The organism is Amnibacterium sp. (genome assembly GCF_051956055.1).
In the GTDB taxonomy this organism is placed as follows: Bacteria; Actinomycetota; Actinomycetes; order Actinomycetales; family Microbacteriaceae; genus Amnibacterium.
The window spans coordinates 1-56,617 of sequence record NZ_JBQCGC010000012.1 but is presented as its reverse complement, the minus strand read 5'-3'; the positions used below and the strand labels follow the sequence as shown (position 1 = coordinate 56,617).

Sequence of the window (56,617 nt, the reverse complement as noted above, 5' to 3'; positions counted from 1 at the left end):
GAAACCTCCACCAGGGGCTGGTCGGCACCACCGCCGACGACGCCGACTCTACGATCGGGCGGCGGTCGCCGCCCGAGCGTGCACAATCGTGCATCGGCCGCGGCCGCCCCGGTCGGGCCGAAGGACTCAGGCGACGAGGGCCCTGGCGAGCGGCTCGTCGAGCACGAGATCGGTGATCAGGCGGGCCGCGAGGGCGCCGCGGAGGCTCGGCAGCTTCGACTGCCCCGCCACCACGCACACCCGCCGCGCGGTCCGCCGCAGCTGGTCGAGGTCCGGACCGGACGCCCTGGCGTTCAGCGCGATGTCCCGCCAGGTGCCATCCCCTCGGTAGAACACGGTCGCCACGTCCCCGACGACGCGGTCCGTGCTGAGCGAGCGGTAGTCCTCCGGCTCGAGGTAGCCGCCGATGTAGACGTGGCTCGGCACCTCGGCGAACGGCGAGCCGAGCCCGAACAGCGCGACGTGCATGTGCTCCTGCACCTCGAGCACGCGGCGCATGCTGCGCTCGCGCCAGAGCGCCCGCTTGGTCTCGGGATCGTCGAAGAAGGCCGGCACCGGGAACTGCTGCGTGTGCGCGCCGTACGCGCGACCGAACCGGCGGAGGATCTCGCTCGCGTAGATGATGCCCGTCGTCCTCGTGTTCCCGGCACCGTTCAGCTGCACGACCTCGGCCCCGTTCAGGGGCTTGGGCACCAGGTGCCGGCTCACGGCGCTCATCGTCGAGCCCCACGCGATGCCGAGGGTCATGTTCGAGTCGAAGAAGCGCCCGAGCAGGCGGGCCGCGGACATCGCCACGCGCTCGAGCCGGTCGACGTCGCTCGTGTGGTCCGGCATGGGGACGAGATGCGCGGTGACGTCGTACCGCTCGCGGATGAGCGCCGCGAGGTTCGCCGCCGACTCGGCCGGGGAATGGATCTGGATGTCCACGAGCCCGGTCTCCCTCGCGTGGCTCAGGAGCCGCGAGACCGACGATCGCGACGTGTGCAGCTCGCGGGCGATCGCCTCCATCGTGAGGTCCTGCATGTAGTACAGGTGCGCGGCGGTCAGCGCCTGCTGCGTCCGGCCCCCTCCCCTGCCGACGAGTGCAGCGGGTGGTGCGACGGTCTCCGCGGTCATCGGTCTCCTGCCCTCCCGTGGACTGCACATCCGTGCCGGGGCACTGCGCGGATGTGCCCGGCAGCCGCAATATAGCGGCTGCACGGTTGTGCACGTCGGGCGAAGGTCCTTGCCGTGGGCGATGAACCTGGGAGTACGGTCACGGCTGCCCCCGGCGCGGACATCACCGGCCGGGTCCACTCGATGAAGAGGCAGGTATGCAGTGACTCCCTCAGTGGGAACGGAATTCCTCTCGGAGCTCGTCGGAACCGCGATGCTGCTCCTTCTCGGTGGTGGCGTCGTCGCCACCGCGATCCTGACGAAGAGCAAAGGTCTGGGCGGCGGCTGGCTGCTCATCAACTTCGGCTGGGGCCTCGCGGTCTTCGCGGGCGTCACCGTGTCGTACGCGTCCGGGGCGCACCTCAACCCGGCCGTCACCGTCGGTCTGCTCGTCGCGGGCAAGTTCACGCAGGGCATCGGCGTCGCGCTGCTCTACATCGTCGCGCAGGTGCTCGGCGCGATGATCGGCGCGTTCCTCGTCTGGCTCGCGTTCAAGAAGCACTTCGACGAGGAGGAGAACGCGGGCACGATCCTCGGCGTCTTCTCGACCGGCCCGGAGATCCGCTCGTACGGCTGGAACCTGATCACCGAGATCATCGGCACGTTCGTGCTGGTGTTCGTCGTCATCGCATTCGGTCACGGCGGGGATGCGGCGACGAAGACGCCGGCGGGGCTCGCGGCGCTGGGTGCGCTGCCGGTCGCCCTCCTGGTCGTCGGCATCGGCGCCTCCCTCGGTGGCCCGACCGGGTACGCGATCAACCCGGCCCGTGACTTCGGCCCGCGCATCATGCACGCGATCCTCCCGATCCGGCACAAGGGCTCGAGCGACTGGGGCTACTCCTGGGTGCCCATCGTCGGCCCGCTGATCGGCGGGGCGCTCGCGGGCGCGCTCTCGTACGTGCTGCTGCCCACCCTCTGACCCACCCACGACCGAATCACCCACGAACAAAGGAGTAACCGTGGCGGACTACGTCCTCGCCATCGACCAAGGCACCACCTCCACCCGAGCGATGGTCTTCGACCACGAGGGCAAGGTGGTCTCGACCGGTCAGCTCGAGCACCGGCAGATCTTCCCCCGTGCGGGGTGGGTCGAGCACGACCCGGAGGAGATCTGGAAGAACACCCGGGAGGTGATCGGTCAGGCGCTGTCCCGTGCCGACATCACCCGGCACGACATCGCGGCGGTCGGCATCACCAACCAGCGCGAGACGACCGTCGTGTGGGAGAAGGCCACCGGCAAGCCCATCTACAACGCCATCGTCTGGCAGGACACGCGCACGCAGTCCATCGTCGACCGCTTCGCGGCCGACGGCGGCGTCGAGCGCTTCAAGGAGAAGGTCGGGCTGCCGCTCTCCACCTACTTCGCCGGCACGAAGATCGTCTGGATCCTCGAGAACGTCGAGGGCGCCAGGGAGAAGGCCGAGAACGGCGAGCTCATGTTCGGCACGACCGACACGTGGGTGCTCTGGAACCTCACCGGCGGCACCGACGGCGGCGTGCACGCGACGGACGTGACCAATGCGTCCCGCACGCTGTTCATGGACCTGAAGACGCTGGCGTGGGACGACGAGATCCTCCGGGTCTTCGACGTGCCGAAGTCGATGCTCCCCGAGATCCGCAGCTCCTCGGAGGTCTACGGCACCGTCGAGTCGTCGAGCCTCCTGCGCGAGGTGCCGATCGCCGGCATCCTGGGCGACCAGCAGGCCGCGACGTTCGGTCAGGTCGCGTTCGAGGTCGGCGAGGCCAAGAACACGTACGGCACCGGCAACTTCCTGATCTTCCCGACCGGGACCGAGATCGTGCACAGCAAGAACGGGCTGCTCACGACGATGGCCTACCGGCTCGGCGACGGGGAGCCGCACTACGCCCTGGAGGGCTCGGTCGCGGTGACCGGCTCGCTCATCCAGTGGCTGCGCGACAACCTGGGCCTCATCGGCTCCGCCCCGGAGGTCGAGGAGCTCGCGAAGACGGTCGAGGACAACGGCGGCGCGTACTTCGTGCCCGCCTTCTCGGGACTGTTCGCGCCGTACTGGCGGTCGGAGGCGCGCGGTGCGCTCGTCGGCCTCACGCGGTTCGTGAACAAGGGCCACATCGCCAGGGCCGCGCTCGAGGCCACGGCCTTCCAGTCGCGGGAGGTCCTCGACGCGGTGAACGCCGACACCGGCGACGAGCTGAAGGAGCTGAAGGTCGACGGCGGCATGGTGGCCAACGACCTGCTCATGCAGTTCCAGGCCGACATCCTCGGCGTGCCGGTCGTGCGCCCGGTCGTCGCGGAGACCACGGCGCTCGGCGCCGCCTACGCCGCAGGCCTCGCCGTCGGGTTCTGGAAGGACTTCGACGACCTGCGGAAGAACTGGCAGGAGGACAAGCGCTGGGATCCGCAGATGGACCAGTCCGAGCGCGAGCGCCAGTACCGCCTCTGGAAGAAGGCCGTCACGAAGACCTTCGACTGGGTCGACGAGGACGTGCAGTAGCACTTCGGCAGGCTCTCCGCACTTCGGCAGGCTCCTGGGCGACCAGGAGCCTGCCGAAGTGCGTTCAGCCTGCCGAGGCGCTCCGAGTCGCGGCCACCCACTCGTCGAGCCGCGCGGCGGCCGCGCCGGAGTCGATCGCCCGCGCCGCGCGCTCGATCCCCTCCCGCAGCCGCTTCGCCATCGGCCGCTCGGCCTCAGACGGGTCCTCGTAGAGGTCCCAGGCGACGAGGCCGGCCGCGGCGTTCAGGAGGACGATGTCCCGGACGGGGCCGCCGGCGCCCGCCAGGGTCCGCCGCACCGCCTCCGCGTTCTCCGCCGGCGTCCCGCCGCGGAGGTCGCTCAGCCGGGCCACGGGGAGCCCCACGTCCGCCGGGTGGACGTCGTGCTCCGTGACCGCGCCCCCCGTGACCTCCCGGATGCGGCTGTGGCCCGTCGTCGAGAGCTCGTCGAGACCGTCGTCGCCGCGCACGACGAGCGCCGTCGCCCCCCGCGTCTGCAGCACGCCGGTCACGAGCGGGACGACCGACGGCGCCGCGACCCCGATCACGTTCGCGTCCGGACGCGCCGGGTTCACGAGCGGCCCGAGGAAGTTGAACACCGTCGCGACGCCGAGCGCGCTCCGCGCCTCCGCGGCGTGCCGGAACCCCGGGTGGAAGGCCGCGGCCCACACGAAGGTGATGCCGACCTCCTCGAAGACCCGCGCGAGCCCCTCGCCGTCCAGCGCGAGGTCGATACCCAGCTCCCCCAGGACGTCGCTCGCCCCCGAGGCGGAGCTGGCCGCACGGTTGCCGTGCTTCACGACGGGTACCCCACACGCCGCCACCACCACCGCCGCGGTCGTCGACACGTTCACCGTCCGGAACCCGTCGCCGCCCGTCCCCACGAGGTCGAGCGCCCGCGCGGGCAGCGGGACGGGCAGCGCGTGCGCGAGCACGGCGTCACGGAAGCCGACGATCTCGTCCACGGTCTCGCCCTTGGCGCGGAGCGCGACGAGGAAGCCCGCCAGCGTGGCAGCGCTCACGTCGCCGGCCATGACCCCCTCCATGGCCCACGTCGCCTCCGCGACCCGCAGGTCCCTGCCCGCGAGCAGCGCGTTCGTCAACCCCGGCCACGTGGTCTCGTCCGACATGCTCCGACCCTACTGAGGCGTCCTCATGCGGATCGCGCCCCCTCCGGCAGAAAAGACTTCGACAACGCGTCGAAGAATCGGCCTGGGAGCAGGCTCGACCGGCCATAATGAAACCGTGAGCAGTGCGTCGGTGCTTCAGAGCGCGAACACCCCGGCGGTGAACCGCCCGAATCCCGTAGCGGTCGGCACGATCGTGTGGCTCGGCAGCGAGGTGATGTTCTTCGCGGGGCTCTTCGCGATCTACTTCACGCTGAAGACGTCGCAGCCGGACCTCTGGACCGAGTCGGTCAAGCACCTGAACGTCACGTACGCGGCGGTGAACACGCTGATCCTCGTGTCCAGCTCGTTCACCTGCCAGTTCGGCGTGTTCGCGGCGGAGCGACTGCAGGCTCGCTCGACCGGCTGGCGGCCGTCCGAGTGGGGCATGGTCGAGTGGTTCTTCCTCACCTACGTGCTCGGCGCGATCTTCGTCGCCGGCCAGGTGTGGGAGTACGCGACCCTCGTCGGCGAGGGCATCGCGATCAACTCCAGCGCGTACGGCTCCGCGTTCTTCCTCACGACCGGCTTCCACGGCCTCCACGTCACGGGCGGGCTCATCGCCTTCCTGCTGACGATCGGACGTGCGTTCGCGGTGAAGCAGTTCGGGCACAAGGAGGCGACGACCGCGATCGTCGTCTCGTACTACTGGCACTTCGTCGACGTGGTGTGGATCGGCCTGTTCCTGGTGATCTACGTCCTGCAGGCGGCGTGAGAATGGCGGCGATGAACTCCGACGACACGCAGCGCCGAGCCCGCAAGCGGGGGCGCAGGTCGCCCCTCGCGAGCGTCGCGCTGGTCCTCACCGGTCTGCTGATCACCGGAGGCGCGTACGCCCTCCTCACCGCGGCCAGCCCGGCCAACGCGGCGGTCGATCTGTCGAGCGCGCAGTCGATCTCGGAGGGCAAGAAGCTCTTCGCCGCGAACTGCGCCACGTGCCACGGGCTGAACCTGTCCGGCACGTCGTCGGGCCCGTCGCTGATCGGCGTGGGTGCCGCGGCGGTCGACTTCCAGGTCGGCACCGGCCGCATGCCGCTCGCGCAGGACGCGCCGCAGGCCGAGGTCAAGCCCCGGGTGTTCGACGAGCAGCAGACGCTGGAGATGGCGGCGTACGTCGCCTCCATCTCCCCCGGTCCCGGCATCCCCAAGTCGAGCGACCTCACCCTCACGGGTGACGCGACCAAGGGCGCCGAGCTCTTCCGGATCAACTGCGCGATGTGCCACAACGTGGCCGGCGCGGGCGGCGCGCTCACCGAGGGCAAGTACGCCCCGAACCTCATGAAGACGACGCCCGCCCACATCTACGAGGCGATGCTCACCGGCCCGCAGAACATGCCGGTGTTCAACGACCAGAACATCACCCCGCAGGAGAAGCAGGACATCATCACCGCCCTCAAGACGCAGAACCAGGCGTCCGGGGTCGGCGGCTTCGAGCTCGGGAGCCTCGGCCCGGTGGCCGAGGGGCTCTTCATCTGGATCTTCGGCCTCGGCGCGGTCATCGCGTTCACGGTGTGGCTGACGGCGAAGGCGAACTAGGACACGGCATGGCGAACGACGAGATGGGTACGGAGGTCGTCCCGGTCGGCGACCACGGGGCACAGGCCAGCGCGGGCACCGCGGTGGAACGCAGCGATGCGCTCCGCAACCCGGGGCTGCCGCCGCACCGACTCCGGGTGACGGACAAGGATCCGAAGGCGGCGAAGCGCGCCGAGCGGATCGTCGTCCTGCTTTTCTACGTGTCGCTGGTCGGCTCGATCTTCTCGATGACGGCCTACTTCGCGTTCCCGATCAAGCCGAACGACCTCGGCTCGGTGCGGCTCAACAACGTGCTGATCGGCCTGGGGCTCGCGTTCGCGCTGCTCGCGATCGGGATCGCCGCGGTCCACTGGGCCAAGGTGCTGATGGTCGACCAGGAGGGCATCGACATCCGCCACCCGGTCCACGGCACCCCGCAGGTGCAGGCGAGGGCGGTCGAGATCTTCCGGACCGCGGACCGCGAGTCGGGGTTCAACCGGCGCGTGCTCATCCGCAACGGCATGATCGCGGCGATGGCCGCGCTGCCGTTCCCGGCGATCTTCCTGTTCCGCGACCTCGCCCCGGCGGCGGGCACGCCCGCGGAGGCGTACAGCCACACGATGTGGAAGCAGGGCACCCGGCTCACGAAGGACCCGACCGGCGACCCGATCCTCGCGTCCGACGTGACCATCGGCTCGGTCTTCCACGTGATCCCGGAGGGCCTGAACAACGCCCCGGACATGCTCGAGGAGAAGGGCAAGGCCGCGGTCCTGCTCATGCGCCTCGAGCCGGGCGTCCTGCACGTCTCGCCCGGCCGCAAGGACTGGAACTACGACGGCATCGTCGCGTACTCGAAGATCTGCACCCATGTCGGGTGCCCGGTGGCCCTGTACGAGCAGCAGACGCACCACCTGCTGTGCCCGTGCCACCAGTCGCAGTTCGACATCACGCACGAGGCGGCCGTGATCTTCGGGCCGGCCGTCCGCCCGCTGCCGCAGCTGCCGATCACGGTCGACAGCGAGGGCTACCTGGTCGCGCGCAGCGACTTCCACGAACCCGTCGGACCGAGCTTCTGGGAGCGCCGCGGTGACTACAACGCCTGACACTCTGAACTACGACCCCACGGCCCCCGCCGACCGCCGCCAGGCGGGTGGCGTGACCGGCTGGGCGTCCCGCTACGTCGACGAGCGGACGGGCATCAGCTACGTCGTCCGCGAATTCGGCCGGAAGATCTTCCCCGACCACTGGTCGTTCATGCTGGGCGAGGTCGCGCTCTACAGCTTCGTGATCATCCTGCTCACGGGGACGTTCCTGACGTTCTTCTTCCAGGCGTCGATGGCGGAGGTCACCTACGACGGCTCATACGGGCCGCTCAAGGGTCTCGACATGTCTGCGGCGATGCAGTCGGCGCTGCACATCTCGTTCGAGGTGCGGGGCGGTCTGCTGATCCGTCAGGTGCACCACTGGGCGGCGCTGCTGTTCGTGGCGTCGATCATGCTGCACATGCTGCGCATCTTCTTCACGGGTGCGTTCCGGAAGCCGCGTGAGATCAACTGGACGATCGGCTTCGTGCTGTGGATCCTCGCGATGGCGGAGGGCTTCACCGGCTACTCGCTCCCCGACGACCTCCTGTCGGGCAACGGCCTCCGCATCATCGCCGGCATGGTCGAGGGCATCCCGTTCATCGGCAGCTGGATCGAATGGCTCGTGTTCGGCGGCCAGTTCCCCGGCACGGCGATCGTCGGGCGCCTCTACACGCTGCACATCCTCCTGCTGCCCGCCGCGGTCGTCGCCTTCATCGCGATCCACCTGGTGTTCGTCGTGACGCACAAGCACACGCAGTACGCGGGTCCGGGACGCACGAACGAGAACGTGATCGGCTACCCGATCCTGCCCGTGTACGCGGCGAAGGCCGGCGGCTTCTTCTTCATCGTGTTCGGCCTGCTGATGCTCATGGGGGCGTTCTTCACGATCAACCCGATCTGGGTGTACGGCCCGTACGACCCGTCACCGATCTCCGCGGGAACGCAGCCGGACTGGTACATCGGCTTCGCGGACGGCGCGCTGCGCCTGATGCCCGGCTGGCTGGGCGGGCCGGGCGGCATCCCGATGGAGTTCACGATCCTGAACACCACGTACTCGCTGAACATCCTGATCCCCATCGTGGTCCTGGGGCTGTTCATCGTGACCGTGATGATCTACCCGTTCCTCGAGGCCTGGGTGACGGGCGACAAGCGCGAGCACCACATCGCGGACCGCCCGCGCAACGTGCCGACCCGCACCGCGATCGGCGCGGCAGGAGCGACGTTCTACTTCGTCCTCTTCGCCGGTGCGAGCTCGGACATCGTGGCGACGCACTTCATGCTCTCCATCGAGAGCGTGATCACGATCCTCCAGTTCATGCTGTTCCTCGGCCCGGTCGCCGCGTTCTTCATCACGAAGCGCATCTGCCTCGCGCTGCAGAAGAAGGACCGGCAGATCGTGCTGCACGGCTACGAGTCGGGCCGCATCGTGCGGCTGCCCGGCGGCGAGTACATCGAGGTCCGCGAGCCGGTCGACGAGTACGAGCGGTGGAAGCTCGTGAGCTTCTACGACTACGAGCCGCTCATGATCCGCCCGAACGCGGACGGCCGCATCCCGATCAGCCAGCGGGCACGGGCCGCGATGAGCCGGTGGTTCTTCGAGGACCGCATCGAGCCGGTCACCTCGACCGATCTCGAGGTCGCGCACCATCACTGATCCGCGATCCAAGGAGGCCGGCGCTCGTCTGAGCGCCGGCCTCCTGGTCGTTCGGCGCGCCCCGCAGCTCGAGGTGCTGATCGGGCACATGGGCGGACCCTTCTGGGCGCGCAAGGACGCGGCGGCCTGGTCCTTCCCCAAGGGCGCGGTCGAGGGCGACGAGCAGCCGCTGGACGCCGCGCTGCGGGAGTTCCAGGAGGAGACCGGCATCGCCCCTCCCCCACCGCCTTATCGCGACCTCGGGACGGAGCGGCAGCGGTCCGGCAAGACGGTGCGGCTGTACACGGTCGAGGCGGAGGTGGACGTCGACGCGTTCCGCCCCGGCACGTTCACGATGACGGTCCGGGGCCGAACGGTCGAGGTGCCGGAGCTCGACCGCCTCCGCTGGGCCTCCCCGGCCGAGGCGCGGGACCTCCTCGTCGTGGGCCAGCGCCCCTTCCTCGACCGCCTCGAGCGCGTTCTCAGACCACCCCGGGCGTCTGGGTGATCTCGAGCGGGACGACGGAGGGCCCGGAGGCGATCGCCGCCGGGCCCTCCGTGTGCGGGCTGCTCGCGCTCAGTGGGCGAAGTAGCCCCTGTAGTACTCGTAGACCCAGCCGACGATCGCGACGAGGAACAGCGCGCCGCCGATGAACCCGATCCAGGCGCCGATGGCGACGCCGAGGAAGCCGAGCGTGGCGGCGGTGGCGAGGATGATCGGCCACCAGCTCCACGGGCTGAAGTGCCCGAGCTCCGGGTCGCCGTCGTCGATGGACGCGTCCAGCCGGTCCTCCGGCAGCGCCCCGCCCTGCGCCCGGAACGACCGGTTCAGGTAGAAGCCGATGAGCAGGGCCATCACGGACACCAGCGAGAGACCGATCGTGCCGACCGGCTCGACGCGGCCGTTGTACTCGATGGTGCACCAGAACGCGTAGATCACCGCGAGCAGGCCGAAGAACATCGACAGCAGCGCGAAGATCGCCAGATTCGCCCGCATGTCAGCGCACCTCTCCTCGTGCCGAATCGAACGTGGGCGCGTCGGGCGCGTCCTTCGCCGGGCCCACGCCGACGGGGATGCCCGCCTCCGGGTGGTTCAGGTCGAACGCCGGCGACTCCGACCGGATGCGCGGGATCGACGTGAAGTTGTGCCGAGGCGGCGGGCAGCTGGTCGCCCACTCGAGGCTCCGCGAGTAGCCCCAGGGGTCGTTCACCGTGACCTTCACGCCACGGCGGGCGGTGATCCACACGTTGTAGAAGAACGGCAGCATCGAGATCGCGAGGATGAACGCCCCGACCGTCGAGATCTGGTTCATCACCGTGTAGCCGTCACCCGGCTGGTACGTGGCGTACCGACGGGGCATGCCGAGCACACCGAGCCAGTGCTGGACGAGGAACGTCGTGTGGAAACCCACGAACAGCAGCCAGAAGTGGATCTTGCCGAGCCGCTCGTTCAGCATCTTGCCCGTCCACTTCGGCCACCAGAAGTAGAAGCCGGCGAACATCGCGAACACGACCGTGCCGAAGACGACGTAGTGGAAGTGCGCGACGACGAAGTAGCTGTCGGACAGGTGGAAGTCGAGCGGCGGCGACGCCAGGATCACGCCCGTCAGGCCGCCGAAGATGAAGGTGATCAGGAAGCCGAGCGCCCACACCATCGGGGTCTCGAAGGTCACCGAGCCCTGCCACATCGTGAAGGTCCAGTTGAAGATCTTCACGCCGGTCGGCACCGCGATGAGCATGGTCATCAGCGCGAAGAACGGCAGCAGCACCGAACCGGTGACGTACATGTGGTGCGCCCACACCGCGACCGACAGGGCCGCGATGGAGATCGTCGCGTACACGAGCGTCTTGTAGCCGAAGATCGGCTTCCGGCTGAACACCGGCATGACCTCGGTGATGATGCCGAAGAACGGCAACGCGATGATGTAGACCTCCGGGTGCCCGAAGAACCAGAAGAGGTGCTGCCAGAGGATCGCCCCGCCGCTCGACGAGTCGTACACGTGGGCGCCGAGGACGCGGTCCGCGCCGAGCGTGAGCAGCGCCGCCGCGAGCACCGGGAACGCCATGATCACGAGCAGGCTGGTGATCAGCGTGTTCCAGGTGAAGATCGGCATCCGGAACATCGTCATGCCGGGCGCGCGCATGGTGATGATCGTGGTCGTGAAGTTCACGGCGCCAAGGATCGTGCCGAAGCCGGAGAGGCCGAGGCCGAACACCCACAGCGTGCCGCCGAGACCCGGCGAGTAGGCCGAGCTGGACAGCGGCGAGTACGCGGTCCAGCCGAAGCTCGCCGCACCGTACGGGGTGAAGAAGCCGGAGACCGCCACGAGGCTGCCGAAGAAGTACAGCCAGTAGGCGAACGCGTTGAGCCGCGGGAAGGCGACGTCGGGCGCGCCGATCTGGAGCGGCATCAGCACGTTCGCGAACGCCGCGAAGAGCGGCGTCGCGAACATCAGCAGCATGATCGTGCCGTGCATCGTGAAGACCTGGTTGTAGATCTCCGGGGTCGCCACGACATGCAGGCCGGGCGCCGCGAGCTGCGCCCTGATGATCAGCGCGAGCACGCCGCCGATCAGGAAGTAGATGAACGACGTGACCAGGTAGAGGTACCCGATCTTCTTGTGGTCGGTCGTCGTCAGGTACTCGACGATGACGTTGCCCTTGCGGGCGACCTGGTTGCCGCCGGCCACCGCGGCTGCCTGCCCGGCGGGCAGGGACTGCGTCGGCCGTCCGATGGTGGAAGTCATCGCTGATCCCCTCAGTTCCCGCTCGTGCCCGTGGTGGTGTCGCCGTTGCCGCCCTGCGTGCCCGAGTTCTGCGAGCCGCCGGTCGAGCCGTCCTGCTTGTCGTAGACCGCGCCCAGGAGCCCCACGTTGCCTTCGGCCCGCAGCGCCGCGATGTGCGCGTCGTAGTCGGCCTGCGAGACGACCTTCACCTGGAAGAGCATCCGCGAGTGGTACTCGCCGCAGAGCTCGGCGCACTTGCCTTCGTACGTGCCGATGCGCGTCGGCGTGAAGTCCCAGTAGTTCGTCTGGCCGGCGATCATGTCCTTCTTGTAGAGGAAGTCGATGACCCAGAACGAGTGGTTGACATCACGCGTGCGGAGGCGGATCTCGGTCGGCTTGTTGACCACCAGGTACAGCGTCGGCAGCGCCGACTCGACCTTGCCCGCGTTCGACGGATCCGAGCTCAGCTTCGCCTGGACGCCCTGGTCGTAGACCTGCTCCTTGCGGTAGTCGAAGTCCCAGGCCCACTGCTTGCCGTAGGCGTCGATGACGACGGCGGGGTTGTGGTACCTGGTCTCGATGATCGTCTGGTCCTTCGCCGTGAAGGCGAAGAGCCCGAGCACGAGGATCAGCGGCACGACCGTGTAGAAGATCTCGATCGGCATGTTGTAGCGGAGCTGCACCGGCAGACCCGTCTGCCCGCGACGACGCCGGTAGACGATGGCGAACCAGATGATGATCGCCCACGTGATCACGCCGACGGCCAGCAGCGTGATCCAGGAGCCGACCCAGAGATCGGATACCCGCTGCGTCTGGTTGGTCGCGTCCGGCTGGCCGGCGATGAAGCCGGGGAGGTAGCCGTGCATCTCCAGGGTGCTGCAGCCCGAGAGAGCCGCAACGATCCCTGCCGCGAGGAGCGGCACGAGGATCACGCGTCGTCGAGTGGAGCGCACTGATTCCCTTCCCCGATTCTTCAGGCACATGCTGCCGTCGGCCAGCCTATCGTCCGTCGAAGGTCCGGACCCGGACGACGGGGCGTCTTTTCTACGAGTTGTAGCGAGATCGCGACCTCCGGGCTCGCCTGGGAGTCGGCGGAGCGCGCGTGTCGCCGGGTGCGCGAGCGGCGTCGCGGGTGCGGAGTGGTCTCGGGGCTCGCTGCGAAGCAGCACAGCCGCGCCGCAGCAGCGGCGGCGCGGCAATGAACTCAGTGGAAGGAGTCGCCGCAGGCGCAGGAGCCCTGCGCGTTCGGGTTGTCGATCGTGAAGCCCTGCTTCTGGATCGTGTCCTCGAAGTCGACGGTCGCGCCGTCGAGGTAGGGCACGCTCATGCGGTCGACCACGACCTCGACGCCGTCGAAGTCCACGGTCGCGTCACCGTCGAGCAGCCGCTCGTCGAAGTAGAGCTGGTAGATGAGGCCGCTGCAGCCGCCGGGCTGCACGGCGAGGCGCAGGCGCAGGTCGTCGCGACCCTCCTGCTCGAGCAGGCTCTTCACCTTGCTCGCCGCGGTACCGGTCAGCAGCACGCCGTGGCCGGTGTCCGAGGTGGTGGTGCCGGTGAGTGCGGTGTCGGTCATGCCTCGATGGTAGACGCGCGCGACGGTCCGGGCGCGTGCCGTACGGGGTTCAGTCGAGGGTGCGCCGGGAGAGCCGCGCGAGCAGCAGCGCCTCGGCGGTGATCGCCCTGCGGAGCACGCCGAGATCCTGCGACTCGTTCGGCGAGTGCGCCCTGGTGTCGGGATCCTCGACGCCGGTGATCAGGATCTGGGCGTCCGGGAACCGCTCGGTGAGCGTGCTGATGAACGGGATCGACCCCCCGATGCCGGTGAGCTGCGGTGCGGCGCCCCAGCCGTCACTGAGCGCGGCTCTCGCCTCCTCCGCCGCCCAGCCGCTCTGGTCGACGAGGAACGGGTCGCCGAGGTCGACGTCGGTGATCGTGAGCCGCGCACCGAACGGCACGTGCTCCCGCAGGTGCCGCTCGAGCGCGGCGAAGGCGTCGCGGGCGGTCTGCCCCGGCGCGACGCGGCAGCTGACCCGGGCGCGGACCGACGGCAGGAGCGTGTTGGAGGCGTTGACGACATCGGTGACGTCGATGCCGATCACCGTGATCGCCGGGCGGTACCAGAGCCGCTCCGCCACGGAACCGCTCCCGATGGTGTGCACCCCCGGCAGCAGCGCGGCGTCGGCGGCGAGCTGCTCGTCGCTCGGTCCCGCAGGGGCACCGGCCGGCGGCGTCGCGGCGATCAGCCCGCTCACCGCGACCGCGCCGTCCTGGTCCCACAGCGAGTCGAGCAGGCGGATGGTCGCGAGCACCGCGTCGGGGACCGCTCCCCCGAACATCCCCGAGTGGCTGGCGTGCTCGAGCGTCGTGATCTCGAGGTTGGCGGTGACGTTGCCGCGCAGCGAGGACGTGAGGGCCGGCACGGTGGTGCTCACGTTGTCCGAGTCGGCGACGACGATCACCTCCGCCTCGAGCAGGTCCTGGTGGGCGGCGAGGAACGCGTCGAAGGAGCGGGATCCCGCCTCCTCCTCCCCCTCCACGAACACCGCGATGCCGACGCCGAGGTCGTCGCCGAGCGCGCTGATCGCCGCGGTCACCGCGGCCACGTGGGTGATCACACCCGCCTTGTCGTCCGAGGCCCCGCGGCCGTGGAGCCGCTCGCCGACGAGCGTCGCCTCGAACGGCGGCGTCTCCCAGAGCTCCTCGCGGCCGGCGGGCTGCACGTCGTGGTGCGCGTAGAGCAGCACCGTCGGCAGGCCGGGCGCCGCCGGGCGCCGCGCGACGACGGCCGGGGATCCGGTCGCCGTCCCCTCGTCCGTCGGGTACTCGGCGCTCCGCACGTCCACGAGCTCGAAGGCGCCGGTGTCCCGCAGGAGCTGCGCGACCGCGTGGGCGCTCTCGGTGAGCGGCTCGGCCGGGACCCCCGGGAACGCCACCGAGGGGATGCGCACGAGCCTCCCGAGCGCACCGACCGCGGCCGGGAAGCCCGCGGCGACGGCGTCGAGGATGGGCTGCTCCGCAGGATCGACCGGCATGCCGGTACCCTATGAGGCGTTGCGTGAGGAGGCCCACGATGGCGAAGAAGACCGTGGAGACACCTCCCGAGCCGGAGGTGCTCACGAGCGGCAAGGGTCGCGCGACCCCGTCGCGCCGTGAGCGCGAGGCCGCGAACCGGCGGCCCATCGTCGTCACGGACCGCAAGGCCGCCCGCCGGCAGTCCCGGACCCGTGAGGCCGAGTCGAGGGAACGCGCCCGGATCGGGCTCGCGAACGGCGAGGAGCGGTACCTGCCGGCGCGGGACCGCGGTCCGCAGCGCCGGTTCGCCCGCGACTGGGTGGACTCGCAGTGGACGACCGGCGAGTTCCTCATCCCCGTGTTCGTCGTCTTCTTCGTCGCGACGCTCGTGATCCCGTCCGCGACGTGGCTGTTCTTCCCGCTCTACGGCTACCTGGCCCTCACGATCATCGACGGGCTCGTGCGCGCGGCGCTGATCCGCCGACGCCTGGCGCAGAAGCTCGGCGACAAGGGCAAGGTCGAGCGCGGTCTGAACCTCTACGTCGTGATGCGCGCCGCGCAGTTCCGCACGCTGCGCGTCCCGAAGCCGCAGGTGAAGCGCGGCACCCGGGTGGAGGCCTGATCGTCAGCTTCGGCTGATCGCCGCGGCCCATCCCGGTCCGCGGTACAGGAACGCGGTGTACCCCTGCACCAGGTCGGCACCGGCCTCGAGACGATCGCGGACGTCGGCGGCCGTCGCCACCCCACCGACGCTGATGAGGCACGCCCCGGTGGGGAGCTCGTCCCGGAGGATGCGCAGCACCGCCAGGGAGCGGGCGGCGAGGGGTGGTCCGGACAGGCCGCCGGCGCCCATCGCCGCGACCGCCGGGGCCGGGGTCCGGAGGCCCGACCGCTCGACCGTCGTGTTGGTGGCGATGACCCCGGCGAGGCCGAGCCGGGCCGCAAGGGCGCCGATGTGCCGCACCGCGTCGTCCTCGAGGTCGGGGGCGATCTTCACGAGCAGCGGCGTCTCCCCCGCCTCCGCGAGCACGGCGGTGAGCAGCGGCTCGAGCAGGTCGAGCTCCTGCAGTCCGCGCAACCCGGGCGTGTTCGGGGAGGAGACGTTGACGACGAGGTAGTCCGCGAGCGGGGCGAGGAGTCGGGCGCTGAACCGGTAGTCGTCGACCGCGTCCTCGACGGCGGTCACGCGGCTCTTCCCGATGTTGACGCCGACGATCGGCAGGCCGCCGCGACGCCGCAGCCGTTCGAGACGCCGGGCGACGACCTCGGCCCCGTCGTTGTTGAACCCCATCCTGTTGATGAGCGCGCCGTCCGCGGGCAGGCGGAACAGCCGGGGCTTCGGGTTGCCCGGCTGCGGCCTGGCGGTCACGGTGCCGATCTCGACGTGACCGAACCCCAGCGCCCCGAGCCCGCGCAGGCCGACGGCGTTCTTGTCGAAGCCCGCGGCGAGCCCGAACGCCGTCGGGAACCGGATGCCCATCGCCGTGACCGCGGTGCCGCTGGGCACCGTGCTGCGGCGCACCGCCTCCGCGACGGGCGGCACGGCGCCGACCGCCCGGATCACGAGCATGGCGGCGTGGTGCGCCGTCTCGGGGTCCATGCGCATCAGGACCAGCCGGAAGAGCGCGCGGTACGCCCGCTCGACCACCCCCATCGCGCCCTCAGGCCCCGGTCGCGGGGGTCGCGCCATCCTTCGACGCGGCCTCGACGCGCAGGAGGGTGATCGCGGCCTCGAAGTCGTCCAGCGAGGTGAAGCCCTGGTAGACGCTCGCGAACCGCAGGAACGCCACCTCGTCGAGCTCGCGGAGCGGCGGGAGGACGGCGAGACCGATGTCGTTCGCCTCCACCTGGCTCGCCCCGGTGGCCCGGATGGTCTCCTCGACGCGCTGGGCGAGGAGTGCGAGGTCCGAGTCGGTGACCGGCCGTCCCTGGCAGGCCTTCCGGACGCCGGCGACGACCTTCTCCCTGCTGAACGGCTCGAGGACGCCGTTGCGCTTGATCACGGCCAGGCTCGCCGTCTCCGTCGTGGAGAACCGCCTGCCGCAGTTCGGGCACTGCCGCCGCCGTCGGATGGCGAGGCCGTCGTCGCTCACGCGGGAGTCGACGACCCTCGTATCCGGGTTGCGGCAGAAGGGGCAGTGCATCTCGGCGTCGATCCTACCGGGGCGCCCGGCCGAATGACAGCGGTGTGATTCAGGCCTGATCAGGTCCGAAGCGGGCATCGACGGCGTCGCCGTGCGCGGGCAGCCCCTCCGCATCGGCCAGCGCCCGCACGGTGGGCCGCGCGGCTCGCAGGGCGTCGAGCGAGTACTCCACCACCTGCTGCTGGCGGAGGAACGGCCGGACGGAGAGGCCCGCGGCGAAGCGCGCCGTGCCACCCGTCGGCAGCACGTGGTTGGAGCCGGCGGCGTAGTCGCCGAGGCTCACCGGGGAGCCCGGGCCGACGAACACGGCGCCCGCCTCCGTGAGCCGGGCCACCAGAGGCCACGGATCGGCGGTCTGCACCTCGAGGTGCTCGGGCGCGTAGGCGTTGCTCACGGCGACCGCCGCGGCGAGATCGTCGACGAGCACCACGCCGGACTGGTCGGCGGTCAGCGCCGTCCGCACCCGCTCCGAATGGAACGTCGTCGCCGCCCGCCGTTCGACGGCCGCGTCCACGGCGCTGGCCAGCTCGCCGGAGTCCGTGACGAGCACCGCCGCGGCGAGCACGTCGTGCTCCGCCTGGCTGATGAGGTCCGCCGCGACGAGCTCGGGATCGGCCGCGGCATCCGCGACGACGAGGATCTCGGTCGGGCCGGCCTCCGTATCGATGCCGACGAGGCCGGCCACCGCGCGCTTCGCCGCCGCGACGAAGACGTTGCCCGGTCCCGTCACGACGTCGACCGGGGCCAGGCCGATCGACGGCACCCCGTGCGCGAAGGCACCGATCGCGCCGGCGCCGCCCATGACGTACAGCTCGTGGACCCCGAGGAGCCCGGCGGCGCCGAGGACGATCGGGTGCGCCCGGCCGCCGAACTCCCGCTGCGCCGGGGTCGCGACCGCGATCCCGTGCACCCCCGCCTCCTGCGCGGGGACCACGTTCATGACGACGCTCGACGGGTAGACCGCCTTGCCACCGGGGACGTACAGGCCGACGCGGCGCACCGGCACCCACCGCTGCAGGATGCTCGCGCCGTCCCCGAGCCGGGTCGTGACGGGTTCGGACAGCTGGGCCCGGCTCGCGACCCGGACCCGCTCGATGGTGATCTCGAGGGCGGCGCGGATGTCCGGCGGCAGCGCCTGCTCCGCGGCGACGATCTCCTCGGCGGGCACGCGGACCGCAGGAGGACGGCCGCCGTCGAAGCGGTCGGCCTGCTCGAGGAGCGCCTGCTCGCCGCGGTCGCGGACCTCCGCGATGAGCGCCTGCACGTCCGCCTGCACCGACGTCGGGTCGGCGGACGGCCTGGGCAGCGCCGCGCGGATCGTCGCCTCGTCGAGCGACGCACCTCTGAGGTCGATGGTCCGCAGCACGGTCGACGAGCCTACCGAGGCGCGGGTGGTCACCTCCGCAGGGGTGGCGCTACACGCAGTTCGGTCCGAGCAGGCTCTTCAGCTCGCCGTACAGGTCCGCGGTCACCTGCACCGGGAACGGGATCTCGAAGACGCGTGCGCTGTCGCCCTTCGTGAGCCGCAGCCGCACCTCCGTGTCGCCGGAGTTGCGGATCAGCACGTCGGACAGCGCCTTCACGGTCGCCGTGGTCGCGCGCACGTCCGGCAGCGTGATCGTGAGCGGACCGCCGCCGCCGCTCGACCCGAGATCGGGAGCGAAGACGCTGTTCGCGTGGATGTTCATCCCGTCGTCGCGGGCCGACACCCTCCCCCGCACGACCACCACGCTGTCTGCGACGAGCGCGGGGGCGAACTCCTGGTAGGCCTTGCCGAGGAACATCACGCTCACGGTGCCGCCGAAGTCCTCGATCTGCACGATCCCGTACTGGTTGCCCGAGTTGCGCGCGACCCGGTGCTGCACCTCGGTGACGAGGCCGGCGAGGGTCACCTGCTCGCCGTCCGGGGGCGTCTCGAGCGCGAGCAGGTCGCCGATGGAGGTGGAGGCGTGCTTGGCGAGGTGCGCCTCGAGACCCGCGAGCGGATGGTCCGAGACGTAGAGGCCGAGCATCTCCCGCTCGAACGCGAGCTTCTCCTTCTTGCCCCATTCGGGCCGGTCAGGGACGTGGTCCGGCTCCTCCTCGAACTCCAGCATCCCGCCGAACAGGTCGACCTGGCCGTTCGCCTCGTTGCGCTTGATCGAGACCGCGGCGTCGACCGCGTCCTCGTGGATCTCGAGCAGCGAGCGGCGCGTCGCACCGAGCGAGTCGAACGCGCCCGCCTTGATCAGCGACTCGACCGTCCGCTTGTTCGCGACGACCAGCGGCACCTTGCGGAGGAAGTCGTGGAAGGAGGTGAAGCGCCCCTTCTCCTTCCGCGCCTGGATGATCTGCTCGACGACGTTCGCGCCGACGTTGCGGATCGCGCCCATGCCGAACCGGATGTCCTCGCCGACGGCGGCGAAGAACCCGATCGACTCGTTCACGTCGGGCGGCAGCACCCGGATCTTCATCCTGCGGCACTCGTTCAGGTACACCGCGAGCTTGTCCCGGGCGTCCCCGACCGAGGTGAGCAGGGCGGCCATGTACTCGGCCGGGTAGTGGGCCTTCAGGTACGCGGTCCAGTAGGACAGCACGCCGTACGCGGCCGAGTGCGCCTTGTTGAACGCGTAGTCCGAGAACGGCAGCAGGATGTCCCAGAGGGTGTTCACCGCCTCGTCGGAGTACCCGCGCTCGTTCATGCCCGCCTTGAAGCCGGCGAACTGCTTGTCCAGCTCCGCCTTCTTCTTCTTGCCCATCGCGCGCCGGAGGATGTCGGCCTGACCGAGCGAGAAGCCCGCGAGCTTCTGCGCGATCGCCATCACCTGCTCCTGGTAGACGATGAGACCGAACGTCGTGCCGAGCACGTCCTTCAGCGGCTCCGCGAGCTCCGGATGGATCGGGACGATCTCCTGCAGGCCGTTCTTGCGCAGCGCGTAGTTCGTGTGCGAGTTCGCGCCCATCGGGCCGGGCCGGTAGAGCGCGCCGACGGCCGAGATGTCCTCGAAGTTGTCGGGCTTCATGAGACGGAGGAGGGCGCGCATCGGGCCGCCGTCGAACTGGAAGACCCCGAGTGTGTCGCCGGCGGCGAGGAGCTTGTAGGTCTCCTCGTCGGTGAGCGGCAGGTCCTCGAGCACCGGCCGGTGCCCGCGGTTGGCGTTGATGTTGTCGAGCGCGTCCTCGATGATCGTGAGGTTCCTGAGGCCCAGGAAGTCCATCTTGATCAGGCCGAGCGCTTCGCACGCCGGGTAGTCGAACTGGGTGACGATCTGCCCGTCCTGCTCGCGCCGCTGGATCGGGATCACGTCGGTGAGCGGGACGCTCGACATGATGACGCCGCACGCGTGGACACCCCACTGGCGCTTCAGCCCCTCCAGCCCCAGCGCCGTGTCGAAGACGGTCCGCGCCTCCGGGTCCATCTCGATGACGGCCCGGATGTCGCCGGCCTCCTTGTAGCGCTTGTCGTTCGGGTCGAGGATCCCCGACAGCGAGATGTCCTTGCCCATGATCGCGGGCGGCATCGCCTTGGTGAGCTTCTCCCCCATGCTGAACGGGAAGCCGAGCACGCGGCCGGAGTCCTTCAGCGCCTGCTTCGCCTTGATGGTGCCGTAGGTGACGATCTGGCTGACCCGGTCGTCGCCGTACTTGTCGGTCACGTACTTCAGCACCTCGTCGCGCCGGCGCTCGTCGAAGTCGACGTCGAAGTCGGGCATCGAGACGCGGTCGGGGTTCAGGAACCGCTCGAAGATCAGCCCGTGCTGCAGCGGGTCGAGGTCGGTGATGCGCATCGCGTACGCCGCCATCGAGCCGGCGCCGGAGCCGCGGCCCGGCCCCACCCGGATGCCGTGGTTCTTGGACCAGTTGATGAAGTCGGCGACGACGAGGAAGTAGCCGGGGAATCCCATCTGCAGGATGACCGACTTCTCGTACTCGGCCTGCTTGCGCACCGCCTCCGGCACCCCGTCGGGGTAGCGGATCTCGAGCCCCCGGTCGACCTCCTTCACGAACCAGGAGTCCTCGGTCTCCCCCTCGGGCACCGGGAAGCGCGGCATGTAGTTGGCGGAGGTGTCGAACGCGATGTCGCAGCGCTCGGCGATCACGAGCGTGTTGTCGCACGCCTCGGGCAGGTCCTTGAAGATGTGCCGCATCTCGGCCGCGGTCTTCAGGTAGTACTCGTCGCCGTCGAACTTGAACCGGTTCGGGTCGTCGAGGGTCGAGCCGGACTGCACGCAGAGCAGCGCCGCGTGACTCGTCGCGTCCTCCGCGTGCGTGTAGTGGAGGTCGTTCGTCGCCACGATCGGCAGGCCCAGCTCCTTCGCCAGCCTCAGGAGGTCCTGCTGCACCCGGCGCTCGACGCTGATGCCGTGGTCCATCAGCTCGACGAAGAAGTTGTCCTTGCCGAAGATGTCCCGGAACTCGGCCGCGGCGGCGACCGCCTCGTCCCATTGACCGAGCCGCAGGCGCGTCTGGACCTCGCCGCCGGGGCAGCCGGTCGTGGCGATCAGGCCCTCGTGGTGCTCGTGCAGCAGCTCGCGGTCCATCCGCGGCTTGAAGTAGTAGCCCTCGATCGACGCGCGCGAGGAGAGCTTGAACAGGTTGTGCAGGCCCTGCGTCGTCTCGGCCAGCAGCGTCATGTGCGTGTAGGCACCGGACCCCGACACGTCGTCGCCGCCACCGTCGCCCCACCGGACCCGGGTCTTGTCCCCGCGGTGCGTGCCGGGCGTCAGGTACGCCTCCGTGCCGATGATGGCCTTGACCCCGTGCGACTGGGACTGCTTCCAGAAGTCGAACGCGCCGAAGGTGTTGCCGTGGTCGGTGATCGCGATGGCCGGCATGCCCTGCTTCGCCGCCTCGCCGAGCATGTCGCCGAGCCGGGCCGCACCGTCGAGCATCGAGTACTCGGAGTGCACGTGCAGGTGTACGAAGCTGTCGTTGGCGCCCATCGTGGGAGGACGCTAACGGCTGCCTCGGACAGTGGCCGTGTTCCCTGATCCGCGAGCGTTTCGCGGAGCACTGGCGCTAGTCGCGCAGGAGGTCGAGCGCGTGCTGCAGGTCCTCGGGCAGCGGGCTCTCGAACTCGACCGGCTCCCCCGTCGCCGGGTGCGCGAAGCCGAGCCGCGCCGCGTGCAGCCACTGCCGGTGCAGCCCGAGCCGCTCCGCGAGCTGGGGGTCGGCGCCGTACATCGTGTCGCCCGCGAGCGGGTGCCGCAGGTGCGCGAAGTGCACGCGGATCTGGTGGGTCCGGCCGGTCTCCAGATGCACCTCGAGCAGCGTCGCGGCGCGGAACGCCTCGAGCGTGTCGTAGTGGGTGACGGAGGGACGGCCGTCGGCGACCACCGCGAACCGGTAGTCGGCCTTCGGGTGGCGCCCGAGCGGCGCGTCGAGGGTGCCGGACGTCGGGTCGGGATGCCCCTGCGCGAGCGCCAGGTAGACCTTGTCGACGGTGCGCTCCTTGAACGCGCGCTTGAGCACGGTGTAGGCGCGCTCGCTCTTCGCGACCACCATCAGCCCGCTGGTGCCGGCGTCGAGCCGGTGCACGACCCCGGCCCGCTCCGCCGCTCCGGAGGTGCTCACCCGCACGCCGGCGGCGGCCAGGCCCCCGACGACGGTCGGGCCGGTCCAGCCGGGCGACGGGTGGGCGGCCACGCCCGCGGGCTTGTCGACGACGATCACGTCGTCGTCCTCGAACACGACGTCGAGACCGGGGACGGCGATGGGCTGGACGGCCACCGCCGACGGCTCCTCCCAGCGCACCGAGAGCAGCGCGCCGGCCGGGAGCCGGTCCGACCGGGCGGCCGGGCGGAAGTCGAGCTCGACGCCCCCCTCGTCCGCGATCGCGGCGGCGCGGGTGCGGGACAGCCCGAGCAGCTTCGCGAGCCCGGCGTCGACCCGCTCCCCGGCGAGGCCGTCGGGCACCGGCACGAGACGCTCCGGCACGTCAGGCCTTCTGGCGCAGCGGCCGCTTGGTGCCGTCGATCCCCCGCCCGAGCAGGGTCAGCAGGACGAAGAGGCACATCGAGACGACGATCGCGCTGTCCGCGAGGTTGAAGATCGCGGGCAGCATCCACGGCACGAGGATGAAGTCGACGACGTGCCCCACGCCGAAGCCGGGCGGCCGGGTGAGCCGGTCCGTCAGGTTGCCGAGCGTGCCGCCGAGCAGCAGCCCGAACAGCACGGCCCAGGCGACCGATCGGATGCGCCGCGCGAACCAGACCAGGAACACGACCACCGCGAGCGCGATGATCGAGAACACCCACGTCGCCCCGGTCGCGAGGGAGAACGCGGCACCCGGGTTCGCGACGTGCTCGAAGATCAGCAGGTTCCCGAGCACGGGACGCGGCACGCCGACCGGCAGGGTCGCGACGACCCAGGCCTTGACGACCTGGTCCGTGACTGCGACCACCACGGCGACCGCGACGAGCAGGACGATGATCCAGGGACGGGCAGGAGCGGACGTGGAACGGGGCGCCACCGTCTCCGGCGACGCCCCGTCAGGTCCGTTCAGGTCAGTTGGCACCGAAGCCCTGGAAGCCGGAGGGGGTCGGCACGCCGACGGCGCCGTACGAGCCCGTGACCACGTTCGAGGCGTCCAGCTCGCGCAGGAGGCCCTCGATGTGACCCTTCAGCTTCTGCCGGTACTCGCGCTCGAAGGCGCGGAGCTCGTCGATGCGGTGCTCGAGCAGGGCGCGCTCCTGGTCGAGCGAACCCATCTGCGCACGCTGCTTGGCCTCGGCGTCCGCGACGACCCGCGCCGCGGTCGCGTGGCCCTCGGCGATCAGCGCGTCGCGCTTCTCGACGCCCTCGCGGACGTGCTCCTCGTGGAGGCGCCGCGCGAGCTGGAGCAGGTTGTTCGTGTTCGAGGGGTCGACCGCGGACACGTCGTTCTGCGCGGTCGGGTAGCTGAGCTGCGGCATCGGCGCCTGCGCGGCCTGCTCCCCCGTCACCGGCACGTTGGAGCGCTGGAGCTCGGAGATGCGGGACTCGCCGGCGATCAGGCGCTGGCGCAGATCCTCGTTCTCCTGACCGAGGCGCCGGAGCTCGACCACGACCTCGTCGAGGAAGTCGTCGACCTCGTCCTGGTCGTAGCCCTCCCGGAACTTCGTCGGCTGGAATCGCTTGTTGACGACGTCTTCAGGCGTGAGGGCCATGGTCCCACCATTCATGGTTCTCTGCGGGGCTGCTGGATTGCGGTGCCGCACACGTTAGCGCGGATCGGGCCCGGACGACCCCGTTTCCGGGGGTGGGTCGCCGCTCCGCGTGTCGCCCGCATCCGTGCTATGCGCTTCCGATCAGGCGCCCTGCACCGCGATCGCGAGGTACATCAGCACGATCACGGCGAACATCACGATCGTGAACCCGAAGTCCAGCGCGAACTGCCCGATCCGCAGCGGCGGCAGCACCCGGCGCACCGCCTTGATCGGCGGGTCGGTCGCGGTGTAGGCCGCCTCGGCGAGGACCAGCACCACCCCGCGCGGCCGCCAGCTGTCGCTGAACGCCTGCACCAGATCGAGGATGAAGCGCGCCCAGAGCGCGAAGAAGTAGAGCAGCAGCAGCACGTACGCCACCGTCCCGACGAGCGGGAGCACGCTCATCGTCCCGCCTCCTGCACGGCACCAGTATCCCGGCGCCCGGCACGGGCCGGTGCGCGGGACCCAGGATCAGCCCGTGAAGGTCGCGTCCAGGTCGGACTCCGCACCCGGCTCCTCGCCCGACACGGTGATGTGCTCGGGAGAGAGCAGGAAGACCTTGCTCGTCACGCGCTCGATCCGTCCCCGCAGCCCCGTCGAGAGCCCGGAGGCGAAGTCGACCAGCCGACGCGCCTCCGCCTCGGTCATCTGCGTGAGGTTGATGATGACCGGCGTGCCCTCGCGGAAGTGCTCCGCGATCTGCTGCGCGTCGCGGTACTGCCGCGGGTGGACCGTCAGGATCTCGTTCATCTCGGGCACCTGCGTCTTCGGCACCCGGCGAGGCAGCGGCGTGACCTGCGCCCGCGTGACGACCGGCTGGACGTACGGCGTGACCGGTTCGACCGGCTCGGCGTAGTCGTACTGGTCGTCCGCGAGACCGAGCCACACCATCGACTTCCGGATCGGGTTCGACATGGAATCCTCCTCGGGCTGCGCACACACCCCCCGCGGTGCCGCCCTCGTGCCGAGATTACCTTCATGTCATTCCGGGGCGGCGGGTCATCCGGGCGATTCCCGGTGTGTCGGCCGTCCCCAGTCCGGGGGCGCGCGGCCCTCAGGCGGACGGTCTCGGGCCCGTGATCGCGGTGCCGATGCGGAGGTGCGTCGCACCCGCTGCGATCGCGTCGCGGAAGTCCCCCGACATGCCTGCCGACACCCAGGTCGCGGTCGGCTCGACGGCGCGCACCTGGTCGGCGACGAGCGCCAGGGCGGCGAACGCCGGCCCGGGCGGGGCGCCGAGCGGCGCGACCGCCATCACGCCCCTCAGCCGCAGCCCACCGGCGGCGAGGACCCGCTCCGCGAGCGCAGGGACCTGCCCCGCCCGCGCGCCTCCGCGCCCCTCGCCGGAGCCGCCGAGATCGACCTGCAGGAGCACGTCGACCTCGCGCCCCGCGAGCGCGTCGACCAGCTCCGGCCGGTCGACGGAGTGGATGACGTCGGCGTAGCGGGCCACCTGCCGCGCCTTGTTCGTCTGCAGCTGTCCGACGAAGTGCCAGGTGGCGTCCGGGACGGCTGCGGCCTTGTCCCGTGCCTCCGGGTGCCGGTTCTCGCCGAAGTCGCGGACGCCGAGCGCGTGGAGCTCCTGCACGAGGGTGACCGGCTGGAACTTCGTGACGACGATCGTCGTGATCTCCGCCGGGTCGCGCCCGGCGGCACGAGCCGCGTCCGCCACCTGCTCCTGGACCGCGCTGAGGCTTTCGGCGAGCTCGGTCACGACACGACCGTAGCCGGAGGCTTCGTTTTGACGGGGTTTCTGCACCCCGAGCTCGGCCCGCGGAGGACTCGGGGTGCAGAAACCCCTTCAAAACGCACCCGGCCGGGACAGTCGGCGCCCGCTCGACGCGGGCTGCGTACCGCAGCGCCCGTTCAGGGCGCTGCGAAGCAGCCCAGCCGCGCCGCAGCGGCGGCGGCGCGGCAATGAATTCAGCGGAGGAACTCCGGGATGTCGAGGTCGTCGTCATCGTCGTCGTCGCCGTAGTCGAGGTCGCTCGTCTGGGTGAGCGTCGTCGAGTCCGCGACGAGCTGCCACTCGTGCGAGCCGGTCGTGTTGTGGTCGGCGGCAGGCACGGCGGGCTTCTGCGCGGCCGCGGCGGGCGCCGCAGCCGCCGCGACCGACCCGGTCGCGGGCTTCACGGCGTCGACGAAGTTGCTGCGGCGCGCATCGCGCTTCTCCCGGAAGTTCTCGCCGTCGAACCCGGCGGCGATGACGGTGACGCGCACCTCGTCGCCGAGGGTGTCGTCGATGACGGCGCCGAAGATGATGTTCGCCTCCGCGTGCACCGCCTCCTGCACCAGCCGCGCCGCATCGTTGATCTCGAGGATGCCCAGGTTGGAGCCGCCCTGGATCGACAGGAGCACGCCGTGCGCGCCGTCGATGGACGCCTCGAGCAGCGGCGAGGCGACGGCGAGCTCGGCCGCCTTGATGGCCCGGTCGGCGCCTCGCGCGGATCCGATGCCCATGAGCGCGCTGCCTGCGCCCTGCATGACGCTCTTCACGTCCGCGAAGTCGAGGTTGATGAGGCCGGGGGTCGTGATCAGGTCGGTGATGCCCTGGACGCCGGCGAGCAGCACCTGGTCGGCGGTCGCGAACGCCTCCACGATCGAGATGCCGCGATCGCTGATCTCGAGCAGCCGGTCGTTCGGGACGACGATGAGGGTGTCGACCTCGTTGGCGAGGGACTGCACACCGCGCTCGGCCTGCTGGAGCCGGCGCTTGCCCTCGAACGCGAACGGCTTCGTGACGACACCGATGGTGAGGGCGCCGATGGACTTGGCGATGCGCGCGACGACGGGCGCGCCGCCGGTGCCGGTGCCGCCGCCCTCCCCCGCCGTCACGAAGACCATGTCGGCGCCCGCGAGCGCCTCCTCGATCTCCTCGGCGTGGTCCTCCGCGGCGCGGCGCCCGACCTCGGGGTCGGCGCCGGCGCCGAGACCGCGGGTGAGCTCCCGGCCCACGTCGAGCTTGACGTCCGCGTCGGACAGCAGGAGCGCCTGGGCGTCGGTGTTGATCGCGACGAACTCGACGCCGCGCAGGCCGAGCTCGATCATCCGGTTCACGGCGTTGACGCCGCCGCCGCCGACGCCGACGACCTTGATGACCGCGAGGTAGTTCTGGTTGGACGTCACAGGGGCCTTCCGGGTGGGGAGTTCGTCGCGGGGTTCAACCTTCACTTGAAGGTGAAGGTCTGGCTCATCAGGGGTTCCGCTGCGGACGACGGTAGGCGCACGCGCCCCCGGGTGGGACCTCGACGCGCCGCGCGTCGCGCGTTCGCACCCGGCGCGTCAGCGGGTGAGGACCACGCCCGGGGAGGAGACGTCGATCTGCGTGGCGCCGCGTGCCGCCCGCCGCAGGGCTGCATGGAGCGCCTCCGCCTTGGCCGCGCCCTGCTCCGCTCCGCCCCACTGCACCGAGGGTCCGCCCTCGAGCGTCAGCACCACGTCGTCGGCGCCCGACGCGCGGACGGCGGTCACCCGGGGGGCGCTCGTCCCGAGGGCCCGGAGCGCCGCTGCGGCCGTCGCGTACGCGCCGGCGACGTCGGTCGTGCCGGCCGGGATCGTGAGCACCGGCAGCGAACCCGACTGCCCCGAGGCGACCGACACCACCACGTGCGCGGCGTCGAGCCGCTCCCAGCCGGCCGCCGTCCGCTGCTGGAGGACCGGGATGCGCGGCACGACCGCCACCTCGAGCGTGCCGGGAGGTCTGCGGACCAGCGAGAACCGCTCGACCGCAGGCACGTGGGCCAGCGCTCTCGCGACGTCCTGCTCGGACACGAGCGCGACCGGCCGGCCGAGCTCGGCGCCGAGCGCCGACCGCACGGCTCCGGCGGCCGCCCCCGAGACGCCGGTCACCTGGATCGTGCGCACCGGGAAGACGGGACCGAACGCGAGCAGCAGCGGCAACCCGACGAGCAGCACGAGCCCGAGCCCGGCACCCCCGGCGATGAGCCGGCGCCGCCTCGGCACGCCCGGGCGGCGCCGCTCGGCGGCCTCCGCCCGCTTCCTCGCCCTGACCGCCGCGCGGATCGCCTGCCGGTCCGAGTGGGCAGGAGGCGGCAGCGGCCGGTCGAGCCGCAGCGTGCGGATCGACTCGCGGGGCTCCGGCGCCTCGGCGTGCTGCTGCGGCATGGCGGGCGGCCGGATCGGCGTGCCGATCCCGCCGGGAGGGCGGCTCACGGGGTGGCCGCCCGGTCCCCCAGCGCCTCGAGCAGCTGCGGGACGATGCGGTACACGGACCCGCAGCCGAGGGTGACGACGAAGTCGCCCGGCCGCGCGAGCCGGCCCACCAGGCCGGCGGCGGTCGCCCAGTCCGGCGCGTAGTCGACGTGCTCGGGATCCCGGAACCGGTCGACGACGAGCGCCCCGGTGACACCCGGCACCGGATCCTCCCTCGCGCCGTCGACGTCCAGCACGACCGTGTGGTCGGCCGTGCGCTCGAGCACCTCCGCGAAGCGGCCCGCCATCGCCTGCGTCCGCGAGTAGAGGTGCGGCTGGTGGACGGCGATGATCCGCCCCTCCCCGACCAGGGTGCGGGCGGCGGTGAGCGCGGCGTCCACCTCGGCGGGCAGATGGGCGTAGTCGTCGTAGACGCTCACCCCATGCACCCGGCCCTGCAGATCGAACCGCCGCCCGGTGCCGCCGAACCGCGAGACGGCCAGCGCGGCCTCCTCCAGGCCGTGCCCGAGGCCGAGCAGCACGGCGATCGCCCCCGCCGCGTTGAGCACGTTGTGCCGTCCAGGGACCCGGAGCCGGACCTGGGCGCTGACGCCGTCCGCCGTGACGGTGCCCGCCGCCGGACCGTCGGTCGTGATCCCGGTGACCCGGACATCCGCGTCCGGCGACTCGCCGTACGTGCGCACGGCGCGGCCATGGATGCGCCCGCGCACCCGCCGCGCGCCCGGGTCGTCGGCGTTGATGACGAGCAGCTCGGAGGCGCGCGAGCCGAAGGCGACGAACGCGTCGTCGAACGCCTGCTCGGTGCCGTAGTGGTCGAGGTGATCGGCGTCGACGTTGAGCACCAGCGCGATCGCCGTGTCGTAGAGCAGGAAGGAGCCGTCGGACTCGTCGGCCTCGACGACGAACACGTCACCCGACCCGAGCCGCGAGGAGGTGCCGAAGTCCTTGATGGTGCCGCCGTCGACGAAGCTCGGGTCGTCGCCCAGCGCGTCCAGTGCCACCGCGATCATGCCCGTCGTCGTCGTCTTCCCGTGGGCGCCGGCGACGGCGACCAGCCGGTCGTCGCCGATCAGCGCCTTCAGGGCGTGGGAGCGGTGCAGCACGGGGATGCCGCGGCTGCGAGCGGCGAGCAGCTCCGGGTTGTCGGGCCAGAGTGCGCTCGTGACGACGATCGCGTCCACGTCACCCACGTTGTCGGGCGCGTGCCCGATGCTGACGGTCGCCCCGGCGTCGGCGAGCGTGTCGGTGTACGCGTTCCGGGCGCGGTCGGAGCCGCTGACGGTCGCGCCGCGGGCGAGGAAGAGCCGCGCGATGCCGTTCATCCCCGATCCGCCGATACCCACGAAGTGCACCCGGTCGAGCCGCGGCGGGATCGGCACGCCGAGATCCGGCTTGATCGTCATGCGCCCGAGGGTACGCGGGGGCCTCCGGCCAGCCCGGCGCGGGCGAGGCGCGTCATGCGCTCCGCCCCGTCCCGGACCCCGTCGCCGGTCGCCGCGGCGGCCATCGCGGCCACCCTGGCCGGATCCTTCAGGAGCGGCAGCACCACGGCCGCGAACCGCTCGGGGGTGAACCCGGCGTCCGGCTCGAGCAGCGCGCCTCCCGCGGCGACGACGCCCGCGGCGTTGAACCGCTGCTCGCCGTTCCCGACCGCGTACGGCACGTACACCGCGGGCAGCCCGAGCGCGGACAGCTCACTCACCGTCGAGGCGCCCGCCCTGGACACCGCGAGCTCCGCGGCGGCGAGGGCCAGGTCCATCCGGTCGCAGTAGGCGAGCATCCGGTAGCCGTCGACCTGTGGATCCGGCTCGGTGCTCCTGCCGCCGGTGAGGTGCAGCACCTGCCAGCCGGAGGCGGCGACCGCCGCGGCGTTCGCCGCCGCCGCGCGGTTCAGCCGCAGGGCGCCGAGCGAGCCGCCGGTGACGAGCAGCACCGGTCTGGCGGGGTCCAGCCCGAAGAACGCGCGCGCCTCGCTCCGGAGCGCCTCGCGGTCGAGGTCCGCGATCTCCCGCCGCAGCGGCATGCCGACCCGCGTCGCGTGGGGCAGCGGGGTGTCCGGGAAGGTCACGCCGACCACGTGGGTCAGCCGGGCGCCGAGCCGGTTCGCCATGCCCGGTCTGGCGTTCTGCTCGTGGATCGCGAACGGGATCCCCCGCCGGCGCGCGGCCAGGTACGCGGGCGCAGCCGCGTAGCCCCCGAACCCGATGACGCCGTCGATCCCGCGGTCGGCGAGGTACCGGCCGGTCAGTGCGATCGAACCGAGGACGGCGCGCGGGAACCGCAGGGCCGCGCGGTTCGGGCGGCGCGGGAACGGGAGGCGCGGGATCACGAGGAGCTCGTAGCCGCGCTGCGGCACGAGGCGGGACTCGAGCCCCTCAGCGGTGCCGAGCACGAGCGCCTCGTCCCCTTCCTCGACGAGGCGGTCGGCGACGGCGAGCAGCGGGTTCACGTGGCCGGCGGTCCCGCCGCCCGCGAGCAGCCAGCGCGTCATCGCAGCCCCGCCGTCCGGCCGCGGGCCGCCGGGTGGTCGGGGCGCACGAGCGACCGGGGCGCGGCGACCGTCACCGGGCGATCGGCGAGGGCCATCACGCAGCCCACCGCGGCACAGGCGGCGAGCAGCGACGAGCCGCCAGCGGACACGAACGGCAGCGGCACCCCGAACACCGGCGCGACCCCGACGACGACCGCGATGTTCGCGAACGCCTGGCCGACGAGCCACGCGAGGGTCATGCCGGCCGCGGTCCGGGTGTACCGGTCCTGGGTCCTGGTCGCGACGCGCAGCAGCACGACCGCGAGCGCCACGAAGCAGCCGATCAGCACGGTCAGGCCGACGAGGCCCGTCTCCTCCCCGATGATCGCGGCGATGAAGTCGTTGTCGGCCTCCGGGAGCCAGAACCACTTCGACACCGAGTTGCCGATGCCGACCCCCGTGAGGCCGCCGTTCGCGAGCGCCCACTGCGCCTGCGTCGTCTGCCAGCACGTGCCGAGCAAGTCCGTGCAGCCGCTGCTCCAGGCCGCGAGCCGGTCGGTGCGCGAGCCGCGGGTCTGCGAGAACAGCCACAGCACCGTGCCGGCGCTGCCGCCGAGCACGACCAGGACGGGGAGGCGCACGTTCGCCATCAGGAACCCGCCGAACGCGATCAGGGCGAGGATCAGGCAGGTCCCGAGGTCGTGCCCGAGGTAGACGGCGCCGATCGCGAGCGCCGTGAACGCCGTCGGCGGCAGCATGCCGCGCACCCCGAGATGCTCGCCGGGGCGCCGGGAGAAGAACGACGCGAGCACGAGCACGAGGCCCAGCTTCACCAGCTCGGAGGGCTGCATGCTGACCCCGGCAACGCGGATCCAGTTCTGGTTGCCGCCGACGCTCGTGCCGAGCGGGGTCAGCGCGGTCAGCAGCTGCAGCACGACCGCGCCGAAGAACACGACCGGAGCGAGCCGGGGCAGCCAGGCGGTGCGCAACCGGGTCGCGAGCGCGAGCATGCCGCCCGCGCCGATGAACGCGGCGACGCCCTGCGTCGTGAACTGGCCGTACGGGTTGCCCGCGACCCCCGCCTCCACGCTCGACGACGACAGCACCATGAGCAGGCCGAACGCCATGAGGAACAGCGTGATCGCGGCGAGCGCGAGCGATTCCCCACCGCCGAGCGCGGCGAGCGAGGGCAGGCCGACGCGCGGCACGATCGGCCGGCGGGCGACCGGGAGGTGGACGACGGGGTTGCCCGTCCTGGCGGGCGGCGCGGTGTCCATCGGCCTCACTCCGTCCGTGCTGCGCCTCCCCCGGGCAGCGCCCGGACGGCGGCCGCGAACCGAGCACCTCGGTCCGCGTAATCGGTGAACTGGTCCATCGACGCCGCGGCCGGGGCGAGCAGCACGACGTCGCCCGGTGAGGCGAGGGTCCGCGCCGCCTCGACCGCGAGCGGCATCACCTGCTCAGTGTCCACGTCGGGCACGACCGTGACCGGGACGCCCTGCGCGTGTCGAGCGAGCGCCTCCGTGAACGCAGCCTGGTCGCGCCCGATGAGCACGACACCGCGGAGGCGGTCGGACGCGGCGACCGCGGCGACGAGCGGGGCGACGTCGACCCCCTTCGTCAGGCCGCCTGCGACCCAGACCACGTGCTCGAACGCGCCGAGCGACGCGGCGGCGGCGTGGGGGTTGGTGGCCTTCGAGTCATCGACGAACCGGACGCCGTCGATCTCGCCGACCGGCTGGATGCGGTGCGCATCGAGGCGGAACGTGTCGAGCGCGTCGCGGATCGCCCGCGGTTCGACGCCGACGGCGCGGGCGAGCGCCGCTGCGGCGAGCACGTCGGCGACCACGTGCGGCGCCGCCAGGCCGGCCTCGTCGAGCGCATGGAGCGTCGTGAGCTCGAGGGCCGATGTCAGCCGCGCGTCGAGGAACGCACGGTCGACGAGGACCTCCTCGACGACGCCCACCTCGGAGACCCTCGGCACGCCGCGGGTGAACCCGATCGCGCGGCACCCCTCCACCACGTCCGCGTCCCTGACCAGCTGCTCCGTGACCGGGTCCTCGACGTTGTAGACGCACGCGAGCCGGGTGCGCTCGTACACGCGGCCCTTCGCCGCACGGTAGGCGGCGGCGGAGCCGTGCCAGTCGAGGTGGTCGTCGGCGATGTTCAGGCACGCGCTCGCCGCGGGAGACACCTCGGACATCCAGTGCAGCTGGTAGCTCGACAGCTCGACGACGAGCACGTCCCAGCCGTCCGGCTCCCGGATCGCGTCGAGCACCGGGCTGCCGATGTTCCCGCAGGCGCGGGCCCGGAGGCCGCCGGCGACGAGCATCGCGGTGGTGAGCTGCGTGGTGGTCGTCTTGCCGTTCGTCCCGGTGATCGTGATCCACTCCGCGGGCGTGCCGACCTTGTCCCTCAGGCGCCAGGCGAGCTCGACGTCCCCGAGGACGGGCACGCCCGCCTCCTCCACCCACCCGAGCGCCGGGACATCCGGGTGGAAGCCGGGGCTCACGACGACCAGATCGGGCTCGAAGGCGCGGAGCGCGTCGCGCTGGGCACCCGCGTCGCCGAGCGCGAGCCGGGCGCCGATGACCTCGAGCAGCGTCGCCCGCTCCTCCGTCGCGCGCTCCGCCACCACGAGCACGTCGCAGCCGAGCTCGACCAGCGTGTCCGCGGCGGCGAAGCCGACCACGGCGGCGCCGAGCACGCCCACCCGGAGGCCGCGCCATCCCGCCGCGTGCCAGGAGTGCAGCTGCGCGAGATCAGCCGTCATGCGTTGGCCCTGGTCAGCCACTCGAGGTAGAAGAGCCCGACCCCCGTCGCCACCAGCAGTCCGGCGATGACCCAGAAACGCACGACGACCGTGACCTCGGCCCAGCCCTTCAGCTCGAAGTGGTGGTGGATCGGACTCATCAGGAAGATGCGCTTGCCGCGCGTGAGCTTGAAGTACGCCCGCTGCACGATGACCGAGCCGGGCTCGATGACGAAGAGACCGCCGATGAACAGCAGCAGCAGCTCGGTACGCGACAGCACCGCGAGGGCGGCGAGCGCACCGCCGAGGGCGAGGGAGCCGGTGTCGCCCATGAAGATCTGCGCCGGCGACGTGTTCCACCACAGGAAGCCGATCAGCGAACCCGTGATGCAGGCCGCGACGACGGCGAGGTCGAGCGGGTCGCGGACGTTGTAGCAGAGGTGCACGTTGACGGGCGCCATGAGCGTCCGGCTGAAGCACGACTGGTTGAACTGCCAGAAGCCGATGATCACGAACGAGCCGATCGCGAAGATCGACGACCCGGTCGCGAGCCCGTCGAGCCCGTCCGTGACGTTCACGCCGTTCGAGGTCGCCGCCACGATCAGCCAGATCCACACGATGAAGACGATGACGCCGACGGTCGCACCGAACAGGGTGGTGAAGCTCAGCACCGACCCGTCGAACCACTCGTCGCGGACGATCGAGATGTTCGTCGTGGCGGGCGTCGCGGTGTACCGGTTGCCGCCCGCGCCGATCGCGGTCTTCGGGAACTGGAGCACCAGGACCGCGAAGACCGTCGCCACGATCACCTGCCCGGCGATCTTGGCCCAGCCGCCGAGCCCCAGGCTGCGCTGGTTGCGCGTCTTCAGGAGGTCGTCGGTGAAGCCGACGAGGCCGAGCCCGACCATGAGGAACAGGACGAGCAGGCCGGAGACCGTGATGCCGGAGAGCTCGTTCAGGTGGCCGACGAAGTACCCCACCACCGAGGCGAGGATGAACACGACCCCGCCCATGGTCGCGGTGCCCCGCTTGGCGTGGTGGCTCACCGGGCCGTCGTCGCGGATGAACTGCCCCCACTGCAGGCGGTGGAACAGCCGGATGAAGAGCGGGGTGAGGAACAGTGTGAAGAGCAGCGAGACGGCGGCTCCGGTGATCAGGGACTGCACGAGGCGGCACCTCCCCACCGCGCACCGAGCCGGTCGCCCAGGTGGCGCAGGCCCGCGGCGTTCGACGACTTCACGAGCACGGTGTCGCCGGGGCGCAGGAGGACCTCGAGCAGCGCCTCCGCCTCCTCCTGCGTCTCGGCGTACACGCTCTCGCCGTCCCAGGAGCCCTGCGCCGTCGCCTCGAGGTGGATGCGCCGCGCCTCCGGCCCGACGACGACGAGCTGGCCGACGTTCAGCCGCACGACGAGCAGCCCGATGCGGTCGTGCTCCTCGTCGGCGGACTCACCGAGCTCGCTCATGGCGCCGAGCACCGCGACCGACCGCCCCGGCGCCACCTGCACCAGGGTCTTCAGCGCAGCGGCCATCGAGTCCGGGGAGGCGTTGTAGGCGTCGTTGATCACCGTGACGGGGTCGGTCGCGAGGATCTCCATCCGCCAGCGCTCCGCCTTCGCCACGGCTTCGAGGCCCGCCACGATCGTGTCGGCGTCGACGCCGAGCGCCGTGGCGGCCGCGGCCGCGGCCATCGCGTTCGACACGTGGTGCTCGCCGAGCACGCGGAACGAGACGGTGCGGCGCTCGCCGCCGGGCAGCACGAGGGCGAACCGCGTGCCGGACGCGGTCGCGTCCACGTCGTCCGCCGAGGTGCCGCCCTCGCGCGGATCGGCGGACAGGCCGAACCACGCGACGCGGGCCCGGGTCCGCTCGGCCATCGCGGCGACGCGGGGGTCGTCGCGGTTCAGGACCGCGACGTCCGACTCGGTGAGGTCGGTCACCATCTCGGACTTCGCCCTCGCGGTGCCCTCGATGCTCCCGAAGCCGCCGGCGTGGGCGAGCCCCACCTTGAGCACCACGCCGACGTCGGGCTTCGCGAGCGCGACGAGCCTGGCGATGTCGCCCGCGGCCGAGGCGCCCATCTCGGCGACGAGGAACTCGGTGTCGTGCTGCACGCGCAGCATGGTCATCGGGCCGCCGACCGCGTTGTTGAACGACGCGTGCGACGCGACCGTCGGGCCGACCCGCCCGAGGATCTCGCGCAGCAGGTTCTTGGTCGTGGTCTTCCCGTTGGAGCCGGTGATGCCGATCACGCGCAGCCGGCCGTCGGTGCGGACGCGCGCGACGACCTCCTTCGCCAGCGCCGCGAGCGCGAGCGTCCCGTCCGCGACGACGACCTGCGGCACGTCGAGATCGAGGGCGCGCTCGACGACGAGGAGCGCGGCGCCGCGCTCGAGCGCCGCCGCGGCGAAGTCGTGCCCGTCCATCGATTCGCCGACGCGCGCGACGAACACGCCGCCCGGCTCGATCTGCCGGGAGTCGGTCTCGACCGCACCCGACACCACCGTGTCGGCCGCGGCGGCCGGGACCACCTCGCCGCCGACGGCGGCGGCCACCTCGCGGAGCGTGAGCGGGATCACCGGTCGGGACTGCTCATGGTCGAGTTCGCCGTATCCATCCCGGTTACCTCCCGCTGGTCTTGCAACCGGGGGTCCAGCGTAGAGGATCGCCGCCGACCGACCCGTGTCACCACGTGGCCGGCAGGTCCGGCGACGTCGAACCGGACGGCACGACGCCGCCCGTCTGCAGGGCTCTCGCCATCACCTTCTGCCAGATCGGCGCGGTCGCGAGGGACGAGTTCAGCTTCTTCGGCTGCGACAGCGCCACGTAGACGACGTACTTCGGGTCGTCCGCGGGCGCGACGCCGGCCAGCGACACGAGGTACTGCTTGGAGTAGACGCCGGAGGCGTCCACCTCCTGCGCGGTCCCGGTCTTGACGCCGATCCGGTACCCCGGGATCTTCACCTCGGCGGCCAGCCACCCCTTCGTGGCGACGTTCTCGAGCATGCTCACCGTGCTCCTCGCGGCCGACGCGGAGACCACGTGGGTCGGGCTGCCGGTCGTGACGGGCTCGACCGTGCCGTCGGCCTTCGTGCAGGACTCGACGAGCCGGACGGGCAGGCGCACGCCGCCGTTCGCGATGGTCTGGTACGCGCTCGCCATCTGTACCGCGGTCGCGGTGAGGCCCTGGCCGAACATCGTGGCGTAGTGGCTCTGCGGCCCCCAGTTCGGCGCGTGCGCACCGAAGGAGCCGCCCGCCTCCGCACCGAAGCCGACGGCGGTCGGGCTGCCGAAACCGAACGCCTTCAGGTACGCGAGGCGCTTCGCGTCCGAGATCCTGCCGCCGAGCTGGGACATGCCGGTGTTGCTCGACTGCACGAGCACGCCGGTCAGCGTCAGGTGCTCGTTGCCGTGCACCTCCGCGTCGTTGATGTTCGCGCCGTCCTTCGTGATCAGGCGGTAGGGCGCGACCACCCGGGAGGCGGGCGTGGCGACGCCCGAGTCCAGGAGCATCGCGGCGGTCACGCTCTTCATCGTGGAGCCCGGCTCGTACGGCGCCGTGAACGCGCGCGAGCCGAGCGCGGCGGGGTCGGTGTTCGCGGTCTTCGTCACGTCGTTGGGGTTGAAGGTCGGCCAGTCCGCGACGGCGAGCAGCCTGCCCGTCCGCACCTCCTCCACCACGACGGTGCCCCAGGCCGCGCCGGTCTGCGCGGCCCGTTGCGCGAGCACCTGCTGGGCGTAGTACTGGAGGTCCCGCTGGACGGTCAGCTTGACGGTGCCGCCCGGCTTCGCGGCCTTGACGACCGTCTCCGTGCCGGGGATCGGCGTGCCGTCCAGTGCGCTCTCGGCGACGGACTCCCCCTGCGTGCCCGCGAGGCAGGCGTCGGAGCCGCGTTCGACGCCGGCGAGCGGGTTCTGCTCCGCACCGACGAACCCCACCAGGTTGCCCGCGACCGACCCGGCCGGGTAGATCCGCTTCGACACCGCCTCGGAGTACAGCCAGCCGAGGCCGAGCGCCCGCATGCGCTGCAGTGCGGCGTAGGTCACCTCGTTCGCGAGCAGCGCGTAGCTCGCCTTCGGGTGCGCGGTGAGCGCCTGCTGGATCGGGGCGGCGGGGACGCCGAGCGCCGCGGCGATCCTCGCTGCGGCCCGGTCCACGTGGCCGGCCTTCGCGGCGATCCAGGGCACCGCGGTGATGCGGTACCGCGTGACAGTGGTGGCGAGGACCGTGCCGTCGGCGTCGACGATGTCACCCCGGGGCCCCGGCAGGACGGTGCTGATGCTGCGGCGGTCCTTCGACGCCTTCCGCAGCGCGTCCGCCTGCACGACCTGCACGTCCGTGAGCCGGACGAGGAACACGCCGGCGAGGAGCAGCACGGTCAGCAGGACGAAGGCGGGCCGCCATCGCGCGCGTCGCCGGTGCCCCTCCATGCTCCTCCGTTCCACCGGTCCGCTGCCGGAAGGGCCGAACCTAGGCGACGTCGTCCGACGGACGGCGGAGGCGCGGCGGGTTCCCGGGAGACGCGGCGCTCCGGCCGCCCTCCCGCCGCGTGCCGTCCGCTCAGCGAGCGGGCGCCGCGCTGCCGAGGACCGCGCCGGTCCGGGCGTCGAGGTAGGCGGCCGAGTCCTCCGGCACCATGCCGAGCGCAGCGGCCCTGGCGGCGAGGTGCTGCGGAGCGGCGAGCGACTGCAGCGCCTCCGTCTGCACCTGCTGCTGGTGCGACAGCACGTCGGAGCGCTGCTGCAGCTCGGCGAGCCGGTAGGCGCCGTGCGCCGTGCCGATCGACAGCAGCAGCTGCGCCACGACGACGCACACCGCGCCGCCGAGGACGACGGCGCCGGCGAGGACCCGCGGGCGGGTCGCCGGCGAGACGCGCGTCGCGGCCGCGGTGCCGAGCGCGCGCTCGGTCGACGGCTCGCTCTCGACGGGCCGGACCGGCAGTGGTCGTGCCGGCGGGGCGATGGGCCCGGGCCGACGGACAGGGTCGTACGCGTACGCGGTGCTCAAGACAGTCCCCCAACTGTGCGACATCCGTGTCAGACGGCGCGGTGATCCCCCCGGATCCGCTCCGCCGCCCGGAGCCGCACGGATGCGGCCCTCGGGTTCCTCTCGACCTCCGCTTCCGCCGCCTTGGGTGCACCCCGCGTCAGCATCCGGAAGGTCGGGGCCGTCTCGTCGGTCTCGACCGGGAGCCCTCGCGGTGCGGTCGAGACGGTCCGGGCGGCGAGCGCCCGTTTGACGATCCGGTCCTCGAGGGAATGGTAGGACAGCACCACGATCCGGCCGCCTGTGGAGATCCTGTCGACGGCGTTCGGGACCGCCCGTTCGAGCACCTCCAGCTCGCGGTTCACCTCGATGCGCAACGCCTGGAAGACGCGTTTGCCCACGTGGCCCCGCGATTTCAGCGCGGCCGGCGTCGCCCGCTCGAGCACGTCCACGAGCTCGCCCGAGCCCCGGATTGGGGTGGTCCTCCGCGCCTCGCCGATCGCCCGCGCGTACCGATCGGCGAGCCGCTCCTCGCCGTACACGCGGAAGATCCTCGCGAGGTCCTGCACGGCGTACCCGTTGACGACGTCCGCGGCGGTCCGCGGCTCGCCAGGGTCCATCCGCATGTCGAGCGGCACGTCCCGCGCGTAGCTGAAGCCGCGGTCGTCCTCGTCCAGCTGCATGGAGGAGACGCCGAGATCGAACAGCACGCCGTCGACGGCTTCGACACCGAGCTCGTCGAGCACCTCGGGGATCGCGTCGTAGACCGCGTGCGCGGGCCGGAACCGCGCGCCGAACCCCGCGAGCCGCTCCCCCGCGAGACGCAGGGCGGCCGGGTCCCGGTCGACGCCGATCAGGGTGGTGCCCGGGAACCGCGTCAGCAGCGCCTCCGCGTGGCCGCCGAGCCCGAGGGTCGCATCGACCACCGTCGAGGGCTCGGCCCGCTCGAGGGCGGGCGCGAGCAGGTCGAGCGTCGTGTCCAGCAGGACCGGCACGTGGAGCGGAGTGGAGGGGCGGCCCCCGGTCTCCTCCGGTCCGTTCATCCCGATACCCATCCGTGGTCCGCACCTGGCACCGGGGAAGTGTGCCAGGGGCGGGAGGACGAGGCACCTGGCACCGGGGAAGTGTGTCAGGGATCCCGTCACGGCTGGGACTCGGGAAGCACGGCTCAGAGGATCCCGGGGACCACCTCGCCTTCGACGGACGCGAACGCGTCCTCGGTCTCCGCCAGGTGGCGCTCCCACGCCGCCGCGTCCCAGATCTCGACCCGGTCGCCCACGCCGAGGACCGCGAGCTCGCGCTCGAGGCCCGCGTACGCGCGGAGGCCGGGCGGGATGGTCACGCGACGCTGCTTGTCCGGCGTCTCGTCGTGCGCGCCGGACAGGAACACCCGGAGGTAGTTCCGGGCCTCGCGGCTCGTGACGGGGGCCTGCCGGATGCGCTCGTGCGTCCGGGCGAACTCCTCGCTCGAGAACACATAGAGGCATCGCTCCTGACCGCGCGTGATGACGACGCCGTCGGCGAGGTCGTCCGCGAACTTGGCCGGCAGGATGATCCGCCCCTTCTCGTCGAGCCGCGGTGAGTAGGTACCGAGGAACACGGCACCGACCCCTCGCTGAGCACTGGACCAGCGGCGCTGGTGGGCCCCACTTTACTCCACTTCCCTCCACCGGGGCCACCGGAGCAGGGGTGCGCCTCCACCCCGCTCCCCCGGGAACGACGAAACGCCCCGCGGCTGATGCCGCGGGGCGTTCGTTCGGGTCGGGAAGGGTCAGGAGTGCCGGCGGCGCTCCCAGCGCTGCGAGAGCCGGTCCATGAACCGCGGGCGGGGGCCGCTCGCGGCGAACCCGGCGGGCAGTCGGCGGCTGCGCACGCCGACGGCGACGAGGACACCACCGAACATCATCGCGAAGCCGAGCGCGCCCACGAACCAGTTGTGCAGGAGGACGCCGAGCACGAGGACGCCGAGGCCCGCGATGGCGAGCAGGATGCCGCCGACGACCGCCGCGTAGCTGATGCGCCCGCTCGCGCGCCCGACCGACGCGACGAAGTCCGCGTCGCCGTGGTAGAGGCTGCGCTCCATCTCGTCGAGAAGTCGCTGCTCCTGCTCCGAAAGTGGCATCCGGATCCCTCTTCTCCCAGGGGTGGAACGGCCGCGCAGCCGTGCGCGTCGCAAGTGTACAAGGCGGGTGCGCGGCTAGGCTAGGCGGTGTGAGCAGTGGAGGCCGACTGGTCGACCTCGTGCAGACCCGGATCGACGAGTTCCTCGACGCCCGCTCCCCGATTCTCGCCGCCATCGCTGACGACACGGCGCCGATGAGCTCGATTTCGAGGGAGTTTCTGAGATTCGGGAAGCGGTTCCGGGCCCGGTTCTGCTACTGGGGCTGGCAGTCCGTGCAGGGCGTCGACGATCCCGCTGATTTCTTCGGTGACGTCGGACGCCGGGATCTGCCCGCCGTGATCGGCGTCGCGGCCGCACTCGAGCTCTTCCACGCCGCGGCGCTCGTGCACGACGACCTGATCGACGCGTCCGACACCCGGCGCGGCGCGCCCTCCGCCCATCGGCGGTTCGAGCAGGTGCACCGCGGCGGCGGCTTCCTCGGCGACGCGACCCGGTTCGGCTCGTCGTCCGCGATCCTGCTCGGCGACCTGCTGCTCGTCTGGAGCGACGAGCTGTTCGCCGACTCGCTCGACGGGCTCGCCGACCGCAGCAACGCGAAGGCGGCGAGAGCCGAGTTCAACCGGATGCGCACCGAGGTCACCGCGGGGCAGTACCTCGACATCGTGGCGGAGGCCTCCTGGCCGAACGTGCCGCCGGGCCGGGAGGTCGACACGGCGCTGAACGTGATCGCCTACAAGTCGGCGAAGTACTCGATCGAGGCGCCGCTCGCGATCGGCGGTTCCCTCGGGGGCGCCTCGCTCGCGCAGATGGCGGCGCTGCGCGAGTTCGGGCTGCCGCTCGGCATCGCGTTCCAGCTGCGCGACGACCTCCTCGGCGTGTACGGCGACGCCGAGCTGACCGGCAAGCCCGCAGGCGACGACCTCGTGGAGGGCAAGCGCACGGTGCTCGTGGCGCTCGCGCGCCAGGCGCTGCCCGCCTCCGCCCGCCGGACCGTCGACGAGCTGCTCGGCGATCCCGAGCTCACGGGCGAGCAGATCCGCATGCTCCAGGAGACGATCCGGGCCTCAGGGGCGATCGACGAGGTCGAGCGCATGATCACGGAGAACGTGGACCTGGCCCTCGAGGCGCTCGACGGGGCGCCGCTGACCGCCGATGCGCGCGACGCGCTCACCCGGCTCGCGGAGTCGATCAGCGTCCGCGCGTCCTAGAGGGCGAGGGCCTGCGCCACGCGGCGCACCTCGGCCTTGCGGCCGCCGTGCAGCGCGTCGATCGGCGCCGTCCCGAGGCTCTCCTCCGGCTCGAGGAGCCACTGGACGGCCGCGTCGTCGCTGAAGCCGCTGTCTGCGAGGAGGATCGCCGTGCCGCGAAGCTCGGGCAGCGGTCCCTCCTCCGTCAGGAACACCTCCGGGACCCGGAGCACGCCGTCCCGGCGCACCGCGAGCAGATGCCGGTCCTCGATGAGCCGGCGGACGCGGCTCGGCGTCAGCCCCAGCCGCTCGGCGAGATCGGGCACGGTCAGCCAGGTGCGCTCTTCCTCGGTGCTCACGTCACCAGCATGCCAGGGCTCGAACTGGGGGCACGATCCGCCCCGTGGCGCACCGCCCGGTCCGTTGACATCGCGCACCGGGTTTGCGACGGTGCCAGCACGCCCCTCGGGGGAAGGGCGAGAACGGACATCGACGATGAGTTCCATGCTGTCGGAACGGGAGCGGCAGGCGCAGCGCGACGGGGGACGGCACGCGGGCGACCGCGGGCTGCTGCGCTCGAGCCTCGGCGCCGCTGGCAGGCTGCTCGCCCGCACCGTGGGGGCGCCGGCGGACGGCGACGGCCGCTGGTCGCGCCCGGCCGCCGAGCCCGACCCGATGCGGCGTGCCCGCGAGGGCGCCGTCGAGGTCGAGGTCGGCGCGGGCGAGACCGTGTTCGACATCGCGGCGAGGCACGGCGTCTCCACCGCGAGCGTGCTCGCCCTCAACGGGCTCGGCTGGCGCTCGCAGCTGCTGGCGGGACAGACCGTGCTCGTGAAGCCCGCGGACGCGCGGCAGCCGATGAGCCCGGTCGCCGAGGAGCTGCACCGGCACCGGGTCGGCGACGACGAGACCGTCTCCTCCATCGCCCAGCGGCACGGCGTCGCCACGGCGGCCGTGCTGCTCGCGAACGGGCTCTCCCGCGGCAGCACGGTGCGTCCGGGGCAGCAGCTCGTGATCCCCGTGCCGAACCTGCGCAAGACCGGCACCGGCGAGGTCGTGCTGACCGGCGAGATGCGCGACAACGCCCGCGTGGTGGCGGAGGTCGGCCGGATGGTCGGCGTGCCCGACGACGGCATCGTGATCGCGCTGACGGCGGCGATGCAGGACTCCTCGCTGCACAACCTCCCGTTCGGCGAGGGCGACGCGGTTGGGCTGTTCCAGCAGCGGCCGAGCCGCGGGTGGGGCGACGCCGCGACCCTGCTCGACCCGCGCGCCGCCGCGATCGCGTTCTTCGGCGGCGCCGGCAGCGGCGTCGTCGCCCCGGCGGCCGGGCTGCTCGACGTGGGGGGCTGGGAGTTCATGGCCGTCGGCGAAGCCGCCCACGCGGTGCAGCGCAGCGCCTCCGCAGCCGCGTACGGCAAGTGGGAGCGGGCCGCCCGAGGGTGGCTCCGCGAGCTCGAACGGGGCCGCTGACCCCCGTCCGGGGCGGAACCCCGCCGCACCGGTCGCGTGCCCTGACGGCCGCCCGGGCGCTCCTTACACTTCCCGACGTGACCGCCGCTCCTCCCGACCCCATGGTGGGCCGGCTGCTCGACGGCCGCTACCAGATCCGCGCCCGCATCGCCCGCGGCGGCATGGCCACCGTGTACCTCGCCACCGACCTGCGCCTCGAGCGCCGCGTCGCGGTGAAGGTGATGCACGCGCACCTCGCCGACGACGCCGCGTTCCGGGACCGGTTCATCCAGGAGGCGCGGAGCGCCGCGCGGCTCGCCCACCCCAACGTGGTGAACGTCTTCGACCAGGGGCAGGACCTCGGCACCGCGTACCTCGTCATGGAGTACCTGCAGGGCATCACCCTCCGGGACCTGCTCGGCGAGTACGGCCGGCTCACGCCCGAGCAGACGATGGACATCCTCGAGGCGGTGCTCGCCGGGCTCGTGGCCGCGCACAAGGCCGGCATCATCCATCGCGATCTCAAGCCCGAGAACGTCCTGCTGGCCGACGACGGCCGCATCAAGCTCGGCGACTTCGGTCTCGCCCGCGCCGCCACGAGCAGCACCGCGAGCGGGCAGGCGCTGCTCGGGACGATCGCGTACCTCTCCCCCGAGCTCGTCACCAGGGGGATCGCGGACACCCGCAGCGACGTGTACGCGGTCGGCATCATGATGTACGAGATGCTCACCGGCGAGCAGCCGTTCAAGGGCGAGCAGCCCGTGCAGATCGCCTACCAGCACGCGAACGACTCGGTGCCGGCGCCGTCGCTGAAGAACCCCGGCGTGCCCGCGCTGCTCGACGACCTCACCCTCTGGGCGACCGCGAGGGATCCGGAGGACCGCCCGCGGGACGCGCGCGCGATGCTCGACCAGCTCTTCGAGACCCAGCACCTGATGCGCGAGGGCGCGGGCGCGGCCAGGACCGCACCGCAGCGGACGGCGGTGCTCCCTGCGGCCTCCGCGACCCGGGTGCTGTCGACCGCCGATGTGACCCCGATGCCGCGCAGGGCGCAGCCGACCGACGTCGTCGACCGCCTCCGTGCCGCCACCGCTCGCGCGCACCGCCGCGGGGCCTGGGCGTTCGCGGCCGTGCTGGTCGCCGGGGCGATGGCCGCGGGCACGGGCTGGTACTACGGCGGCGGCCCCGGCTCGACGACGAGGCTGGCCAGCTTGAAGGGCATGACCGCGGACACCGCGTCGGCGACGCTGCACGACGCCGGGTTCCGCATCGGCACGACCGGATCGGCCTGGAGCAGCGCGGCGGAGGGCACGGTCACCACCACCGACCCGGGGGCCGGCTCCGCCCTGGCGCCGGGCGCGACCGTGTCGCTCGTCATCTCGAAGGGGCTGCAGCCCGCGACCGCGCCGAGCGTGCAGGACCGCACGGTCGCGGCCGCCACCTCGGCCGTCGACGCGGCGAGGCTCACGCTCGCGGGCACCGTCGCGCGGACGTCGTCGAAGCCGGCCGGAACGGTGCTGCGCCTCATCGACGAGAGCGGGACGACGATCGACCCTGGCGCGGTCCTGCCGGCCGGCGCACCGGTCCGGCTCGTGGTGTCGACGGGCCCGGCGCCGGTCGTCCCCGCGTCGTCCACCTCGACGGCCTGGTCGGCCCCCACCCCGCCCCCCGCCCCCGGGCGCCCGGCCCCCGTCCCGGACCTGTCGGGTGCCCCAATCCAGCGCCGGCCCGCCACTGTTCACCTTCCACCTACGAAGGCTACGGGCGGGGGTGCTTCGCGAGCTCCTCCGCCACCAGGAACGCCAGCTCGAGCGACTGCATGTGGTTCAGCCGCGGATCGCAGAGCGACTCGTACCGGGTCGCGAGGGTCTCCTCGTCGATGTGCTCCGACCCGCCGAGGCACTCGGTCACGTCGTCGCCGGTCAGCTCCACGTGGATGCCCCCGGGATGCGTGCCCACCTGCCGGTGGGCCTCGAAGAAGCCCAGCACCTCGTCGACCACGTCGTCGAAGCGGCGGGTCTTGTAGCCGGTCGGCGTCGTGATCCCGTTGCCGTGCATCGGGTCCGTGATCCACAGCGGCGTCGCCCCGAACCGGCCGACCGCCTCGAGCAGCGGCGGCAGGGCCTCGCGGATCCGCGACGCGCCCATCCTGGTGATCAGGGTCAGGCGACCCGGCTCCCGCTCGGGATCGACGAGGTCGATCAGGCGCTCGAGCTCGTCCGCCGACATCGTCGGTCCGACCTTGACCCCGATCGGGTTGCGGATGCGGGAGACGAAGTCGAGGTGCGCACCGTCCAGCTGCCGGGTCCGCTCCCCCACCCACACGAAGTGCGCCGACGTGTCGACGGGGGTGCCGGTGCGGGAGTCGATGCGGGTCAGCGCGCGCTCGTACTCCATCAGCAGCGCCTCGTGCGCCGTGTAGAACTCGACCCGCTTCAGCTCGTCGAAGTCGGCCCCCGCCGCCTCCATGAACTTCACGGCGCGGTCGATCTCCATCGCGAGACCCTCGTAGCGCTGGTTCGCCGGGTTGGCCGCGAAGCCGCGGTTCCAGCTGTGCACCTCCCGGAGGTCGGCGAAGCCACCCTGGGTGAACGCGCGCACGAGGTTCAGCGTGGACACGGCGGTGTGGTAGCCGCGGACCATCCTGGCCGGGTCGTGGGCACGCGCGGCGGGGGTGAAGTCGTAGCCGTTGACGATGTCGCCGCGGTACGCGGGCAGCGTCGTACCGCCGCGGGTCTCCACGTCGCTCGAGCGGGGCTTCGCGAACTGGCCCGCCATCCTGCCCATCTTCACGACGGGCATGGAGGCGCCGTAGGTGAGCACCACGGCCATCTGCAGGATCGTCTTCACGCGCGCGCGGATCCGGTCCGCCGTCGCGCCCTCGAAGGTCTCGGCGCAGTCGCCGCCCTGCAGCACGAACGCGTGCCCGGCGGCGGCCGTCGCGAGCCGGCTGCGCAGCTGGTCGATCTCGCCCGCGAACACGAGCGGCGGCATGGTGCGCAGCTCCGCGACGGCGGCCTCCGCCGCCTCCTGGTCCTCCCAGGTCGGCTGCTGCCGGACCTCGAGCGTGCGCCAGTGGTCGAGCCCGGCGAGCACCTCAGGGGTGGCGGGCACGACGGTCTCCGTGAGGGGTTGCAGCATCGGTCGGTCTTCCCCGTCGCTCAGGCGGCCTTGGCCGCGGCGCGCCGCAGCGTGCTCGCGTACACGTCGACGTACTCCTGCCCGGACAGCCTGGCGATCTCCACCATGATCTCGTCGGTGATGGAGCGGAGGACGAACCGGTCCCCCTCCATCCCCTCGAAGCGGCTGAAGTCGAGCGGCTCCCCGATCACGATGCCGACCCGGCGCACCTTGGGGATGACCGTGCCGATGGGCATCGCCTTGTCGGTGTCGAACATCGCCACCGGCACGACGGGCGCCTTCGCCTCGAGGATCATCCGCGCGACACCGGTCCGCCCGCGGTACAGCTTTCCCGTCGGGCTCCGCGTGCCCTCCGGGTAGATGCCGAGCACCCCGCCCGCGCGCAGCACCTCGACGCCCGTGTCGAGCGACGCCTCGCTCGCCTTGCCGCCCGAGCGGTCGATCGACAGCTGGCCGATGCCGTTCATGAAGGAGCGGAGCACCCAGCCCTTCAGCCCCCGGCCGGTGAAGTAGTCGCTCTTGGCGAGGAACGTCACCTTGCGCTTCAGCATCAGCGGGAGGAAGAGGGAGTCGACCACGGAGACGTGGTTGGAGGCCAGGATCACCGGACCCGTGGTGGGCACGTTCTCGATGCCGGACACCCACGGACGGAACGTCGAGCGCAGATACGGCCCCAGGAAGAACACCTTGAGGACCCAGTACAGCATCCGGCGGCTCCCTTCCTGCGCGGTTCCGATGAGGGTACCGGCTCGCGGGGTGCCCCTTCCGCGCTCGAGGCGGCGGCAGGCTCAGCCGCGAGGAGCGAACGCCGCGTAGGCGGGGTCCTCGTGCAGGCGGGCGAGGTCCGCCGCCCCCACGACGCCAGCCTCGTTGCCGAGCTCCGCGATGGCGAACTCCGGCTCCGGGTGGAAGCCGCGGGCGGGGAGGTGGTCCGCGAAGGCGCGGCGCACCGGGCCGAGCAGGCGCTCGCCGGCGTCGGCGACCCCGCCGCCGATCACGAAGAGCTGCGGATCGAGCACGACGGAGAGGCTCGCGCAGGCCTGCCCGAGCCAGGACCCCAGCTCGGCCAGCGCCGCGACCGCACCGGGATCGCCCTGCTGGACCAGCGCCCCGATGACCGCGCCGGTCAGCTCGCCGCCCGCCTCCGTCCGCGCCGCGGCCAGCGCGGTCCCGATGCCCCCTGCGTCGGCGACCGCGTTCGCCATCCGCTGCAGGGCCCGCCCGGAGCCGTACTGCTCGATGCACCCGCGGGCGCCGCACCCGCACAGGATCCCGTCGGGCACGACGCGCATGTGGCCGAGCTCACCCGCGACCCCGAACCCCCCGCGCAGCAGGCGGTCGCCCGCGATGACGGCCCCGCCGACCCCGGTGCCGGAGGTGAGCATGACCATGTCGGACACGAGGCGGCCGGCGCCGAACCGGAACTCGGCCCAGCCCGCGGCGTTCGCGTCGTTGTCGACGACGACCGGGAGGCCCAGCCGCTGCTCGAGCCGCTCGCGGAGGGGCTCGTTCCGCCACGGGATGTTCGGCGTGTAGTAGACGGTGCTCTGTCCGGCATCGATGAAGCCGGGCGCGGCGACGCCGACCGGGACGCGCTCGCCGCCCGCGAGCTCGCGGATCATGGCGACGATCGCGTCCTCGATCGCCGTCGAATCGGTCGCGTCCGTCGGCACGCGCTGGAACCCCGTGATCGCGCCGAGCTCGTCGACGACGCCTCCGGCGATCTTGGTCCCGCCGATGTCGATACCGATCGCCTGCACGGATCGAGAGCCTAGAGCCGCGCCCGGCCGCGGCGCTGCGCGGCGGTCCGGGGGCGACGGCTACCATCTGACGACCGACGGCGAAGGAGCATTCGAGTGCAGCAGACCGAGCGGCGGATCCTCACGGAGCCGGAGCCCGCCCTGAACGTGGCGGACCTGCTCGCGCAGCGGGTGGCCAGGACCCCGCAGCTCGTGCTGTTCCAGGTGCCGGAGCCGAACGGCTCGGGAGCGGGCGGTCCGCGCTGGCGTCCCGTCACGGCCGCGGCCTTCCACGCGCGCGTCGTCGCGATCGCGAAGGGCCTGATCGCCTCAGGGATCGAGCCGGGCGACCGGATCGGCCTGCTCTCCTCGACGCGGTACGAGTGGTCCCTCGTCGACTTCGCGGCCTGGTACGCGGGCGCCTTCGTGGTGCCGGTCTACGAGACCAGCTCCCCCGCCCAGGTGCGCCACATCCTCGAGGACTCCGGCGCGTGCGCGATGGTGGTGGAGACCGCGGAGCACTTCGCCCGAGTCGATGAGGTGCTGCCCGACCTGCAGCACGTGCACTCGGTGTGGCAGCTGCACCTCGACGGACTCGACAAGCTCGTCGCGGCGGGGAAGGACGTCACGGACGAGGAGGTCGAGCGCCGCAGGCAGCTCGCCGTGGAGTCGGACATCGCGACGATCATCTACACCGCCGGCACCACCGGGAAGCCGAAGGGCTGCGTCCTCACCCACGGGAACTTCGTCGAGTTGACGCGGAACACGGCCCTCGCGATTCCCGAGATCGCGAACGAGAAGGCCGGGACCCTCCTGTTCGTCACGCTCGCGCACGTGTTCGCGCGGTTCATCTCGGTGCTGTGCGTGCACGCGGGCGTCCGCGTGGGGCATCAGGCGGACACCTCGCAGCTCGTGCCGGCGCTCGGCTCGTTCCGCCCCACGTTCCTGCTCGCGGTGCCGCGCGTGTTCGAGAAGGTCTACAACTCGGCCGAGCAGACCGCCGAGTCCGGCGGCCGCGGCGGCGCGTTCCGCTGGGCCGTCGACGTCGGCGTGCGGTGGTCGGAGGCGAGGACGGCCGGCCGGGTGCCGCTCGCGCTCGCCCTGCAGTACCGCGCCGCCGACGTGCTCGTGTTCCGCCGGCTGCGCGCGGTGCTCGGGGGCGACTGCCGGTGGGCGGTCTCCGGATCGGCCCCGCTCGGGAAGCGGCTGAACCACTTCTACCGCGCGCTCGGCGTGACGATCCTCGAGGGCTACGGGCTGACCGAGACGACCGCGCCGATCACGGTGAACCTGCCCGCGGGCGCGAAGATCGGCACGGTCGGACCGCCGCTGCCGGGCTCCGCGGTGCGCATCGCCGAGGACGGTGAGGTGGAGCTGCGCGGCATCGGCGTCTTCACGGAGTACCACCACAACCCGCAGGCGACCGCGGACGCGTTCCACGACGGCTGGTTCCGCACGGGTGATCTCGGAGCGCTCGACGCGGACGGTCACCTGATGATCACCGGCAGGAAGAAGGAGATCATCGTCACGGCCGGCGGGAAGAACGTCTCCCCCGCCGAGCTCGAGGATCCGATCCGCGCGGATCCGATCGTGAGCCAGGTCGTCGTGGTCGGCGACCAGCGCCCGTTCATCGCAGCGCTCGTGACGCTCGACGCCGACATGCTGCCGTCCTGGCTGAAGAACAAGGGCGAGCGCGCCGACCTCGCCGTCGCGGACGCCGCGGCGCTCCCGGTCGTCCGGGAGGAGATCCAGCGGGCGATCGACGCCGCGAACACGCACGTCTCCCGCGCGGAGGGGATCCGGGCGTTCCGGATCCTCGCCGACGACTTCACGGAGCAGTCGGGCGAGCTGACGCCGAAGCTGTCGATCAAGCGGCATGTGATCCTGCAGAAGCGCGCAGGCGAGATCGACGCGCTCTACGCCGAGGCGAAGAAGGAGCACGCCGCCAGCGCGCGCTGACGCCTCAGCGGAACCAGGGGGCGCGGCGCACCGCGGCCATCGCCTCCTTGCGCACCTCCGGCTCGAGCCGGCTCAGGTAGAGCCGCCCGTCGAGGTGGTCCTGCTCGTGCTGGAGCGCCTCCGCCAGCACGCCCTCCCCCACGACCTCGGTCGCCGTGCCGTCGAGCAGGCGCCCGGTGCTCCGCGCCCACGGGTACCGCTTCGTCGGGAACAGCAGGTCGGGCACCGACAGGCAGCCCTCGTCGAACTCGACCGGCGTGCCGCGCACCTCGGCGAGCTCCGGGTCCAGCAGGTACCCGATGCGCCCGTCGACGTTGTACGCGAACGCGCGGAGCGGCACCCCGATCTGGTTCGCCGCCACGCCCGCGCGACCCGGTACCCGCACCGTGTCGAGCAGGTCGGCCACGAGCGCCTCGAGCGCAGGCCCCGGCGCGCCGACCGGATCGCAGACGCTGCGGAGGACGGGGTCGCCGAACAGGCGGATCTCGCGGACGGTCACCCGTCGCGGCGCGTGGGCAGGCCGTCGGCGACGAGCGCGGCGAGCGTGCGCGCCGCGTCCTTCGTGCCCTGCTTGAGGTGCTTGTAGTCCACGACCGATCCGGCCGCGAGCTGCGGGTCGTACGGGATCCGCACGATGTCGCGCACGCGGGACGCGAAGTGCGACTCGATCTCGTCGAGCTTGACGAGGCTCGTGCCGTGGGTCGCGGTGTTGATCGCGACGACCGCGTTTCGCACCAGGTCCCCGTAGCCGTTCGCCTCGAGCCACGTGAGCGTCTCGGAGGCGAGCCGCGCCTCGTCGACGCTGCCGCCGGAGACGATCACGACGGAATCGGCGCGCTGCAGCGTGGCGCGCATGACGGAGTGCACGATGCCCGTGCCGCAGTCGGTGAGCGCGATCGAGTAGAACCGGGCGGCGAGGTCGGCGACGACGTTGTAGTCGTTCTCGTCGAAGGCCTCCGACAGCAGCGGGTCGGTGTCCGAGGCGAGGATGTCCAGGCGCGTCTCGTCCCGGGACACGAGGGTCGAGAAGTCGGTGAACCCGCTGATCGCGTTGGCCCTGGTCACCACGTCCCGGACGGTCGCCCTGGTCTGCTTGGTGACCCGCTCCGACAGCGTGCCGCGGTCCGGGTTGGCGTCGATCGCGATGACCCGGTCCTCGCGGAGCGTCGCCATCGTCATGCCGAGCAGGGTCGTGACGGTGGTCTTGCCGACGCCGCCCTTGCGGGTGAGCACCGGCACGAACCGCGTGCCGCCCTCGAACGGCTTGGTGATCCGCGCGATCTCGTCCTTCGCCAGCCGGACCTCGGCGGAGTCACCGAGGTTCAGGCGGTGCAGCGTCGCCGCGTAGACGAACTTGTTCCACGCGCCCGTCGGCTTCTCACGGACCCGGCCGCCGTTGTCGATGAGCCGGTCCGGGGTGAGCATCGCGGCCGACTCCGGCTCCCCCGGGGTCGTCGGCGTGCCGTTGCGGCGCTCACGGCGGGTGGCGGAGCCGGCGCCGTCGAGCCGCGGGACCTCGCCCGTGACACCGGGACGGTGGCCGCCGAGCGGTCCGGGCGGCGGCACCGGGGCGCCGAGCAGCGCGTCGTAGGCGCTGCCGGTGCGCCTGGGCACCGGCATCGAGCCGGTGGTACGGGAGGCCGAGCCGCTCGGACGGGGCATCGAGCCGGTGCGGGAGGAGGACGTCCCGGTCGTCGCGCGCGGGGTCGGTCCCGTCGTGAGCGCGCCGATCGCCCCCGCGTCGACGTCCCCGGTGTCGCCCGGCAGGATCGCGACGCTCGACGTCGCGGCGGCGAGCGAGCCCGGGTCCACCGCGACGTCGTCGATCGCGACGGCCGCCTCGTCCTCCGGGATGTCCGACTTCGGGAGCGGGGGCAGGTCGATCTCGATCGAGGGGTGGGGCTGGAGGAAGCGAGGGACCCCGGCGAGGTCCGTCCCCGCGGCTCGGGTCACCAGCGCCACCTGCACGGGGCCCTCGCCGAGCTCGGCGTCGTCCATGCGGGTGCCGTCGAGCAGGCCGCCGGCGGCATCCGGCTTCGTGCGCTTGTTGACCACGGCTTCCACTTCCTCGAGCAGGTCGATACTTCGACTTTAACTTGAGACTTCTTCGACCCCCGGAAGCGGCACGGCGCGGCGGCCGTGTCCCCGCATCTGGGGGCGTGTCCCGAGGGTGTCGGGGACGCGCGTCTGGGTGGACGCCCTCCCAGTGTGCACCCTGGACCCTGCTGGGCGGGCCTTCCCCGATCGGGGAGCCCCTCGCGGATCGCCTGGAGCACGGCGCCGTCGTCGCCGCAGGAGGTACCGGGATCGGGTCGGACCTCGCGGTTCGTCACGGGTTCGGGCGCGGCGCACCCCCGGGGCATGGGGGCTTCCCGGCTAACCTACTGGTCGTGCATGTGCTGAGCGTCTCGTCCTTGAAGGGCGGGGTCGGCAAGACGACGGTGACGCTCGGGCTCGCGTCGGCCGCGTTCGCGCGCGGCGTCTCCACGCTCGTGGTCGACCTCGACCCGCAGGCCGACGTGTCGACGGGCATGGACGTTCCCGTCGCCGCGGTCAACGTCGCCGACGTGCTGGCGAGCCCGAAGGAGAAGGTGGTCCGCGCGGCCATCACGCCGTCCGGCTGGACCCGCGGCCGCGGCGGGGTGGTCGACGTGATGGTCGGCTCGCCCGCGGCGATCAACTTCGACGGCCCGCATCCGTCGGTCCGCGACATCTGGAAGCTCGAGGAGGCGCTCGCGCACGTCGAGGCGGAGTACGACCTGGTGCTCGTCGACTGCGCGCCGTCGCTGAACGCGCTCACCCGCACCGCCTGGGCGGCCTCGGACCGCGTGTCGGTCGTGACGGAGCCCGGCCTGTTCTCCGTGGCCGCGGCCGATCGGGCCCTGCGCGCGATCGAGGAGATCCGCCGGGGGCTCTCCCCGCGCCTCCAGCCGCTCGGGATCATCGTGAACCGCGCGAGGATGCAGAGCCTCGAGCACCAGTTCCGCATCAAGGAGCTGCGCGACATGTTCGGCCCGCTGGTGCTCAGCCCCCAGCTGCCGGAGCGCACGTCCCTCCAGCAGGCCCAGGGCGCGGCGAAGCCGCTGCACGTCTGGCCGGGCGAGAGCGCGCAGGAGCTCGCGCGGATGTTCGACCAGCTCCTCGAGCGCGTGATGCGCACCGGTCGGGTCGGCGAGTTCGCGACGAGCGAGATCCCGACGCAGCTGCCTGCGGGTCGCCCCGCCTAGATCGACGCGCCGTCCCTGATCCGACGCCGCGCGTCGTCGGATCAGGGACGGGGCGTCGATCCGACCGTCGCCGGGCACAGCGAAGGCCCGGACCGGTATCGGTCCGGGCCCTCCGCGAAGTCGTCAGCCGGCGCGCTTGGCGCGACGGAGCGAGAGCTCGTCCATCGGGTCGGCCTGCTCGGACTCGAGCTGGACGAGGTCCGACTGCACGTCGGTCAGCACCTTGCTGACCGCGATGCCGAAGACGCCCTGCCCGCGCTGGAGGACGTCGAACACCTCCTCCTTGGAGGTGCAGAGGTACACGCTCGCGCCGTCCGACATCAACGTGGTCTGCGCAAGATCCGTGATCCCCCAATCACGGAGCTGCTCCACCGCGGTGCGGATCTGCTGCAGCGAGATGCCGGTGTCGAGCAGTCGTTTGACGAGCTTGAGCACCAGGATGTCGCGGAAGCCGTACAGGCGTTGCGAGCCGCTGCCGGCCGCACCCCTGATCGTCGGCTCCACCAACCCGGTGCGGGCCCAGTAGTCGAGCTGCCGATACGTGATCCCCGCTGCGCGCGCGGCGATGACACCGCGGTACCCAGCGGAGTCGTCCAACTCCGGCATGCCGTCCGTGAACAGCAAGCCGAGGTCGTATCGGTCTTCGCTCCGATTCACCTCAGTCAATTTGGACTGCCTTCCACCCCCCACGCGTTCCCTGCGGGCAGCAGGGGCGCGTTCTGTGGGTCACGCTACAGACCGCCTTCGACCCAGGCAACGACATCCGCATCTGCAGATCCGGCGTGTCGCGCTCCGTCACGGGCATCGCGGTCAGGACGCGTGCTTCTCGAGGGCCCGCTTGACCAGGGACTGCCGCACCGTCTCGATGTCGGCGGCGAGCTCGTTCGCCCGCTCGTCGGCGTGCTGCCTGCTCGCCGCGTCCGCGCGACGGCGCAGCGGCAGCAGGGCGTTCGCGACGAGCTCCAGCTCGCGCTCCACGGCGATGCGCAACGCCCGGAGGTGCCGGGGCTCGATCCCGGCGGAGCGCAGGTCGGCGAGGGCGCGCATCGTGGCGACGTCCTCGTCGAGGTAGACCTCCGTGGCGCGGATCAGGCCAGTGGCGATCGCGTCCGCGAGCAGGTCCGGCGTCGCGCCGGCCTCAGCCAGGAGCTCGTCCCTGGTCCACCGGTGCTCGGTGCCGAGGATCGAGATCGCGCCCGTCGCGGTGCCGGGCCACTCCGGGTTGCGTCCCGCGTCCAGGTCGGCGAGGTACTTGCGGATGACCTTGAGCGGCAGGTAGTGGTCGCGCTGCATCAGCAGCACGAGCTTGATGCGCGCGATGTCCGAGTCGGAGAAGTTGCGGTAGCCCGACGCCGTCCTGGCCGGGTGGATGAGCCCGCGATCCTCGAGGAAGCGCAGCTTCGAGGGCGAGAGCTCGGGGAAGTCCGGCTCGAGACGAGCGAGCACCTGCCCGATCGAGATCGCCCCGGTGACCGCTGCCGGCTCCCGGCGATCGGGCAGCGCGGCGCTCATCGGGCGGCGATCCCGGCCAGATCGAGCCGCGAGGCGTAGAAGGTGAGGCGGAACTTGCCGATCTGCACCTCGGCGCCGTCCGACAGCAGCGCCGTCTCGATGCGCACGCCGTCGAAGAACGTGCCGTTCAGGCTGCCGAGGTCCTTGACCTCGAACGCGGTGCCGTGCCGGAGGAACTGGGCGTGCCGCCGGGAGACGGTCACGTCGTCGAGGAAGATGTCCGCCGACGGGTGCCGACCGGCGACCGTGACGTCCTGATCGAGCAGGAACCGGGCGCCGATGTTCGGGCCGCGCCGCACGACGAGCAGCGCGGAGCCGCTCGGCAGGGCGCTGACCGCGGCCTGCTCCTCGGCGGACGAACCCGTCAGCTCAGCGAGCCGGGACCCGAACTCGTACCCGAACGAGGCGGTCGTCTCAGGCCCGCTCGACGGCTCTTCGCGCCGCCTGCGGGGGCGATCGTCGCGTTCATCCGACATCCGGCGACCTCCTCATGGCGCTCCAGGGTAGCGGACCCGGCACCCCCGCCGCCGCCCCCCGTCGGGCACGGTTCGGCCACGGCGTCCGAGCCGCCGGGTAGCGTCGCCGACATGTCCTGCATCCGCTTCACCACCACGGCGCAGCGGGAGTCGATGCGGCGCGACGCGGCCGCCCTCGCGGCGGCGGATCAGGCCGTCCTGCACCTCTCCCCACCGATGACGGCGAGCAAGATCGCCCGGCTGCGACTGCTCGCCGGCCACGACCGCGCGACGATCAGGCAGAGCGTCGCGTCGAACCGCAGCGCTCCGCAGGACCTGCTCGCCGCCCTCGCCGAGGACCGCGACCCCGGCGTGCGCGGGGAGGTGGCGAAGAACGAGGCGACGGACCCGGCGCTCGTCGAGCGGCTGAGCCACGACCGGGACGCGAGGGTGCGCTGCTGGGCGGTGCTCAACCCGACGCTGCCTCGGCCACGGGTGGAGGAGCTCGCCGCGGACCGCGACGCGCAGGTCGCGCGCCTCGCGGGCTGGCGGCTCGGCGCCGAGGTGCCGGCCTGACGGAGGGGCTCCCCGTTCAGAGGAGGTCGAGGAGCCGGTTCGGGCCGATCACGTCCGCGCCGGCGCCCCGCACGCGGTCCCCGAGCCCCCGGTCCGCCGACACCACCGTGACGGCCGAGCCGGCCGCGGCGTCGACCTGCGCGACGATCTCGTCGTCGCCCGAGCCCTCCGCGCGCACGACGTCGAGTCCGTCGACGTCCGCCGCGGCCCTGGCCGCTCCCTCGAGCACCACGACGATCCGCGGCCAGCGGCGCACGACGGGGAGGTCCCCGGTGCCCGCCTCCGGGATCCCCTCGGCGGCGAGCCGCGCGAGCCGGTCGAGCAGACGGCCTGCGGCACCCGCCCGGTCCTTCCACCAGCCGTCCGGCCTGCTGCCCACGACGTTCGCCGCGTCGACGATCAGCACGGGGTCCGTCGCCGCGAGCTGCGGGCGCAGGCGGGGCCACGCCGCGGCGAAGCCCGGGTGCAGATCGCGGTCCGCCACGTGCTCGCCCGCCACCCACTCGAGCGCGGTGCTCTCCCGGTCCGTGACCGAGACGGGCAGCGGGGACGGCGCCGAGACCGCGACGGTCGTGTAGCTCCAGACGCCGAGGTCGAGTCGCACCGCGAACCGCGGACGGAGCGCCGCGATCTCGATCCCCGTCTCCTCGTTCGCCTCCCGCATCGCGCCGGCGAGCGAGGACTCCCCCAGGTGCCTGGCGCCGCCCGGCAGCCCCCAGTTGCCTCCGAAGTGGCTCCAGCCGACCCGGTGCTGAAGCAGCACGGGCCCGCTCGGGACGACCGCGAGCAGG

General features: G+C 72.0%; 53 protein-coding genes and 1 pseudogene. 14 read left to right on the top strand and 40 right to left on the bottom strand.

Features of this window, described 5'->3' with window-relative positions; all coding sequences use genetic code 11:
- Window positions 1–126: 126 nt before the first annotated feature.
- The gene (locus tag ACTHLI_RS02080; RefSeq protein ID WP_440181166.1) at window positions 127–1,116 is read right to left on the bottom strand and encodes a sugar-binding transcriptional regulator; all 990 of its coding nucleotides are present in this window, start codon (window positions 1,114–1,116) and stop codon (window positions 127–129) included.
- 253 nt (window positions 1,117–1,369) lie between these two features.
- On the opposite strand from ACTHLI_RS02080, the gene ACTHLI_RS02075 reads away from it, so the two are divergent.
- Window positions 1,370–2,074 (top strand): MIP/aquaporin family protein, encoded by a 705-nt coding sequence (locus tag ACTHLI_RS02075; protein WP_440181165.1) that lies wholly within the window; start codon window positions 1,370–1,372, stop codon window positions 2,072–2,074.
- Window positions 2,075–2,114: 40 nt separating this feature from the next.
- A complete protein-coding gene (gene glpK / locus ACTHLI_RS02070; RefSeq protein WP_440181164.1) occupies window positions 2,115–3,629 on the top strand; it encodes a glycerol kinase GlpK in 1,515 nt (504 codons plus the stop codon).
- Between the two features lie 64 nt (window positions 3,630–3,693).
- Here glpK and trpD read toward each other — a convergent pair whose 3' ends face one another.
- Window positions 3,694–4,758, bottom strand: a complete 1,065-nt coding sequence (gene trpD / locus ACTHLI_RS02065) for an anthranilate phosphoribosyltransferase (RefSeq protein ID WP_440181163.1) — start codon at window positions 4,756–4,758, stop codon at window positions 3,694–3,696.
- A gap of 115 nt (window positions 4,759–4,873) precedes the next feature.
- Here trpD and ctaE point away from each other — a divergent pair, with 115 nt between their 5' ends.
- From ctaE to ACTHLI_RS02040, 5 genes are read left to right on the top strand one after another with little or no spacing between them, the layout of a single operon-like run.
- Entirely contained in the window at window positions 4,874–5,509 is a 636-nt protein-coding gene (ctaE, locus tag ACTHLI_RS02060) for an aa3-type cytochrome oxidase subunit III (protein WP_440181162.1), read from the top strand.
- An 11-nt stretch (window positions 5,510–5,520) separates the two neighbouring features.
- Window positions 5,521–6,330, top strand: a complete 810-nt coding sequence (qcrC, locus tag ACTHLI_RS02055; protein WP_440181161.1) for a cytochrome bc1 complex diheme cytochrome c subunit — start codon at window positions 5,521–5,523, stop codon at window positions 6,328–6,330.
- A gap of 8 nt (window positions 6,331–6,338) precedes the next feature.
- Window positions 6,339–7,412 (top strand): cytochrome bc1 complex Rieske iron-sulfur subunit, encoded by a 1,074-nt coding sequence (gene qcrA / locus ACTHLI_RS02050; RefSeq protein WP_440181160.1) that lies wholly within the window; start codon window positions 6,339–6,341, stop codon window positions 7,410–7,412.
- Window positions 7,396–9,048 (top strand): cytochrome bc1 complex cytochrome b subunit, encoded by a 1,653-nt coding sequence (gene qcrB, locus ACTHLI_RS02045; RefSeq protein WP_440181159.1) that lies wholly within the window; start codon window positions 7,396–7,398, stop codon window positions 9,046–9,048. Before qcrA ends, qcrB begins: the two co-directional genes overlap by 17 nt.
- On the top strand, window positions 9,023–9,535 hold the full coding sequence (locus tag ACTHLI_RS02040) for an NUDIX domain-containing protein (protein WP_440181172.1): 513 nt from the start codon (window positions 9,023–9,025) through the stop codon (window positions 9,533–9,535). The genes qcrB and ACTHLI_RS02040 overlap by 26 nt, the downstream gene beginning before the upstream one ends.
- A gap of 69 nt (window positions 9,536–9,604) precedes the next feature.
- Here ACTHLI_RS02040 and ACTHLI_RS02035 read toward each other — a convergent pair whose 3' ends face one another.
- The 5 genes from ACTHLI_RS02035 to ACTHLI_RS02015 all read right to left on the bottom strand — a co-directional run bounded on the left by ACTHLI_RS02035 (window position 9,605) and on the right by ACTHLI_RS02015 (window position 14,785).
- Window positions 9,605–10,024 (bottom strand): cytochrome c oxidase subunit 4, encoded by a 420-nt coding sequence (locus ACTHLI_RS02035; RefSeq protein WP_440181158.1) that lies wholly within the window; start codon window positions 10,022–10,024, stop codon window positions 9,605–9,607.
- 1 nt (window position 10,025) lies between these two features.
- A complete protein-coding gene (ctaD, locus tag ACTHLI_RS02030; protein ID WP_440181157.1) occupies window positions 10,026–11,774 on the bottom strand; it encodes an aa3-type cytochrome oxidase subunit I in 1,749 nt (582 codons plus the stop codon).
- Between the two features lie 11 nt (window positions 11,775–11,785).
- Window positions 11,786–12,706: an aa3-type cytochrome oxidase subunit II gene (gene ctaC / locus ACTHLI_RS02025; protein ID WP_440181156.1), complete on the bottom strand. Its 921-nt coding sequence runs from the start codon at window positions 12,704–12,706 to the stop codon at window positions 11,786–11,788.
- Window positions 12,707–12,957: 251 nt separating this feature from the next.
- Entirely contained in the window at window positions 12,958–13,326 is a 369-nt protein-coding gene (locus tag ACTHLI_RS02020; RefSeq protein ID WP_440181155.1) for a HesB/IscA family protein, read from the bottom strand.
- Between the two features lie 49 nt (window positions 13,327–13,375).
- Window positions 13,376–14,785, bottom strand: a complete 1,410-nt coding sequence (locus ACTHLI_RS02015) for a dipeptidase (RefSeq protein WP_440181154.1) — start codon at window positions 14,783–14,785, stop codon at window positions 13,376–13,378.
- 38 nt (window positions 14,786–14,823) lie between these two features.
- On the opposite strand from ACTHLI_RS02015, the gene ACTHLI_RS02010 reads away from it, so the two are divergent.
- Window positions 14,824–15,387, top strand: coding sequence for a DUF3043 domain-containing protein (locus ACTHLI_RS02010; protein WP_440181153.1), 564 nt, complete (start codon window positions 14,824–14,826; stop codon window positions 15,385–15,387).
- A gap of 3 nt (window positions 15,388–15,390) precedes the next feature.
- Here the strand turns inward: ACTHLI_RS02010 and ACTHLI_RS02005 are convergent, their stop codons facing one another.
- The 23 genes from ACTHLI_RS02005 to ACTHLI_RS01895 form a co-directional block, all read right to left on the bottom strand.
- A complete protein-coding gene (locus ACTHLI_RS02005) occupies window positions 15,391–16,419 on the bottom strand; it encodes a quinone-dependent dihydroorotate dehydrogenase (RefSeq protein ID WP_440181152.1) in 1,029 nt (342 codons plus the stop codon).
- Between the two features lie 7 nt (window positions 16,420–16,426).
- Window positions 16,427–16,909, bottom strand: a complete 483-nt coding sequence (gene nrdR, locus ACTHLI_RS02000; RefSeq protein WP_440181151.1) for a transcriptional regulator NrdR — start codon at window positions 16,907–16,909, stop codon at window positions 16,427–16,429.
- A 49-nt stretch (window positions 16,910–16,958) separates the two neighbouring features.
- A complete protein-coding gene (hisD, locus tag ACTHLI_RS01995; protein WP_440181171.1) occupies window positions 16,959–18,272 on the bottom strand; it encodes a histidinol dehydrogenase in 1,314 nt (437 codons plus the stop codon).
- 52 nt (window positions 18,273–18,324) lie between these two features.
- Window positions 18,325–21,831: a DNA polymerase III subunit alpha gene (gene dnaE, locus ACTHLI_RS01990; protein WP_440181150.1), complete on the bottom strand. Its 3,507-nt coding sequence runs from the start codon at window positions 21,829–21,831 to the stop codon at window positions 18,325–18,327.
- A 76-nt stretch (window positions 21,832–21,907) separates the two neighbouring features.
- Entirely contained in the window at window positions 21,908–22,825 is a 918-nt protein-coding gene (locus ACTHLI_RS01985; protein ID WP_440181149.1) for an RluA family pseudouridine synthase, read from the bottom strand.
- Between the two features lies 1 nt (window position 22,826).
- Window positions 22,827–23,405 (bottom strand): signal peptidase II, encoded by a 579-nt coding sequence (gene lspA, locus ACTHLI_RS01980; protein ID WP_440181148.1) that lies wholly within the window; start codon window positions 23,403–23,405, stop codon window positions 22,827–22,829.
- Window positions 23,395–24,036: a DivIVA domain-containing protein gene (locus ACTHLI_RS01975; RefSeq protein ID WP_440181147.1), complete on the bottom strand. Its 642-nt coding sequence runs from the start codon at window positions 24,034–24,036 to the stop codon at window positions 23,395–23,397. The genes lspA and ACTHLI_RS01975 overlap by 11 nt, the downstream gene beginning before the upstream one ends.
- A 141-nt stretch (window positions 24,037–24,177) precedes the next feature.
- Window positions 24,178–24,480, bottom strand: a complete 303-nt coding sequence (locus ACTHLI_RS01970) for a YggT family protein (protein WP_440181146.1) — start codon at window positions 24,478–24,480, stop codon at window positions 24,178–24,180.
- A 66-nt stretch (window positions 24,481–24,546) separates the two neighbouring features.
- The gene (locus ACTHLI_RS01965; RefSeq protein ID WP_440181145.1) at window positions 24,547–24,990 is read right to left on the bottom strand and encodes a cell division protein SepF; all 444 of its coding nucleotides are present in this window, start codon (window positions 24,988–24,990) and stop codon (window positions 24,547–24,549) included.
- A gap of 139 nt (window positions 24,991–25,129) precedes the next feature.
- Complete coding sequence (locus ACTHLI_RS01960; RefSeq protein WP_440181144.1) at window positions 25,130–25,789, bottom strand: YggS family pyridoxal phosphate-dependent enzyme; 660 nt, start codon at window positions 25,787–25,789, stop codon at window positions 25,130–25,132.
- Window positions 25,790–25,998: 209 nt separating this feature from the next.
- Complete coding sequence (gene ftsZ, locus ACTHLI_RS01955) at window positions 25,999–27,201, bottom strand: cell division protein FtsZ (protein WP_440181143.1); 1,203 nt, start codon at window positions 27,199–27,201, stop codon at window positions 25,999–26,001.
- 156 nt (window positions 27,202–27,357) lie between these two features.
- A complete protein-coding gene (locus tag ACTHLI_RS01950; protein ID WP_440181142.1) occupies window positions 27,358–28,248 on the bottom strand; it encodes a cell division protein FtsQ/DivIB in 891 nt (296 codons plus the stop codon).
- Window positions 28,245–29,651, bottom strand: a complete 1,407-nt coding sequence (gene murC, locus ACTHLI_RS01945) for a UDP-N-acetylmuramate--L-alanine ligase (RefSeq protein WP_440181141.1) — start codon at window positions 29,649–29,651, stop codon at window positions 28,245–28,247. The genes ACTHLI_RS01950 and murC overlap by 4 nt, the downstream gene beginning before the upstream one ends.
- Window positions 29,648–30,739: a UDP-N-acetylglucosamine--N-acetylmuramyl-(pentapeptide) pyrophosphoryl-undecaprenol N-acetylglucosamine transferase gene (locus ACTHLI_RS01940; RefSeq protein ID WP_440181140.1), complete on the bottom strand. Its 1,092-nt coding sequence runs from the start codon at window positions 30,737–30,739 to the stop codon at window positions 29,648–29,650. The genes murC and ACTHLI_RS01940 overlap by 4 nt, the downstream gene beginning before the upstream one ends.
- A complete protein-coding gene (locus tag ACTHLI_RS01935; protein ID WP_440181139.1) occupies window positions 30,736–31,995 on the bottom strand; it encodes an FtsW/RodA/SpoVE family cell cycle protein in 1,260 nt (419 codons plus the stop codon). Before ACTHLI_RS01935 ends, ACTHLI_RS01940 begins: the two co-directional genes overlap by 4 nt.
- Before the next feature lie 5 nt (window positions 31,996–32,000).
- A complete protein-coding gene (gene murD, locus ACTHLI_RS01930) occupies window positions 32,001–33,491 on the bottom strand; it encodes a UDP-N-acetylmuramoyl-L-alanine--D-glutamate ligase (RefSeq protein ID WP_440181138.1) in 1,491 nt (496 codons plus the stop codon).
- Window positions 33,488–34,636, bottom strand: a complete 1,149-nt coding sequence (gene mraY, locus ACTHLI_RS01925) for a phospho-N-acetylmuramoyl-pentapeptide-transferase (RefSeq protein WP_440181137.1) — start codon at window positions 34,634–34,636, stop codon at window positions 33,488–33,490. The genes murD and mraY overlap by 4 nt, the downstream gene beginning before the upstream one ends.
- The gene (locus ACTHLI_RS01920) at window positions 34,624–36,048 is read right to left on the bottom strand and encodes a UDP-N-acetylmuramoyl-tripeptide--D-alanyl-D-alanine ligase (RefSeq protein ID WP_440181136.1); all 1,425 of its coding nucleotides are present in this window, start codon (window positions 36,046–36,048) and stop codon (window positions 34,624–34,626) included. Before ACTHLI_RS01920 ends, mraY begins: the two co-directional genes overlap by 13 nt.
- Before the next feature lie 106 nt (window positions 36,049–36,154).
- Window positions 36,155–37,900, bottom strand: coding sequence for a peptidoglycan D,D-transpeptidase FtsI family protein (locus ACTHLI_RS01915; RefSeq protein WP_440181135.1), 1,746 nt, complete (start codon window positions 37,898–37,900; stop codon window positions 36,155–36,157).
- A 130-nt stretch (window positions 37,901–38,030) separates the two neighbouring features.
- A complete protein-coding gene (locus ACTHLI_RS01910) occupies window positions 38,031–38,477 on the bottom strand; it encodes a hypothetical protein (protein ID WP_440181134.1) in 447 nt (148 codons plus the stop codon).
- A gap of 29 nt (window positions 38,478–38,506) precedes the next feature.
- The gene (gene rsmH, locus ACTHLI_RS01905; protein WP_440181133.1) at window positions 38,507–39,499 is read right to left on the bottom strand and encodes a 16S rRNA (cytosine(1402)-N(4))-methyltransferase RsmH; all 993 of its coding nucleotides are present in this window, start codon (window positions 39,497–39,499) and stop codon (window positions 38,507–38,509) included.
- A gap of 125 nt (window positions 39,500–39,624) precedes the next feature.
- Entirely contained in the window at window positions 39,625–40,056 is a 432-nt protein-coding gene (mraZ, locus tag ACTHLI_RS01900) for a division/cell wall cluster transcriptional repressor MraZ (RefSeq protein WP_440181132.1), read from the bottom strand.
- Between the two features lie 171 nt (window positions 40,057–40,227).
- Window positions 40,228–40,578 (bottom strand): DUF3040 domain-containing protein, encoded by a 351-nt coding sequence (locus ACTHLI_RS01895; RefSeq protein WP_440181131.1) that lies wholly within the window; start codon window positions 40,576–40,578, stop codon window positions 40,228–40,230.
- Window positions 40,579–40,667: 89 nt separating this feature from the next.
- Here ACTHLI_RS01895 and ACTHLI_RS01890 point away from each other — a divergent pair, with 89 nt between their 5' ends.
- A complete protein-coding gene (locus ACTHLI_RS01890) occupies window positions 40,668–41,786 on the top strand; it encodes a polyprenyl synthetase family protein (RefSeq protein WP_440181130.1) in 1,119 nt (372 codons plus the stop codon).
- Here the strand turns inward: ACTHLI_RS01890 and ACTHLI_RS01885 are convergent.
- Window positions 41,783–42,124 (bottom strand): Rv2175c family DNA-binding protein, encoded by a 342-nt coding sequence (locus tag ACTHLI_RS01885; RefSeq protein WP_440181129.1) that lies wholly within the window; start codon window positions 42,122–42,124, stop codon window positions 41,783–41,785. The two genes, ACTHLI_RS01890 and ACTHLI_RS01885, sit on opposite strands and share 4 nt — an antisense overlap.
- 145 nt (window positions 42,125–42,269) lie before the next feature.
- On the opposite strand from ACTHLI_RS01885, the gene ACTHLI_RS01880 reads away from it, so the two are divergent.
- Both ACTHLI_RS01880 and pknB read left to right on the top strand, forming a co-directional pair.
- Complete coding sequence (locus tag ACTHLI_RS01880; protein ID WP_440181128.1) at window positions 42,270–43,238, top strand: LysM peptidoglycan-binding domain-containing protein; 969 nt, start codon at window positions 42,270–42,272, stop codon at window positions 43,236–43,238.
- A 101-nt stretch (window positions 43,239–43,339) separates the two neighbouring features.
- A pseudogene (gene pknB / locus ACTHLI_RS01875) lies at window positions 43,340–44,839 on the top strand (Stk1 family PASTA domain-containing Ser/Thr kinase); the annotation flags it as partial.
- A gap of 136 nt (window positions 44,840–44,975) precedes the next feature.
- On the opposite strand, the gene ACTHLI_RS01870 reads toward pknB, so the two are convergent.
- The 3 genes from ACTHLI_RS01870 to ACTHLI_RS01860 form a co-directional block, all read right to left on the bottom strand.
- Entirely contained in the window at window positions 44,976–46,358 is a 1,383-nt protein-coding gene (locus ACTHLI_RS01870; protein WP_440181127.1) for a class II 3-deoxy-7-phosphoheptulonate synthase, read from the bottom strand.
- A gap of 20 nt (window positions 46,359–46,378) precedes the next feature.
- A complete protein-coding gene (locus tag ACTHLI_RS01865; protein ID WP_440181126.1) occupies window positions 46,379–47,065 on the bottom strand; it encodes a lysophospholipid acyltransferase family protein in 687 nt (228 codons plus the stop codon).
- 81 nt (window positions 47,066–47,146) lie between these two features.
- Complete coding sequence (locus ACTHLI_RS01860; protein WP_440181125.1) at window positions 47,147–48,118, bottom strand: ROK family glucokinase; 972 nt, start codon at window positions 48,116–48,118, stop codon at window positions 47,147–47,149.
- Window positions 48,119–48,214: 96 nt separating this feature from the next.
- Between ACTHLI_RS01860 and ACTHLI_RS01855 the strand changes: the two genes are divergently transcribed.
- Complete coding sequence (locus ACTHLI_RS01855; RefSeq protein ID WP_440181124.1) at window positions 48,215–50,056, top strand: AMP-dependent synthetase/ligase; 1,842 nt, start codon at window positions 48,215–48,217, stop codon at window positions 50,054–50,056.
- A gap of 4 nt (window positions 50,057–50,060) precedes the next feature.
- Here ACTHLI_RS01855 and ACTHLI_RS01850 read toward each other — a convergent pair whose 3' ends face one another.
- The gene (locus ACTHLI_RS01850; protein WP_440181123.1) at window positions 50,061–50,555 is read right to left on the bottom strand and encodes a peptide deformylase; all 495 of its coding nucleotides are present in this window, start codon (window positions 50,553–50,555) and stop codon (window positions 50,061–50,063) included.
- Entirely contained in the window at window positions 50,552–52,111 is a 1,560-nt protein-coding gene (locus tag ACTHLI_RS01845; RefSeq protein ID WP_440181122.1) for a MinD/ParA family ATP-binding protein, read from the bottom strand. The genes ACTHLI_RS01850 and ACTHLI_RS01845 overlap by 4 nt, the downstream gene beginning before the upstream one ends.
- Window positions 52,112–52,446: 335 nt before the next feature.
- Between ACTHLI_RS01845 and ACTHLI_RS01840 the strand changes: the two genes are divergently transcribed.
- On the top strand, window positions 52,447–53,283 hold the full coding sequence (locus ACTHLI_RS01840; RefSeq protein WP_440181121.1) for a ParA family protein: 837 nt from the start codon (window positions 52,447–52,449) through the stop codon (window positions 53,281–53,283).
- 123 nt (window positions 53,284–53,406) lie between these two features.
- On the opposite strand, the gene ACTHLI_RS01835 is transcribed toward ACTHLI_RS01840, so the two are convergent.
- From ACTHLI_RS01835 to ACTHLI_RS01825, 3 genes are all read right to left on the bottom strand, one after another.
- Window positions 53,407–53,889, bottom strand: coding sequence for a MerR family transcriptional regulator (locus ACTHLI_RS01835; protein WP_211342689.1), 483 nt, complete (start codon window positions 53,887–53,889; stop codon window positions 53,407–53,409).
- A 204-nt stretch (window positions 53,890–54,093) separates the two neighbouring features.
- Entirely contained in the window at window positions 54,094–54,795 is a 702-nt protein-coding gene (ftsR, locus tag ACTHLI_RS01830) for a transcriptional regulator FtsR (protein WP_440181120.1), read from the bottom strand.
- Window positions 54,792–55,271, bottom strand: a complete 480-nt coding sequence (locus tag ACTHLI_RS01825) for an FHA domain-containing protein (protein WP_440181119.1) — start codon at window positions 55,269–55,271, stop codon at window positions 54,792–54,794. The genes ftsR and ACTHLI_RS01825 overlap by 4 nt, the downstream gene beginning before the upstream one ends.
- Window positions 55,272–55,382: 111 nt before the next feature.
- On the opposite strand from ACTHLI_RS01825, the gene ACTHLI_RS01820 reads away from it, so the two are divergent.
- Complete coding sequence (locus ACTHLI_RS01820; RefSeq protein ID WP_440181118.1) at window positions 55,383–55,826, top strand: hypothetical protein; 444 nt, start codon at window positions 55,383–55,385, stop codon at window positions 55,824–55,826.
- A gap of 16 nt (window positions 55,827–55,842) precedes the next feature.
- Here ACTHLI_RS01820 and ACTHLI_RS01815 read toward each other — a convergent pair.
- A partial coding sequence (locus ACTHLI_RS01815) for an NUDIX domain-containing protein (RefSeq protein WP_440181117.1) occupies window positions 55,843–56,617 on the bottom strand: 775 nt, incomplete at its 5' end.

Bases quoted from the DNA above. Each gene is read 5' to 3' on its own strand.
- ACTHLI_RS02080 (WP_440181166.1), bottom strand. From the start codon at position 1,116: ATGACCGCGGAGACCGTCGCACCACCCGCTGCACTCGTCGGCAGGGGA.
- ACTHLI_RS02075 (WP_440181165.1), top strand. From the start codon at position 1,370: ATGCTGCTCCTTCTCGGTGGTGGCGTCGTCGCCACCGCGATCCTGACG.
- trpD (WP_440181163.1), bottom strand. From the start codon at position 4,758: ATGTCGGACGAGACCACGTGGCCGGGGTTGACGAACGCGCTGCTCGCG.
- qcrC (WP_440181161.1), top strand. From the start codon at position 5,521: ATGAACTCCGACGACACGCAGCGCCGAGCCCGCAAGCGGGGGCGCAGG.
- qcrA (WP_440181160.1), top strand. From the start codon at position 6,339: ATGGCGAACGACGAGATGGGTACGGAGGTCGTCCCGGTCGGCGACCAC.
- ACTHLI_RS02035 (WP_440181158.1), bottom strand. From the start codon at position 10,024: ATGCGGGCGAATCTGGCGATCTTCGCGCTGCTGTCGATGTTCTTCGGC.
- ctaD (WP_440181157.1), bottom strand. From the start codon at position 11,774: ATGACTTCCACCATCGGACGGCCGACGCAGTCCCTGCCCGCCGGGCAG.
- ACTHLI_RS02020 (WP_440181155.1), bottom strand. From the start codon at position 13,326: ATGACCGACACCGCACTCACCGGCACCACCACCTCGGACACCGGCCAC.
- ACTHLI_RS02015 (WP_440181154.1), bottom strand. From the start codon at position 14,785: ATGCCGGTCGATCCTGCGGAGCAGCCCATCCTCGACGCCGTCGCCGCG.
- ACTHLI_RS02010 (WP_440181153.1), top strand. From the start codon at position 14,824: ATGGCGAAGAAGACCGTGGAGACACCTCCCGAGCCGGAGGTGCTCACG.
- ACTHLI_RS02005 (WP_440181152.1), bottom strand. From the start codon at position 16,419: ATGGGGGTGGTCGAGCGGGCGTACCGCGCGCTCTTCCGGCTGGTCCTG.
- nrdR (WP_440181151.1), bottom strand. From the start codon at position 16,909: ATGCACTGCCCCTTCTGCCGCAACCCGGATACGAGGGTCGTCGACTCC.
- dnaE (WP_440181150.1), bottom strand. From the start codon at position 21,831: ATGGGCGCCAACGACAGCTTCGTACACCTGCACGTGCACTCCGAGTAC.
- ACTHLI_RS01975 (WP_440181147.1), bottom strand. From the start codon at position 24,036: ATGGCCCTCACGCCTGAAGACGTCGTCAACAAGCGATTCCAGCCGACG.
- ACTHLI_RS01970 (WP_440181146.1), bottom strand. From the start codon at position 24,480: ATGAGCGTGCTCCCGCTCGTCGGGACGGTGGCGTACGTGCTGCTGCTG.
- ACTHLI_RS01965 (WP_440181145.1), bottom strand. From the start codon at position 24,990: ATGTCGAACCCGATCCGGAAGTCGATGGTGTGGCTCGGTCTCGCGGAC.
- murC (WP_440181141.1), bottom strand. From the start codon at position 29,651: ATGACGATCAAGCCGGATCTCGGCGTGCCGATCCCGCCGCGGCTCGAC.
- ACTHLI_RS01940 (WP_440181140.1), bottom strand. From the start codon at position 30,739: ATGACGCGCTGGCTGCTCGCGGGCGGCGGGACCGCCGGCCACGTGAAC.
- ACTHLI_RS01935 (WP_440181139.1), bottom strand. From the start codon at position 31,995: ATGGACACCGCGCCGCCCGCCAGGACGGGCAACCCCGTCGTCCACCTC.
- murD (WP_440181138.1), bottom strand. From the start codon at position 33,491: ATGACGGCTGATCTCGCGCAGCTGCACTCCTGGCACGCGGCGGGATGG.
- ACTHLI_RS01915 (WP_440181135.1), bottom strand. From the start codon at position 37,900: ATGGAGGGGCACCGGCGACGCGCGCGATGGCGGCCCGCCTTCGTCCTG.
- rsmH (WP_440181133.1), bottom strand. From the start codon at position 39,499: ATGAACGGACCGGAGGAGACCGGGGGCCGCCCCTCCACTCCGCTCCAC.
- ACTHLI_RS01895 (WP_440181131.1), bottom strand. From the start codon at position 40,578: ATGCCACTTTCGGAGCAGGAGCAGCGACTTCTCGACGAGATGGAGCGC.
- ACTHLI_RS01880 (WP_440181128.1), top strand. From the start codon at position 42,270: ATGCTGTCGGAACGGGAGCGGCAGGCGCAGCGCGACGGGGGACGGCAC.
- ACTHLI_RS01870 (WP_440181127.1), bottom strand. From the start codon at position 46,358: ATGCTGCAACCCCTCACGGAGACCGTCGTGCCCGCCACCCCTGAGGTG.
- ACTHLI_RS01865 (WP_440181126.1), bottom strand. From the start codon at position 47,065: ATGCTGTACTGGGTCCTCAAGGTGTTCTTCCTGGGGCCGTATCTGCGC.
- ACTHLI_RS01835 (WP_211342689.1), bottom strand. From the start codon at position 53,889: ATGCCGGAGTTGGACGACTCCGCTGGGTACCGCGGTGTCATCGCCGCG.
- ftsR (WP_440181120.1), bottom strand. From the start codon at position 54,795: ATGAGCGCCGCGCTGCCCGATCGCCGGGAGCCGGCAGCGGTCACCGGG.
- ACTHLI_RS01825 (WP_440181119.1), bottom strand. From the start codon at position 55,271: ATGTCGGATGAACGCGACGATCGCCCCCGCAGGCGGCGCGAAGAGCCG.
- ACTHLI_RS01820 (WP_440181118.1), top strand. From the start codon at position 55,383: ATGTCCTGCATCCGCTTCACCACCACGGCGCAGCGGGAGTCGATGCGG.